The organism is Cellulomonas sp. P22 (assembly GCF_044392165.1).
This window is the reverse complement of sequence record NZ_JBISBW010000008.1, coordinates 57,163-112,411: the sequence shown is the minus strand read 5'-3', so window position 1 is coordinate 112,411 and position 55,249 is coordinate 57,163. Positions and strand designations below refer to the sequence as shown.

The following is a 55,249-nucleotide window of genomic DNA, read 5'->3' as shown; positions in this document are numbered from 1 at the left end:
GGGCCAGGTTGTGCTCGACGTTTCCCTGGGCGAAGCGGGGGCTGAACGCACGGAAGTCGCCGGTGCGGGCGACACCGGCGTCCCAGTGGCCCGAGATCAGGCCGCGGCTGAGCACCCCGTAGGCCGTGAGGCCGATGCCGAGCTCACGCAGGGTGGGCAGCACCTCGGCCTCGACCGCGCGGGAGATCAACGAGTACTCGATCTGCAGGTCGCTGATCGGGGTGACGGCCGCGGCCCGGCGGATGGTGTCCGCATTCAGCTCGGACAGGCCGACGTGCCGGACGAACCCGGCCTCGACCAGCTCGGCGATCGCGCCGACGGTGTCCTCGATCGGCACCGTGGGGTCGAGCCGCGCCGGGCGGTAGATGTCGACATGATCGGTGCCGAGCCGGCGCAGGGTGTAGGCGAGGAAGTTCTTCACCGCGGCGGGTCGGGCATCGAACCCGAGCGCCTCGTGGCCTGGGCCGCGGAGCATGCCGAACTTCACGCTCAGGCGGTAGTCCGCCCGGTCACGGCCGCGCAGGGCGTCGGCGAGCAGCAGCTCGTTGTCGCCCATGCCGTAGAAGTCACCGGTGTCGATCAGGGTGACCCCGGAGTCCAGCGCGGCGCGGACGGTGGCGAGGCTCTCGTCCCGGTCTGACGGGCCGTACGCCCCGTCGGTCATGCCCATCGCGCCGAGCCCGAGGCTGGAGACGGTGGGGCCGGTGCTGCCGAGGGTTCGGGTGCGCATGGTCTGCTCCTGTCGTGGTGGTCGTCCCGGCGTGGTCGTCGTGACGTGACCACCGTCGCTCCGGGAACGGCTGGGCGGGAGAGGAGGGTTCATCGTGGGAGCGACGCTCCCTGGCTGGCACGTGGGGCCGGGCGCATCATGATCAGGTGCAACGCGACGAGCTGGCTGACTTCCTGCGCCGACGACGGGCCGCGATCCGACCCGCCGAGGTGGGGATCGCCGAGGGTCCGCGCCGCCGCACCGCCGGGCTGCGCCGCGAAGAGGTCGCGATGCTGGCCGGGATGTCGGTCGACTACGTGGTCCGGATCGAGCAGGGCCGCAGCAGCCAGCCGTCGACGCAGATCCTCACCGCGCTGACGCGCGCGCTGCGGCTCTCCGACGACGAGCGCGACCACCTGTTCCACCTGGCCGGGCACCAGCCACCACCCGCGACAGGCTCGGCCCGCGTGGCCCGTGCCGGGCTCGCCCGGATCCTCGACCTGCTGGGCGACACCCCCGCCGCCGTGCTCTCGGACCTCGGGGTGGTGATGGCCCAGAACCGCGTCGGCACGCTGCTCATGGGCGACCTGACGCGGCTCACCGGCGCGGACCGCTACCTCGCGTACCGCTGGTTCACCGACCCGGCTGTCCGCGCCCCACATCCCGAGACCGAGCGCGAGCACCACTCCCGCGAGCTGGTGGCTGACCTGCGCGCCGTCGCGGGCCGCAGACCCACCGACCCGGAGCTGACCGGGCTGGTGGAGAGCCTGTCGGCGGCCAGCGACGACTTCCGGCGGTTGTGGGCCGAGCACCGGGTGGCCGTCCGCCGGGCCGACCGCAAGACCGTGCTGCACCCGCGGGTCGGGCCGATCGTGCTCGACTGCGAGACCCTCACCGGCCCGGACCAGCGGCAGTCGCTTCTCGTGTTCACCCCGGCCGACGACGACGCCCGGGAGCGGCTCGAGCTGCTGCGGGTCATCGGGGTGCAGGAGTTCGCGGTGCCGTGAGTGCGGCTCGTCCTGACGGGGTCCGGGGGAACCTGCCCCCGCGTCCCGCCGACGTCGGCGGGAGGCCCCTCATGGGGCGCAGACAACGCGAAACCCCGCCCCGGAGACTTCCCGGACGGGGTTTCGTCGGTTCGAGCATCGGCGGTCTTGCGACCCCCGTGAAGCGGAGACGGTGGGATTTGAACCCACGGAAGGGTTGCCCCTTCACGACCTTAGCAGGGTCGCGCACTAGACCTGGCTATGCGACGTCTCCAGGCTCGCACAGGGTACCTGGCCGGGTCGCTGCACAGCAAAGTGGCTGCTGATCAGCGCTCGAACGCCCACGCCTTGTCGGTCAGCATGCGGGCCGCCGCGAGCCCGATCGAGATCGAGATGACCACGAGGCCCGCCTGGACGCCGAATGCGAGGGCCTGCGTCGTGTTGCCGTTGGACAGCTGGAAGACGGCCCGGTAGGCCGCGACGCCGGGCACCATGATGACCACGGCGGGCACCGACACGGTGATGCGCGGGACCCGGAGCCGCGGTGCGACCCACGCCGCCATGAGGCCGACGAGCAGCGTCGCGCCGGCCGCAGCAGCCTGGGCGACGACGCCCACGTCGACCAGCTCGATGCGGATGACGTTCGCGATCATGCCCACGGTCGCGGCGGCCACGGCCATGCGCCAGGGGCTGTTGAACATGAGGGCGAAGCCGAGCACGCCGAAGAAGCTCGCGACGAACCGTAGAACGAGCAGGACGACCGGGGACAGCCCGATGGGCGCCACAGGGTCGGGGGCGAGCCCCACGGCCACCGAGACGGCCCACACGGCCAGGGCTGCGGACGTGAGGAGCATCAGCGCGTAGACCAGCCGTGCGACACCGGCCGAGAAGTCGAGCTTGGCCAGGTCGAGCGCACCGGTCACGAGCGCGAACCCGGGGATGAGGAACAGCACCGCGGAGACGTAGCCCGCCTGGTGGTGCGACTCGGTGAGCCCGAGCCCCGCGAGCGACTGCACGAACCCGAGGTAGACCAGGCACGCGACGGTCGCCGCGATCATGGTCACCCCGAACTGGTTGTAGCCGCGGTGGAGCATCGCCCGGCGCACGAGCTGGCCCAGGCCGGCCCCGAAGAACACCCCGACGACCTCGATCAGGCCGCCGTTGTTGAGGAACGCGAACGCCGCACAGGCGATCGAGGACCACAGCGCGTTGAGCAGCGCCGGGTACAGCGCGGGTCTGGCCGCGATCCGGTCGAGCGCCGCGTTGATCGTGTCGACCTGCGCGTGCTCACCCGTCTTCAGGTGGGTCTCGTCGACCTCCGAGACGAGCTTCTCGAGCTCGGAGAGCCGGTCGGCGTTGATGCCGATCGAGCGCACCTCGGTCACCTCGGTGCGGAAGCTCCGGCCGCGGTGCGAGGTGGTGGTGATCTCGGTGAGGGTCACGTGCGCGTGGTGGCGCTCGATCCCCAGGGCGCGGGCGATCCTGGCCATCGAGGCCTTGACGCGGTAGCTACCGGTTCCTGCCGAGAGGCTGAGCCGTCCGACGCGCAGCGCGACGCCGGACTGGCGGATGAGCTCGAGCTCGTCGTCTGTGGGTTCCATGGGCACGGGGACCATCATGGTGGTGCGGTCGGACCGGTCGCAGGGACGTCCGGCCCGGGGACGGAGCCGTCCCGACGTGCGTCAGGCCTCGGTGCGGTGCAGCCACTCGGTGAGCAGCGCCGCGACGAGGGCAGGCTGGTCGAGGTGCACGTTGTGCCCGGCGGCGTCGAGCACCGTCCACGTCGCACGGGGGTAGTGGTCGAGGATGCCGGCCACGTCGTCGTACCCGACCACGTGGTCCTGACGCCCGCACACGATCAGCGTCGGGCGCTCGAACGGTGCCGCGCCGTGCTCGGGCTCGACCTGCAACGGGTACCGCGCGCGCAGCCGGTCGAGGGCTGCGGCGTCGGCGCGGCGGATGCCGGGCATCACATGGTCGTGGAACAGCGCCCACGACGCGGGCGACTGGACGACCGCCATCGCCGCGAAGGCGGCCGCGTCGACCGGGTCGAGGCTCGCCAGCAGCTCGGGGTCCTCGACCAGCGTGGTCTGCTGCGGCAGCCGCGACCGGGTGGTGTCGGCCACGACGAGGGGTGCGAGCAGCGCCAGACCGGTGACCTGGTCGCGGAACCGGTGAGCCAGCACGCGCCCGACCATGCCCCCGTACGACGATCCGACGACCGCGAACGGCTCGTCACCGAAGGTGCGCTGGACGACCCCGACCACCGCGTCGACCACGTCGTCGCTGCTGGCGATCTCGGGTCCGGCGGGGCTCAGACCCATCCCGGGGAGGTCCACGTAGACCCGCCGCCGACCGGCCTGCGCGAACGTCCCGTCGAGGCTCGTCAGGAGCCGGTGGTCCACCCCGAAGCCGTGGACCAGCAGCACCGGGGCGCCCTCACCCCGGGTGACGGTGTGCAGGGGACTGGTGGTCGCGCTCAGCGAGGTGGGGCCGTGCAGGGAGGTGCTCACGTCCGCGAGCATGCCACCCGGCACCCACACTCCCCCGAGAGCCGCGCGCGACCGCGGGACCGACGCCGCTGTACCGTGCCGACATGACCGCTGGTAGCGACGGTGTCGCCTGGCCGCTGACCACCGAACGCCTGCTGCTGCGGCCCGCGGCACCCGCGGACGCGGCAGCCGTGTGGCGGTACCGCCGCCGCCCCGAGGTCGCCCGGTGGATGACAGCCGCGCCGGTGGACGAGGCTGCGTTCACCACACGGTTCGTCGAGCCCGAGCGCCTCGGACCGACGCTGGTCGTCGAGCACGACGGGGCCGTGATCGGTGACCTGATGCTGCGCGTCGAGGACGGCTGGGGGCAGGCGGAGGTCGCGTCGGCCACGATCGGCACGCAGGCCGAGCTGGGCTGGGCCTTCGACCCCGACGTCCACGGCAGAGGGTTCGCCGCCGAGGCAGCCGGTCGGCTGATCGCGGCCTGCTTCACCGACCTCGGGCTCCGCCGTGTCACCGCAGGCTGCTTCCTGGACAACGAACCCTCCTGGCGGCTCATGGAGCGCCTGGGCATGCGCCGCGAGGGCACCTTCCGGGCCGACTCCCTGCACCGCGACGGCGGATGGCTCGACTCGTGCACCTACGCGCTGCTCCGCGACGAGTGGCAGCCGTCCCCGCCGCCAGGACGCTGACGCGCTCGTCACGCGCGGGAACGGTCGCCCGGGCGTGGGGCGACCTCCGCTGCCGGGTGTCCTGCTGAACATCAGGGCGGAGGGCAAGGGATTCGAACCCTTGAGTACGGGGTCACCGCACTAACGGTTTTCAAGACCGTCGCTTTCGGCCGCTCAGCCAGCCCTCCTGGTGCGCGCACATTCTGGCACGGCATCGAGCACGTGCCGGCCTGCGTTCACGGCCCGTCCCACCACCCCGGCCGCAGCCCGGGGGCGACGACATCGAGCCCGTGGATCGCCGCCACCGTGGCCAGGCGCCCGTGGTAGGTCGCCACGGCGCGCACCTCGGGGTGCGCCACGGCCACGCCCAGGTGCAGCGCGGCGAACGGTGAGAGCACCCCGGTGACGGTCGTGGCGGTGCCGATCGCCTGGTCGCTGAACCTGACGACCTCGAGCGCGTCGGCCTGGTCGCGCGCGTGGACCCGGTCGGCCGAGGTCGCCGACAGCGTGGCCACGCGCAGCTCGGTGACGGAGAGCTGGCTCACCAGCAGCTGGTCGCCGTGCTCGTGCACCCAGGCGCGCCACTCCCCCGACCCGCGGACGTCCGCGAGGAAGCGCGTGAGCGCCGACCCGTCGACATAGACCCGCACGGGCGTCACGATAACGACCCGTACCGGGCTCCCGGGACAAGGCCACGCACCCCACCCGGTTGGCCGAGCGGACCACGTCGGCGCAGATCAGGGCAGAGCGCACCAGACCAGGGCGGTCCGGGCACAGCACCGGCCGGCACCCTCGTCGAGGTGCCGGCCGGGCCGTCGGCGGGTCGGTTCAGGCGCCGCGCAGCCGCTCCATCGCGAGCTGCACGAGCGCGATGAGCGCCTGCTTGGTCGCCGCGCGCGAGCGGGCGTCGGTGTAGAGGACGGGGACGTGCGCCGGGATGGCGAGCGCCTCGCGGACGTCGTCGAGCTGGTGCTTGGCGACACCGTCGAAGCAGTTGACCCCGACCACGAACGGGATGCCGCGGCTCTCGAAGTAGTCGACGGCCGGGAAGCACTGGTCGAGCCGGTCGGTGTCCACGAGGACGACCGCACCGATCGCCCCGCGCACCAGGTCGTCCCACATGAAGAGGAAGCGGTCCTGGCCCGGCGTGCCGAACAGGTAGAGCCACAGCGCCCCGGGGAGCGCGATGCGACCGAAGTCCATCGCGACCGTGGTGGTGGTCTTGCGGTCGGAGACCCCGCCGGCGTCGTCGACGCCGACCGAGTGCTCCGTCATGGCCGCCTCGGTGTTGAGCGGCTCGATGTCGGAGATGGACCCGATGAAGGTCGTCTTGCCGACGGCGAACCCGCCCGCGACGACGATCTTGACGACTGTGGGTGCGACGCTGCCCGGGGTGACCGTCGAGGCCACAGCGGCGTCAGAGGGCGGAAATGCCATTGAGAACACTCTCCAGCACGCTCAGGGACAAGGCGGGTGACTGACCGGTGTGGACCTCGACCGGGGTGGACGTGTGCACACGGATGAACTGCGCGTCGGCGAGGTCGGCGACCAGGATCCGCACCACGCCCAGGGGCAGGTGCAGCAGGGCGGAGAGCTCGGCGACGGAGATGTACGTGTGCGCTGCGTGCTGCAGGATCGCCCGCTTCTCAGGGGGCAGACCATGGCTCGTGACGGCGCCCGGCATGACCTCGACCAGCGCCTCGAGGGGCAGGTCGGATCGCGCCGAGCGCACGCGACCCCCGGTCACGGCGTAGGGCCGGACCGTTCGGGCCTCGTACTCCACGTGGTCGCTCATCGTGTCCTCACGCCACCGGGGTCCGGGTGGCGCCGTCGACGGGGAGCTGACCGCGCATCTCGGAGATGAGCTGCGGCGTCAGGGTCGCCTCGGTGCGCGAGACCAGCATGGCCATCTCGTAGCCGATCAGACCGACGTCGCAGCTCGACTCGGCGACGACGGCCAGGACCGAGCCGTTCGCGACACTCATGAGGAACAGGAACAGGTTGTCCATCTCGACGATGGCCTGCCGGACCTCACCCGCGCGGAGCTGACGCGAGGCTCCTCGCGTCAGGCTCGACATGCCCGAGACGATGGCGCCGAGCTGGTCGCCGCTGGTGCGGTCGAGCTGCTCGGACATCGCCATGAGCAGACCGTCCGCGGACACGACCAAGGTATGGCGGGTCCCGGGCACGGTCCGGACGAAGTTGTCCAGTAGCCAGCCGAAGTTGGCTGCCTCGGTGCTGAGCGCTGTCACACTTCCTCCTTGCGGTGGCAGCCGGGGTTGACTGCGTACTGAGTCGTCACCATCTCGGTGCCGGCGGGGTGCTGTGCTGGTCATGATCGGCCAGCGGTTCGGATTCCTGACGGGTGTCGCTCGGCTCCTCAGCCGCCCGACGCCCGCGGGACGTCCCGGACTGGAAGCTCGAGAGCCGCGACCGCAGCTCCTGGGCGTCGCGCCCGGAGGGCCCGTTCGACTCCACCGTCACCAAAGGCAGTGACTCGGGGATCGCGACCGGTACCCGCTTGGTGAGCGAGGGCGAACCGGTCGAGCCGTTGACCGCACTGGGGCGGTAGGCGGAGAGCTGGCTGAGCTCGGAGAGCGCCTGCTCCTGGATGTCCGACCGCAGCGCGAGCATCGCCGCGACCTCGTCGTCGAGGGCACCCACCCGGGGTGCTGCCGACGGGGGCGAGGCGGGCGAGGCCGCCGCGACGGGCGACGGGGCGCGCGGCGCCGGGGCCGGTGCGGTCGCCGGTGCCTGACCCGACCAGTCGGGCGGGGTCCACGGGGCGGGGGCGGCGTTGGCGCCACCCGCGGGACGGAAGAACGACGACACCTGGTGCGGTGTCTGCGAGGCGGCAGGGCTCGGTGCGGGCGGCGGGGCCCACGCGCCCGGAGCGGCCGTCGCGGGCGCGTCCGGCGCCACGGGAGGAGTCGGCGCGACGCTCCACGCGGACTGCCGCACCGCGGGCGCGGGCGCGATCGACGGCACTGCCTCGGCCGGTCGGTCGGGCAGGAAGCCGCGCGGGGGTGTCACCGACGAGAGCGGCTCGGACGCGGGAGAACCGTCCGGCTTGCGGCGGCCGAACAGCCCGCCCCAGCGGCGCTTGCCCTTCGCGTCGTCGCCCTGCTCGCCACCCTGGACGAGGTCCGAGAACGCCGGGGCGGGCTCGGACGTCGGCACGGCGGGCGCCCAGGACGGGGTCGACGGCTCGTAGGCGACCACGGGCTCGCTCGCGTGCGCCTCGGCCACCTCCCCGGCCTCGATGGGCGTGAAGAGCTGCGTCTGGGCGTGGGTGTCGACGTAGGCGGGGGCGACGGGCTCGTCCTCGACGATGCCGGGCACGGCCTGCTCGGTCCACTGGTCCTGCGGGTACGCCGGTGCTGCGTGCGACGCGGGAGCGACCTGCTCCCACCCCTGCAGGTCGGCCGCGACGGTCGGCTGCCAGGGCACCTCGTCGGCGACGGGCTGCTGGTCCCAGGCGAGCGAGGTGACCGGGGACTCCCACTGCGCCTCGGCCGGTGCGTGCTCCTGCCACGGCTGGACGGGTGCGTCCCAGCTCCGCTCGACGAGGGCCGGCTCGGCGGGCGATGCGTCCGTGACCAGCGGCTCGAACGCCGTGACGGGCTCCCACAGCGGGGCGGGGGCGGCGGGCTCGGCGACCGGCGAGGCGGCCAGCTCGACGGCCGGCTCGGAGGCCAGCTCAGGCGCGGCAGCGGGCAGGTCGATCTGCTCGCCGGCGTTCCAGGCCCGCGACTCGTCGAGGTCCGAGGCCGCGGCGGCCGGGGCCTCGTAGGACGTCGAGTAGGGCGAGGTGAACCGCGGTGCGGGACGCTCCTCGACCGGTGTCGCCCAGCCCGTGTAGCCGCTGTAGGCCGTGAAGTCCGGGTAGGCGCTGCTCGGTGCGTGGGGCTCGAAGGTCGGGGCCGCCGGAGCCGCGGGCTCGTCCCACGCCTGGGTGGGTGCCCAGACGGGCTCCGCGGGCGCCGCGTACGGCTCGGGCGCGAACGGCTCGGGCGCGAACGGCTCAGCCGGGTACTGCTCGGCGGTCGCCAGCTCGGGCTCGGACGCGACGTGCTCGGTCGTGGGCGACCAGTCGTCGACCGGTTCGTGGTGCGCGGGGGCCGCAGGTGCAGCGACCGGGTCCTGCGCCCACGACGGCACCCACACCTGGGTCTCGTCGGTGGCGGCGGGAGCATCGTCGTCGTCGTCCGGGGCGAGCCCCGGGATCTCGAAGCCGTTGACCGAGCGACGCTGCGGCGGCTGCGCCTGCTGGTCGGCCGGGGCGGGCAGCACGGGGGCGCGGTGGGGCGCGGCCAGCGCCTCGGCCGCGGCGCGGGGCGACAGCTCGCGGGGTGCGGGCAGCGGGAGCTCGGTGCGCCCGCGGAAGCCCGTGAAGAGCCCCGCGCGCTCGGTCGGCGCGGCGGGCGTCGGCTCGGCGGCCTGGGGCTCGGCGTCGCTCTGCCAGGCGGACGTCGCTGCGCGGGACCGGGAAGGCAGGTCGTTGCCCGAGGGGGCGGCGGTGATCGCCGGGGTCCACCCGGTCGACTCGGACGACAGCTCGGGAGACAGGAGCGCCTCGGCGGGCGCGGCGAGCACGATCCGGTCCTCGTCGAACGTCTTGGCAGCCCTCGTGGGCAGCCCGGACACGCTGAGACCCGTCGTGTCGTCACCGTCGTCGTCGCCACGCAGGCGGCGGCGCGGCAGGCCCAGCGACGTGGCGCCGTCGGTCAGGGCGGCCAGGTCGACCGCCTCGACCACGGGCACGTCCTCGACGAGGCCCTGCGCTGACGGCGGCATGATCGCCGCGGGGGCGGCCGCGGGGGCCTCCTGCTGGATGCGCTGCGGGGCGCCGAAGCCGGGCGACTCCGACGCGGCGAACAGCGTCACGGGGAAGCGCACGGTCGTCACCGTGCCGGTGCCGCGCTGGCTCTTGGAGAGCCGGACCTCGGCCCCGAGCCGGTTCGACAGACGGCCGACCACGAAGAGGCCGAGGCGCTGCGCGCCCAGGGCGTCGCTCGCGGAGGTCGACGCGATCTTGTGGTTCGCGGCCTCGAGCTCGATGTCCGACATGCCGAGGCCGTGGTCGAGCACCTGGACGACGACGAACTCGCCGATCACGCCGGTCTTGACCTCGACCGGGGTCTCCGGCTCGGAGAAGATCGTGGCGTTCTCGAAGATCTCGGCGAGGAGGTGCGCGGCACCGAGCGCGTTGAACCCGTGCATGAGCGGGTCGACGGGCAGGTCGAGGTGGATGCGGTCGTACTGCTCGATCTCGGACGAGGCCGTGCGGATGACGTCCGAGAGCGGCATGGCGTCGCGCACCCGGCGGCCCGAGTCGATGCCGGCGAGCACGAGCAGGGACTCGGCGTTGCGGCGCATCCGGGTGGCGAGGTGGTCGAGGCGGAACAGGTTCGCGAGGGTGTTCGGGTCCTCCTCGGACCGCTCGAGCGAGTCGATGAACGACAGCTGGCGGTTGAGCAGCACCTGGTCGCGGCGGGCGACGTTGACGAACATCTCCGCGATCGACCCACGCAGCGCGGCCTGCTCCTGGGCGACGTGCAGGGTGGTCGCGTTGACCGAGTTGAACGCCGCCGCGAGCTGACCGACCTCGTCGGACGAGGTGACCGGGATCTGCACGAGCTCGAGACCCGGCCCCTCACCGGGGACGGCGACCTGCTCGACGAGGCGCGGCAGCTGCTCCTGCACGTCACCGGCCGCGGCCGTCAGCCGCCGCAGCGGGTTGACGATGCCGCGCGAGACGACGATCGCGAACGCGAACGAGGCGATGGCGGCCAGGATGGCGATCGCGATCGTGGCGATCGCGGTGTTGCGCGCGTCGGCCGCTGCCGCCTGCGCGACGTCCTTGGCCTCGGTGAGGACCTTCGTGCCCACCGTGGAGATCGTCGCGAGCTGACCCTGGATGTCCGCGGTGTACTCGGCCGCGTCGACCGGGACGGCCTTGCCGGTGGTGGTCGTGGCGATGAGCCCGCGCTTGCTCTGGAACGCGGTCGTCGGGTCTTCGGCGGGGACCCGGAGCTGGTCCGAGCCCAGGGCCTGAAGCTTGACGCGGGCGTTGTCGCGCGAGATCTCGGTCGCGGCCGTCTGCGTCGAGTAGGACCGCTGGGCGGCCCCAGAGGCCGCCGAGCTCTCGATGATCGCGACGCCCTGCCCGACCTCGTTCACGAGGTCCTCGGCCGTCGTCGAGAGCGCGTGGTACGCGACGACGTAGCGGGCGAGCTCACGGTTCGCCATCGAGTCGGCGATCTGGCCGACGAGACCGATCTGGTTGCCGATGATCGAGTTGTACGAGCGCTGGACGGTCGCGGTCGTGCCGTCCTGGTCCACCAGCGACCGGACCGCCGGGAGCGCGGTGTTGTGTGCGACCTGCGACTCCTTGAACGCGTCGACGACGCCGTCCGGGAACTCGGAGAGGTCGACCTTCGCGGTGATCGGCTTGAGGGCCGCGATGGCTGAGTCGGTCGCCTGGCGCGCCGCGTCGAGCTGCTCGCGGTCTCGGACCGTGGTGACGGACAGCGCGCGTTCGTTCTGCAGCGCGATCCCGACCGGTCCGTACTGCTCGAGGACCTCGACGACAGTCGCTGCGGCCGCGGCCGACCGAGCAGTCCGCAGGGCGTCGTACGAGATGTACGCACCGGCAGCGAGGAGCACGATCATGGGCACGGCGAGGACCGCCAGGACCTTGGCGCGAATGCCAAGTCTGCGCAGCATGTCGACCTCTTTCCTTCACCCGTGAAGGGCGTCGCACCGGCGGAGACGGGCTGCCGAAGGTCGGCGGCACAGTCACCGTTCGCATCTCATCGGCTCCTGGACGGTGGACCATTAGCCCGCGGAGGAGTTTGCCACGACCTCACCCGGAGCGGTACGCCCGATTCGGGCCTAACCTCACCGATGTGCATGCCATCGTCGTGTCCGCTCCTGGCGGACCCTATGTCCTGAATGGTGCAGAGCTGCAAGATCCGACCCCGGCGCCGGGTGAGGTCCTGCTCGACGTGGTCGCCTCGGGGGTCAACCGCGCCGACCTGCTGCAACGCGCCGGGCACTACCCGCCACCCCCCGGCGCCCCGACCTGGCCGGGCCTCGAGGTCGCGGGCCACGTCGCCGCGCTGGGTCCCGGGGTGCCCGGTCCGCGCGACGGCGGCTGGGCGGTGGGTGACCCGGTCGTCGCGCTGCTCGACGGCGGCGGCTACGCCACGCGGGCGGTCGTCCGCGCCGGTCAGGTGCTCCCTGCTCCCCGGGGCACGGACCTGGTCGATGCCGCGGCGCTGCCCGAGGCCGTGTGCACCGCCTGGTCGAACCTGGTCGAGGTCGGTCACCTGCGGGCCGGTGAGACGGTGCTGGTGCAGGGCGGTTCGGGGGGTGTGGGGTCGATCGCCGTGCAGCTCGCGAAGGCGCTCGGCGCTCGGGTCGTCACGACCGCGGGTGGTCCGGAGCGGGCCGCCCGCTGCGTCGCGCTCGGCGCGGACGTGGTCGTGGACCACCGCAGCGAGGACGTCGTGGCCGCGGTGCTCGATGCCACCGACGGTCGTGGCGTGGACGTCGTGCTGGACGTGCTCGGGGCGGGCGCCCTGCAGGCGAACCTGGAGGTGCTCGCGACGGGCGGGCGGCTCGTGGTGATCGGCATGCAGCGCGGCAGCCGCGGCGAGCTCGACCTGGGGCTGCTGCTGCGCCGCCGGGCGAGCGTCATCGGGACGACCCTGCGCGCACGTCCCGCGCACGAGAAGGCCGCGCTCGTGGCGGCGGTGCGCAAGCACGTGTGGCCCCTGGTCGAGGACGGCCGGGTGCGGCCCGTGGTCCACGCGCGGCTCCCCCTCGACGACGCGGCCCGCGCGCACGAGCTGCTCGACTCGGGCGAGGTGTTCGGGAAGCTGCTGCTCGTCAGCCCAGCAGGCCCGCGGCCAGGGCCGGTGCCAGCATCGGCGTGAGCGGCAGGCGCGGCACGAGCGTGGCCTGCACCGCGTGGTACAGGTCGGCCTTGCCCTCCCAGACCGTCCGCGAGACCTCGTTGTCGACCCCGAGCTCGTGCCACCACGACCCGCCGTCACGGTCCAGCAGGTGGCGCTCGGCGTAGTCCCAAAAGGTCGCGTACCAGGTGTCGAAACGGGGGTCGCCCGTCGCGGCGAACAGGGTCGCGGCCGCACCGATGCCCTCGGCGACCACCCAGTGCATCCGCTCGCGCACGACCGGCCTGCCCGCCCAGTCGACCGTGTAGACGAAGCCGGGTGCACCGTCGACGTCCCACCCCTCGGCGACCGCCGCGTCGAACAGCGACACCGCGTCCTCGAGCATCCAGGCGGGGGCGTCGTCGCCGCGGGCGGTCAGGGCGGCCCGCGCGTGCAGGGTCAGGCGCGCCCACTCGAGCCAGTGCCCGATCGTCGCGCCGTACGGGCGGAACGGGTGCGCGGGGACGTCGGCGTTGTACTCGAGGTCGGGCACCCACCCCGCGTCGAAGTGCTCAGGGATGCGCCACGAGTTCGTGCGGGCGAAGCCGTGCACCACCCGCTCGACGATCCGCACCGCGCGGTCGAGCCACACCCGGTGGCCCGTCACGTCGGCCGCCGCGAGGTACGCCTCGACCGTGTGCATGTTCGCGTTCACGCCGCGGTAGCCGTCGAGCTCGGCGAAGGCCCGGTCCCAGCTCTCGACGACCATCCCGGCGTCGTCGTCCCAGAAGTGCCGGGTGGAGACAGCGAGCGCCTCGTCGAGCAGCTCGCGGGCGCCGGGTCGTCCGGCGGCGGTGGCGCTCGCCGTGGCCAGGACCACGAACGCGTGGGGATAGGCGGCCTTCGCGTCGTCGGTCGGGCCGTCGGGGCCCACCTCGGCGAACCAGCCGCCGTTCTCGTCGTCGTGGAACATGCCGCGCACCGCAGCGAGGCCGTGGTCGACGAGGGGCGCGCAGCCGGGCCGGCCCAGCAGCGTGCCGAGCGCGTAGACGTACGTCATGCGGCACGTGATCCACAGCTCGGCGGGGCCGGGCACCGGCCGCCCCTGCTCGTCGAGCCGCGCGAAACCACCCGTGCCGGACGCGGACGCGACCCCGAACGCGAGGAGGCGGTCCGTCTCCTGCTCGAGCCAACGGGCATGAGCAGGGGTCGTGAGCCACGTCATGCGGTCACCCTAGCGGCGCACCCGTGGGCCCCGTCCGCCGCATGCGCACCGTGCGGGACCGGGTGACAATCGAGGATGGCCGAGAGCACCGGCACGACACCCCAGGACGAGCGCGACGAGCACCCTGAGCGGGACGGTGAACCGTCCGACAAGGAGCAGCGCACCGCACCCGAGACCGCACCCGGGCAGGGCGCGGGGAGCCCGCAGGTCGTCGTCGTGGGACCCGACGGACGCCCGCTCGTCGTCTCGGCGGCCGCGTCGGTCGCGCACGGCGAGGGCGAGCCCGAGAGCACCGACGAGGACGGCGAGAAGAAGCCCCGACCCATGGTCGGGGAGCCCGCGAAGGTCATGCGCATCGGTTCGATGGTCAAGCAGCTCCTCGAGGAGGTGCGCAGCGCACCGCTCGACGAGGCGGCCCGCGCCCGGCTCGTCGAGGTGCACGCCCGGTCGCTGCACGAGCTCGAGGACGGCCTCTCGACCGAGCTCCTCGACGAGCTGCACCGCATCACGCTGCCGTTCGGCGACGACGTGGTGCCGAGCGACGCCGAGCTGCGCATCGCCCAGGCCCAGCTCGTGGGATGGCTCGAGGGGCTGTTCCACGGTCTGCAGACGGCGCTCGTCGCGCAGCAGATGGCGGCCCAGTCGCAGCTCGCGCAGATGCGCAGGTCGTTGCCCTCGGGCGTCGCGGTCAGCGGCATGGTGCCCCAGGGCGCCGCGGCCGCGCAGGGCGCCCAGCCGCCGCCCGACCCCGCGCACCGGCCCGGCCAGTACCTGTAGCGGCCCGCGGCACGCACCCCGCGGCCCGTCAGGAAGGCGTGACGTCCCCGGGCGGCGGTGTGCCCCGACGACCCGAGCTGAGCACGATCGCGACCGACACGAGGGCGAGGCCCACCAGCTCGAGGCCGTGCGGCCACTGGCGCAGCACGACCGCACCGACCACGGCGGCCGTCGCGGGGAGCATCGCGAGCAGCACCGCGAACGTCGCCGAGGTGACGCGCCGCAGCACGACCTGCTCGATCGCGTACGGCACGACCGACGACAGCACCGCGATCGCCACGACCAGCAGCGCGAGGCGGGCGTCGACCAGCACCGGCCCGGCACGTCCCGCGAGGAAGGGCGCGAGCACGAGCGCGCCCGCCGCCATCGCGACGGCCAGCGATGTCACTCCCCCGCCCTGGCCGCCCTGCAGCGACACGCGTCGGCCGAGCAGGATGTAGCCGGCCCAGCACGCGGCCGCGATGCCGATCGCGACCAGCCCGCGCTCCGCACCGGGCCCCGCGTCGAGGCTCACTCCCGCGAGCAGCACGACGCCGACCGCCGCCACGGCGATGGCTCCGCGCTCCCGCAGGCTGCGGCCCGTGACCGCGGCGACCGCGACGGGGCCGATGAACTCGATCGCGACGGCGGTGCCGAGCGGCAGGGTGTCGATCGCGACGTAGAACGACACGTTCATGAGCGCGAGGACGACCCCGAAGACCGCCGCCATGCCGAGCTCGGCGCGGGTCCAGCGGGTGCGCCACGGCCGGCGCCACAGCCCGAGCACGACCGCGGCGACCGCGACCCGCAGCCACGCGAGCGTCGCGGCGGGCACCACCGCGAACAGCCCGACGGCGATCGCAGCGCCCAGGTACTGGGTCAGTCCCGAGGCGACGAACAGCAGGGGCGCCGGGACCCGGTCGACGCCGGCTTCGGTGGATGCAGGATGAACGGTGCTCAGCCCTTCACGACGAGCGGGACGACCATCGGGACGGCGGCCCGTGAACGTCAGGGCCACGGGCAGATCGTTCCACACCCCGAACGGCCCGACGCCCGCGGGCGCGCCACGGGCGCCCGCCCCGACCGCTCGTGGCGGCGGGACGGGCGCCCGTCGTGCGGGGTGGGCGACCCCGGCGTTCAGCCCTTGACCGACCCCGCGAGCAGCCCTCGCACGAAGTAGCGCTGCAGAGCCACGAACACGATCACCGGGACGATGATCGACACGAACGCCCCCGCAGACAGCAGGTGCCACGAGGACCCGCGCGTGCCCGTGAGGTTGAACAGCGCGACCGTCATCGGCGCGACGTTCTTGGACGACCCCGCGAACGTGAGCGCGACCAGCAGGTCGTTCCAGACCCACAGGAACTGGTAGATGCCGAACGCCGCGATCGCGGGCGTCAGCATCGGCAGCATGAGCCGGAAGAAGATCGTCACGTGCCCCGCCCCGTCCACGCGGGCGGCCTCGATGAGCTCGCGCGGGATCTCCCGCATGAAGTTGTGCAGCAGGAACACAGCGAGCGGCAGCGCGAACATCGTGTGCGACAGCCACACCGCCCAGTAGGTGCCGCTGATGCCCAGGTCGACGTACAGCGTCAGCAGCGGGATGAGCGTGACCTGGATGGGCACGACCTGGAGCGCGAAGATCGCGACGAACAGCACGTTGCGACCCCGGAAGTCCATCCACGCGAACGCATACGCCGCGAGAGCGGCGAGCAGCAGCGGGGCGAGGACCGCAGGGACCGTGATGACGAGCGAGTTCACGAACGACGGCGAGATGTTGTCCGACCCGCGACCGCCGAGCACCGCCTGGTAGTTCTCGAGCGAGAACGACGGGTTGGTGAAGAACGTCCACCAGCCGCTCGACTTGATCTCGGCCTCGGGCCGGATCGAGGTGATGAGCAGCCCGAACGTCGGGATCGTCCACGCCACCGCGAGGACGACGGCCGCGAGCGAGGCCCACCGGGAGGACAGGTGCCCTCCGGCGGTCGCAGCGGCCGAGGCGATCGGGCGCGTCTTGGTGGTCTGGGCCGTGCGGATGTCGGTGGTGGTCATCGCTGGCTCTCCGAGGCTCGCATCTGACGGATGTTGTAGATGACGATCGGGATCACCAGGACGAACAGCAGGACCGCGAGCGCGGCGCCCAGCCCCTGGTTGCCGGCGCTGAAGCTCTGCGAGTAGAACTCGTTGGCCACGACCGACGTGCCGAACGCGCCGCCCGTCATCGTGCGGATGATGTCGAAGACCTTGAGGCAGCCGATGGCGATCGTGGTGAGGACCACGACGACCGAGGGCCGGATGCTCGGCAGCGTCACGAAGCGGAACATCTGGACCGCGCCCACGCCGTCGAGCCGGGCGGCCTCGACGATCTCACCCGGGATGGCCTTGATCGACGCCGAGAGGATCGTCATGGCGAAGCCGGCCTGGATCCAGATCATCACGACGATCAGGAAGAACGTGTTCCACGGGGTCCCCACCAGGAACTGCGAGGGGGTGCCACCGAGCCACACGATCACCTGGTTGAGGAGCCCGATCTGCGGGACCCCCTCCTGGCGGTACTCGTAGATGAACTTCCAGATGATCGACGCCCCGACGAACGAGATCGCCATCGGCAGGAAGATCATCGCCTTCGCGATCGACTCGCCGCGCGCCCCGTCGACGAGGATCGCGTACAGCAGCCCGACCGCGGTCGCGACGAACGGCGTGACGAGCACCCACAGCACCGTGTTGCGCAGCACCAGGAGCTGGTCGTCCGACTGGAAGATCGTCAGGTAGTTGTCGAGGCCGATGAAGGACGTGCCGGCCGCGTTGTACAGCGAGCGCAGCATGGTGCGCAGCGCCGGGTAGATGAGCCCGACGACCAGCAGGGTCACGGTGGGCAGGATGAACAACCAGGCCACCCTGCGTCGGCCGCCGCGCCGTTCGGCGAGGGCCGCGAGGAGCAGGATGACAGCGACGACGGCCGCGAAGGCGAGGAGCCCCAGTGCCATCGTGAAGAACTTGCCACCCATCGTCAGGGTGGGGGCTGCGTAGTGCATCGGACCTCCTGGGCAGAGCCGTCGTCCGGGTCAGGGGTGCAGGACGTGCGACGACCGCCACCCGCGCGCACCGGGGTGCGCACGGGTGGCGGTCGGTCAGCTCAGGACTTCGGCCAGGAGGCCTCGATCTTGTCGACCGTGTCCTTGGTCGACTGCCCGGTGATCCAGTTCGTCGCCTCGGACCAGAACGAGTCCGACCCGACAGCAGCGGGCATCATGTCCGAGCCGTCGAAGCGGAAGACCGTGTTCGGGTCCTGCAGGATGCCGGCCGAGAGCTGGTCGATCGGGTTGACCAGGTTGGCGATGTCCAGCCCCTTGTTGGCGGTGATCCAGCCGCCCTTCGTGATCTCCGAGCTCGCCGAGGCCTTGAGGTTGGCCCAGGTGTCCGTGGAGAGGAACGTCTGGAAGGCCTGGACCTCCGGACGGTCGGCGAACGCGAGGTAGAACTCGCCGCCGCCGAGCACCGGGTGGTCGTCGGCCTTCTCGCCCGGCAGGTAGAACGCGTACGCGTTGCCGTCCTCGGCGACAGTGACCGTGCCGTCGGTCGGGTAGTTCGAGGAGTAGAACGACGCCATGCGCATCATCCAGCAGTTGTCCGCGGGGATGCCGAGGCCCGCGTCCTGGAACGTGGTGGTCGCGATCGACGAGACGCCGCCGAAGCCTGCGTTCGTGTACTTGTCGTTCTTGAGGATGGCCCCGGCGGCGTCGAACGCCTCGGTGGGGACGGCCGAGTTGAACGCGATGTCGTGGCTGACCCACTGGTCGTACACGTCGGGACCGCCGACCCGCAGGACGAAGTCCTCGATCCAGTCGGTGATGGGCCAGCCCGTGGCCTCACCCGAGGCGATGCCTGCGCACCAGGGGACGTCCCCGGTGGCCGCGATGTCCTCAGTGAGCGTCGTGAGCTCGTCGAGCGTGGTGGGGACCTTGTAGCCGGCCTCCTTGAACCGCTGCGGGTTGTACCAGACGAGCGACTTCACGCTCGCGCCCGACGGCGCCGCGTAGAACGTGCCGTCGACCGTGCCGTAGGCCTTCCAGTCCTCGCCCCAGAACTCGTCGACGTTGGCAGCGACCGCGTCGGGCGCCGCGACGGCCTTGCCGGTGTCCACGAGCTGCTTCAGCAGACCGGGCTGCGGGACGATCGCCAGGTCAGGCGCGTTGCCGGCCTGCGCCTGGACGAGGATCTGGGTCTCGAAGCTCTTGTCGGCCGAGTAGTCGATCGTCGCGCCCGTGCAGTCCTCGAAGGGCTTGTACGACTCGATGTACGGCTCGTCCTCGGGGGCCACGATCCCGGCGTACACCGTGACCGTCGTGCCCGAGAGGTCGCCGTAGTCGGCGAAAGCCGCACAGTCCGCGTCCGACGTCGCGTCGTCCGCACCGGTGGTCGCGTCACCTCCGCAGGCCGTGAGGAGGAGAGCGAGTCCTGCACCTGCTGCGACCGCCGCACCGGCGCGCCGCCTCTGCATACTCTTCATCGAGCTACTCCACATCGTCGTGGTGTACGACCGACGGTGCCGCCGGCCCTTGCTGACGATGCAAGCGCTTACATCAGTCGGGCGCAACCGCATATTCATAACGATTAGGTCACCCATCGGTCACGGCCCCCGTCCGGTCGCCCGGATGGACCAGCGGCGTCGACCCAGGTCAGCCGCGCGGCGACCCGCTCCGCACCGGACCCGTGGTGCGGCGCTCGACCAGCCGGGTCGGGAAGATGGCGCCGGCGGGCACCGGTGCGCCGCCCGCGATCAGCTCGAGCATCATCGACGCGGCCGCGACGCCCTGCGCCGGAGCATCCTGCGCCATGGTCGTCAGGCCGACGAGCTCGCCCAGGTCGTGCCCGTCGACGCCGATCACCGACAGGTCCTGGGGCACCCGCAGGCCCAGCTCGCCCGCCGCGAGGATCACGCCCATCGCCATCTCGTCCGACGCCGCGAACACGGCGGTGACCTCGGGGTGCTCCTCGAGCAGCCGTCGGGCCGCCACGCGCCCGCGCGCCACGTCGAAGTCGCCACGCACCTCGAACCCCGCAGGGATCGCGAGCCCCGCGTCGGCCATCGCCCCGCGCCAGCCCCGCAGCCGGTCCACGACCGGCGCCCAGCCCATCGTGTCGTCCCGGTCGCCCGTCACGTGCGCGATGTGCCGGTGACCGAGGCCGATGAGGTGCTGCGTCGCCGCCCGCGCGGTCGCGTCGTCGTCGATGCGCACGGTGATCTGGTCGGGCGGCCCCGCGCCGATGAAGATGAGCGGCTTGCCCAGCGCGGCGAGGTCCGCGACCTCGTCCCCGGTCATCGGCAGCCCCACGACCACGACCCCGTCGACGCGGCGCCGCAGCACCGCCGGGTCGACCCTGCGGCGCGGACCGCGCGTCACCTCGAACGTGTACAGCAGCGCGTCCATGTCCGACGCACGCAGCGTGCGCTCGGCACCCTCGATCACGTTCGCGAAGAACCACCGGCTCACCCACGGCGTCAGCAGCCCGATCGTCCGGGTGCGTCCTGACGCGAGCGACGCGGCCGAGGGCGACGCGACGTAGCCGAGCTCGGCAGCCACCTGGCGCACCCGCGCGCGTGTGGTCTCGGTGACGTTGGGGAGCCCGCGCAGCGCCCTGGACACGGTCGCGGTCGAGACACCCGCCGCCCGCGCCACGTCTTCGATGCCGTGCGCCATGGACGCGATTGTCCACCGCGGCCCGGGACTGGTCCAACGGCACCCCGTGCACCCATCCGTGCCGCCCCGCGCGCGGCTGGCGCGTCAGGCCGGTCGGGGCTCCGTCAGCAGCGCCGTGAGCACAGCGGCCGCACCGTCGTCCTGGATCGTGCCGGTGACCTCGTCAGCGGCCTCCCGCACGGCCTCGCTCGCGTGGCCCATCGCGACGCCCCGGGCGGCCCAGCGCAGCATCTCGAGGTCGTTCGACCCGTCGCCCAGCGCGAACGTCGAGAACGGCTCGACGCCCAGCTGGCGCCGCAGCTCCTCGAGCGCGCTGCCCTTGGAGACGCCGCCCGGCGTCAGGTCGAGCCACGCCGACCAGCCCACCGCGTACGACACCTCGTGCAGACCGACGCGCTCGACGAGCTCGTGGAACTCCTCGGGCGTGCTCTGCGGGCTGCGGATGACGACACGGGTGACCGGCCCCGCGCACAGCTCCTCGAAACCCACGACCCGGTGGTCGCCGGTCAGCTCGCCGTCGGGGAACGGCGCCGACACCAGGAACCCTCGCCCCAGGTCCTCGACCGCGTACAGCGCGTCGGGCAGCTCGAGCGCCAGCACCCGCAGCGCGGGCTCCGGGTCGAACGTGATGATCTCGGTGGTCTCGTAACCGCCCGGCAGGTCCGGGTCGAGCCGCGCGGTGACCGCCCCGTTCGACGTGACGACCCAGCCCGTGAGCAGGCCCAGCTCGCGCGCCACCGGGAGCGTCGCCACGACCGACCGGCCCGTCGAGAGCACCACGTGCGCACCGGCGTCACGCAGCGCGCCCACCGCCTCGCGGACCTCGGGGGAGATCGTGCCGTCGAACGACATGAGGGTGCCGTCGACGTCGAGCGCGACGATCATCCCCTCCACCGTGCGGGAGTGCGTCATGGCTTCACCGGCTCCAGGACCTCGAGGCCGCCCAGGTAGGGGCGCAACCCTTCCGGGACGCGCACCGAGCCGTCGGGCAGCTGGTGGTTCTCCAGGATCGCCACGATCCACCGGGTCGTGGCGAGCGTGCCGTTGAGGGTCGCGACGGGTCGCGTCTCCCCCGTGGCGGTGCGCTCCCGGATGCCCAGGCGGCGCGCCTGGAACGTCGTGCAGTTGGACGTCGACGTGAGCTCGAGGTACCGCTCCTGGGTGGGGAGCCACGCCTCGCAGTCGAACTTGCGGGCCGCGCTCATGCCCAGGTCGCCCGCGGCCGTGTCGATCACGCGGTACGGGAGCCCGGCGAGCTGGAGCAGCTCCTCCTCCCAGCCCAGGATGCGGCGGTGCTCGTCCGCCGCGTCCTCGGCGGTGGTGTAGCTGAACGCCTCGACCTTGTGGAACTGGTGCACGCGGATGATGCCGCGCGTGTCCTTGCCGTACGAGCCCGCCTCGCGGCGGTAGCAGGCCGACCACCCCGCGTACCGCAGCGGGCCGTCCGACACGTCGATGATCTCGCCCGAGTGGTAGCCCGCAAGCGCGACCTCGCTCGTGCCCACGAGGTACAGGTCGTCGGCCTCGAGCCGGTAGATCTCGTCCGCGTGCGCACCCAGGAAGCCGGTGCCGGCCATGATCTCGGGCTTGACCAGGGTGGGGGTGATCACCGGCGTGAAGCCGTGCGCGAGCGCCCGGTCGACGGCCGCGTTGAGCAGCGCGAGCTCGAGACGCGCACCCACACCCGTCAGGTAGTAGAAGCGGGCGCCTGAGACCTTCGCGCCGCGCTCGGTGTCGATCGCCCGGAGCATCTCGCCGAGCTCGAGGTGGTCGCGCGGGGCGAAGCCCTCGGCCACGAAGTCGCGCGGGGTGCCCTCGTGGCGCAGCACCACGTAGTCGTCCTCGCCGCCCGCGGGCACACCCTCCTCGACCACGTTCGCGATCCGGCGCGCGAGCTCACCGGCCGTGACGTCGGCCGCGTCCGCCTCGACCTGCAACGCCTTGACCTGCTCGGCGATCTGCTTCGCGTGCGTGAGCAGCCGGGTCTTCTCGTCACCCTGCGCCGCAGCGACCTGCTTGCCGAGCGACTTCTGCTCGGCGCGCAGCCGCTCGAAGTCGGTCAGCGCGGCGCGGCGCCGGGCGTCGGAGTCGAGCACCTGGTCGACGAGACCCGGGTCGTCACCACGGGCCCGCTGGCTGGCACGGACGAGGTCGGGGTCCTCACGGACGAGTCGCAGGTCGATCACAAGACCGAGCCTATCGACCCCGCCCGACGACGGCCTCGCGGTCCGCCGCGCGTCGCAGGTTGACCAGGCCGTCCGTGCGGTGCGCGACTACGTTGTGCCCATGACATGGGAGGCGTGGGTCGCGATCGGTGCGTTCGTGCTGGCCGGGTGCGCCGTGGTGCTGGCCGTGCTCGTGCTGCGCCTCGAGCGCGAGCTGCGCAGCAGGCTCGAGGACCCGGACGCCGTCGGGGTCGAGGTCGGCCACGGCGCGGACGAGCCCGGTCAGCTCGTCGCGTTCGTCGCGAACCCGTCGAAGCCCGACGTGGCCGATCTGAAGGCCCTGATCCTGGGCACCGTCGCGGAGCGGGGCCTGCCGCAGCCGATGTGGCTCGAGACGACCGTCGACGACCCGGGCGTGAGCCAGGCCCGCGAGGCCGTGCGACGGGGTGCGGACGTGGTCGTGGCGGTGGGTGGCGACGGCACCGTGCGCGCCGTCGCCGAGGGCCTGGTGGGCACCGACGTCGCGATGGGGCTCGTGCCGCTGGGCACCGGGAACCTGCTCGCGCGCAACCTCGACCTGCCCGTGGGCGACGCGATCGCGGCGCTGGGGATCGCCCTCACGGGCTCCGACCGACGGATCGACGTCGGCTGGCTGCGGGTGCTGCAGCCCGACGGCGAGAACATGGACGAGGTCGCGCACGCCGCGGCGGAGCCGAGCGAGGCGAACCGCTCGGCGGGCGAGCACATCTTCCTCGTGATCGCCGGGGTCGGCTTCGACGCCGCCATGATCGCCGACACCGACGACGGCCTCAAGGCCCGCGTCGGCTGGATCGCCTACTTCGTCTCCGGCATCCGGCACCTGCACGGGCGCCGGCTGCGGGCGGTCGTGCGCCTGGACGACGAGCCCCCCGCGACGCTGCGGCTGCGCAGCCTGCTCGTCGGCAACTGCGGACGGCTGCCGGGCGGGATCACCCTGCTGCCCGACGCCGTCCTCGACGACGGCTGGCTCGACGTCGCCGCGATCGACACCCGCGGCGGCGTCGCCGGCTGGGCCCAGCTGCTCGGCGAGGTCGTGCTGCAGGGCGTCGGGGTGAAGACCGAGCTGCCCGCGAAGATCGGGCGCATCGACCACGCCCGTGCCCGGCGCGTGCACGTGCGGCTCGCGAACGGCGAGCAGGCGCAGGTCGACGGCGACATCGTCGGGCTGGCCCGGGAGATCGAGGCGCGCGTCGAGCCCGCCGGTCTCGTGGTGCGGGTGGCCCCGGCCTGAGCCGCGGTCGAGGGCGCGCGGCGCCCGCGGACTAGTGGGTGCGGCCGGCGCGGAGGTTGGCGAGCCACGCACGGGCCGCGACGAACTCGTCGTCCGAGGTGCCGCGGCGCACGACCGTCCGCACGTCGTCAGCGCGGGGGTAGGACCCGAGGAACCGCACGTGCGGGCACACCCGGTGCAGGCCCACGAGCACCTCGCCCATGCGCTCGTCGGCGATGTGCCCCTCCGCGTCGAGCGAGAACGAGTACCGCCCCAGCGCGTCACCGATGGGCCGGGACTCGATGCGGGAGAGGTTCACGCCGCGTGCGGCGAACTGCTCGAGCATCTCGAGCAGCGCACCGGCCTCGTTGCTGGGCAGGTGGACGTCGAGCGTGGTCTTGTCGGCCCCCGTGGGCGCCGGCACGTGGCCGGGGCGGCCCACGACCACGAAGCGGGTGACTGCGTGCTCGTTGTCGGCCACGTGCTCGGCCAGCACGGGCAGCCCGTAGTGCGCGACGGCGGGCGGCGGGACGAGCGCCGCGTCGAAGCCCAGCGGGATACGCTCGCCGCTCGCGAGCTGCTCGGCGACGAGCGCAGCCGGGGCGGTGTTGGACGTCGCGGGCACGTGCACGGCGTCGGGCAGGTGCGCGGCGAGCCAGCGGCGGCACTGCACCCACGCGTGCGGGTGGGCCGAGACGCGCTGCACGTCCTCGAGCGCGATCCCCGGGGCCGCGACGAGCGTGAAGCCGACCGGCACGAGCACCTCGCGCAGCAGCACGAGCGGCTCCCCGACCGCGAGCGCGTCGAGCGTCGCCGTGACGCCACCCTCGGCCGTGCTCTCGATCGCGACCACCGCGAAGTCGGCCCGGTCCGCGCGGACCGCCTCGATCGCCGAGACGACGTCCGCCTGCGGCAGGTACTGCGCCTCGTCGGGCGAGACCACCTGGCGCAGCGCAGCCTCCGTGAACGTGCCGGCGGGGCCGAGGTAGGCGTAGCGCGGGACGGACATGGGACCTCCGGGAGGTGGGGTCCGCCGCCGGGGCGGGCCTTGTGACGGGGTCGTGCGGATGCCGTGCGACGGGCGTGCGGGTACCGCCCGGTGACGCCGAGCACGGTTTGACGAGCCTAGTGCGACCGTAGGCTTGCGCCGTGCCGACCCCTCCCCGCGCCCCGAAACCCCGCCGCGTCCTCGCAGCGTGGGTCCTGAGCCTCGTCGGCGTGCTCGTGGCGCTGCTCGGCGTGGGCGCCCCGGCGACCGCGAGCACGGTGGCTGCGGCGCCGTCCGCCACCACCTCGGACGCCGCGCCGCTCGTGCTGATCGGCACCAGCGGCCTGCGCTGGGACGACGTCGGCACGCTGACCACCCCGGCCCTGTGGGGGATGTCGCGCGAGGGCGCGGTTGGCAACCTCGTGCCACGCAGCGTCCACTCGACCAACTGCCCCGCGGACGGCTGGCTCGCGGTCTCCGGCGGGACGCGCGCCGCGGACCTGGTGGCCGAGGACCGCTCGTGCCGCACGCTGCGGGACCCCGTCGCGGGCGGGCCCGTGCCCGCCTGGTCCGACTACCTCGAGTCGGCCGCGGCCGAGTCGTACGGCGCGCAGCTCGGGCTGCTGGGCGACACGCTCGCCGCCGCCGGGACCCGGGTCGTGAGCATCGGCCCCGGTGCCGCGATCGCGGTGGCCGACGCGGACGGCGTGCCCGTGGGCGAGCACCAGGACCTGCCGTGGACCACCTCGGCGCTCGAGGCCGCTGTACGCCGGGCCCTGGTGGGCGACGCCCAGCTCGTGGTCGTCGACGTGGGCGCCGTGCGGGACCCGGGCCGGGGCACCACCGACCGGCTGCCCGCCGGGCTGCTGCCCACCGAGACCGAGACGTCCGACGACGACATGCCCGCGCTCACGGGACCCGACGCGGTCACCGAGCCCACCCGCGGCGAGCAGGCCCAGGCGATCGACGCCCGCGTGGGCGCCGTGCTCGCAGGCATCGCGGCGACCCGCACCGACACCACAGTGCTCGCGATGTCGCTGTCCGACTCTGGACGCCAGCCGCAGCTCCAGCTCGCCGCCGCGAGCGGGCCGCTGCCCGGCGGCGACGGCACCTACTCCGACGCGCTGCTCGCCGCCGCGTCGACGCGTCAGCCCGGCTACGTGCAGGCCACCGACGTGACCCCGACGCTGCTGACGACCCTCGGCCTGCGCGACGACGCCCCGGCCGGGGTGCTCGTGGGCACCACGATCACGACCACCCCCGGGCCGGCCCTGGCGAGCGCACGCGTGGCCAAGCTCGTGGACGACAACCGGCACGTCCAGGCCGTCACGCCGCTCGTGCCCCGCTTCTACGTGATCTTCGTGGCCATCAACCTCATCCTGTACGGGCTCGTGACCGTGGGTCTCAACGGGCGGGTGCTCGACTGGTGGGGCCGCACGCTCGACCGCTGGGTGCCCCGCGCCGGTCGCCGTGCGCTCGCCGCGAGCACAGACCCGGCCCTCGTGCTGCGTCAGCTGCGCGTCGCGGGCGTCGCCGTCGCGGCGATCCCCGTGGCGACGCTCCTCGCGAACCTCACCCCCTGGTGGCGGGTCAGCCCACCGTCCTACGCCCTCACGCTGCTGATCGTCGGGTGGGTGCTGGTCATCACGGCCGTGGCGCTGCTGCCCCGCTGGCGCCGCTGGCTGCTCGGCCCCCTGGGCGTCGTGGCGGGCGTCACCGCGGTGGTCGTGGCGGCCGACGTGGCGACCGGCGCCAACCTGCAGCTCGAGTCGCTCATGGGCACCCGCTCGCTCGTCGCCGGCCGCTTCTACGGGTTCAACAACACCGCGTTCGCGCTGTTCGCGGCCGCGTCCGTGCTGCTCGCCGTCGCGCTCGCCAACCCGCTCGTCGCCCGCGGTCGGCGGCGGGCCGCCGTGGGCGTGGTGGCCGCGATCGGGATCGTCGCGACGCTGCTCGACGGGCTGCCGAGCATCGGTGCCGACTTCGGCGGGCCGCCCGCGCTGGTGCCGGGCTTCGCTGTGCTCGCGCTGCTCGCGGCGGGGGTGCGGCTCAACTGGTGGCGTGTGCTCGGGGTGCTCGTCGCGGGCGCCGTGACGGTCACGCTGTTCGCGGTGCTCGACTGGCTGCGACCTGCCGACTCGCGCACCCACCTCGGCCGGTTCGTCGAGACGGTGCTCGACGGCGGCCTGTGGCCCGTGGTCGGGCGCAAGCTCGCGCAGAACGTCGACATCCTGTTCAAGAACGAGCTCACGCTGCTCGCGATCGGCGGCCTCGTGGTCGTGGTCCTCGTGCTCGGGCGCCCGCTGCGCACCGCGGTGGGGGCGCCCGACGGCGGCGCCTACCGGTGGCTGTCCTCGGGCGCGCCGCTCGCCCGGCTGGGCACCGACGCGCCCATGCTGCGGGCCGGTCTGGTGGCGCTCGCGATCACGCTCGGCATCGGGTTCGCGTTCAACGACTCGGGCGTCGTCATCCCGGCGATCGGCATCGCGCTCACCGTGCCGCTGCTCGTGGCCGCGTGCGCCAACTGGATGCTGCTGCTGCGCCCCGGGGCCGCGAACGACCCCGCGCAGATCAGCCCTGCGGGTCCCGGTCCCGCGTCGGGGCGACCGTCGAGCGCAACGCCCCCGCAGCCCTCCGGACCCGGCGCGCGTTGACCGCGAGCTGCACGTCGCGGTACTGCGCTGCGCGGTGCAGCTGACCCTTGAGGTCGGCGCCCGAGGGGCGGTGACGCAGGTCGCACGGCACCTCGACGGCCACGAAGCCCTGCCGCAGCAGGTCGATGGTCATGCCCGTCTCGACGCCCCAGCCGCGGGCGAGCGGTGTCGCGGCCTCGAACGCCTCACGCGTGAGGCAGCGCATGCCCGACAGCGGCTGCGTGGGGGTCCAGCCCGTCATCGCGGCGATCGCACGGCGGGCCGCACCGACCACGATGCCCCGACCCCCGGCGCCCGGCTGCGGGGGCAGCAGCGCGATCGAGACGTCAGCGGTCCCCTCGAGCACGGGCGGCACGAGCGGGGCCGTGTTGACGGCCGTGTCGCCGAGGTCGCCGTCGATGAACAGCAGGAGCCGCGGCAGGCGGTCCGGGGTGTCGCGCATCGCGACCACGGCGGCACCCGTCTCCATCGCGGCGGCCTTGCCGCGGTTGTGCGAGTGGCGCACCACGACCGCACCGGCCTCGCGGGCCACGTGCTGGGTGTTGTCCTCGGAGCCGTCGTCGACCACGAGCACGAGGTCGACGTGCGGGATCGCCCGGGCCGAGCGCACGGTCGCAGCGATCCGCCGCGACTCGTCCTTCGCGGGGATGACCACCGCGACCCGCTGCCGCGAGCGGGCGCCGGGGACCTTCTTGGTGGGTGACGTGAGCGGCTCGCTGGTGCGGGTGGTGCGGCGGGGGACGCGCAGGCGGTGAGGTCGCTGACCCCGGTCGCCGGTCGCCGTGGCGTCGTCGCCCGCGGCGTCGTCGGGCAAGGGGGTGTCCACCTCGTCGGGCTCTGGGTCGTCCGTCACGCGCGCGACCTGCGCATCCGTCTCGTCCTCGGCAGCCTTGCCGCCCTTGCGCATCACGACTGCCAGCCTACCCAGCCGTGGGGGTCCGTGCCGTCACGACGACGCAGACCCCCGCGGCGTGCGGTCAGCGCAGCGTGACCTGGCGGGCGACGAGGCCCGCGCGGGCCCGGCGGGCGTTGGCGTCGAGCGGCGTCTCGTCCGCGAGGGCCGCCTCGAAACGGGGCAGGAACCCGGCGACCGCGGCCTCGATCTCCTCGGCCTCGGTGCCGCGTGCGAGCTCCCACACGGGCACGACGATCCCGCTCGAGCGGAAGTAGCCGACGAACTTCGCGTCGTCGAAGCCCGACTCGCGGCGCGAGTGCAGGCGGGCGAGGGCGTCGAGCACCTTCTGCTCGTCGTGCGGCTGGGCCCAGCGCAGGAACTCGCGCGAACCCATCCGGCACCAGTAGGCCGACTCGACGGAGGAGAGCTTGACCGTGGGGATGATGCCCGCGTCGGCCTCCTCGATCGCGGCGGCCAGGTCGGCGGAGCGCTCGGTGCCCGGCGCGAGCCAGTAGCCGAAGCTGTCCTCGACCGTGACCTCGAAGGGCAGGCTCAGGTCGAGCACGTCCTGCAGGCGCGGGCCGGGGCCGGGCAGGCCCTCGGGCTCGACGGCCGTGCCGGGCTCGACGTCGAGCGCCTCGAGCAGCACGGCGGCGAGGTCGCGGCTCGTGTCGCCCGAACCACCCTGGGCCTGCAGCGCGAGGAGGACGACGCCGTCGTCGCGGTGCAGCGCGGGCCAGCCCATGGGCAGCACAGTGGTGAGGAGGACCTCGCGCGAGCCGTACTCGGCGGTGGTCCGTGCGGGGGCGGTCGCGGCAGGCACGACCTCCTTGAGGGCGACCCAGTCGGGCTCACCGGGAAGGCCCTCGAAGGGGCGAAGGACGAACTCGACTGCTCCAGACGTGGCCATGGGCGACGAGATTACCCGTTGCCCCTGGGCGCGCGGCGCGAGCGGGTGACCAGCGGCGACGTCGGTGGCAGGATCGCAGCCATGGACCCGCGCGCCGGAACCCCCGCCCAACCTTCCGACCTCGTCGACGTGGACGCGCTGGTCAGCGCGTACTACGACCGGCACCCCGACCTCGACGACCCCGCCCAGCAGGTGGTGTTCGGCACGAGCGGGCACCGCGGCTCGTCGCTCGACGGCGCCTTCAACGAGGCGCACATCATCGCGACCACCGCGGCGATCGTGGAGTACCGCCGCGGGCAGGGCACCGACGGCCCGCTGTTCATCGGCCGCGACACGCACGCGCTGTCGCTGCCCGCCTGGCAGACCGCGGTCGAGGTGCTCGTCGCGGCAGACGTCGAGGTGTTCGTCGACGCCCGCGACTCGTACACGCCCACCCCCGCCGTGTCGCACGCGATCCTGCTGCACAACGGCGCCGCCACCACCGACGGCGTGCGGACCACCGGACCGGGCCTCGCGGACGGCATCGTCGTGACGCCCTCGCACAACCCGCCGCGCGACGGCGGCTTCAAGTACAACCCGCCGAGCGGCGGCCCGGCCGGATCGGACGCGACGTCCTGGATCGCCGCGCGCGCGAACGAGCTGCTGCGCTCGGGAGTCGGGCAGGTGCGCCGCACGCCGCTCGAGGCCGCGCTCGCCGCGCCCACCACGCACCGGCACGACTACCTCGTCGCCTACGTCGACGACCTGGTCAACGTCGTCGACATCGACGCGATCCGCACCGCGGGCGTGCGCATCGGCGCGGACCCGCTGGGTGGCGCGTCGGTCGAGTACTGGGCCGCGATCGGCGAGCGCTACAACCTCGACCTGACTGTCGTGAACCCGATCGTGGACCCGCGGTGGGCGTTCATGACGCTCGACTGGGACGGCAAGATCCGGATGGACTGCTCCTCGCCCTCGGCGATGGCCTCGCTCGTGCGCACCATGGCGGACGGCGCGCCGTACGACATCGCGACGGGCAACGACGCGGACTCCGACCGGCACGGCATCGTCACCCCCGATGCGGGGCTCATGAACCCGAACCACTACCTCGCGGTCGCGATCGAGTACCTCTACTCGGGGGCACGTCCGGGCTGGCCCACGGGTGCGGCGGTCGGCAAGACGCTCGTGTCGTCCTCGCTCATCGACCGGGTGACGGCGGGCCTCGGCCGGCAGCTGCTCGAGGTGCCCGTGGGCTTCAAGTGGTTCGTGCCGGGCCTGCTCGACGGGTCCGTGGGCTTCGGCGGCGAGGAGTCGGCGGGCGCCTCGTTCCTGCGCCGCGACGGGCGGGTGTGGACCACCGACAAGGACGGCATCATCCTGGCGCTGCTCGCGTCCGAGATGCTCGCCACGACGGGTCGCTCGCCCTCGCAGCACCACGCCGACCTGGTGGGCCGCTACGGGCAGTCCTGGTACGCCCGGGTCGACGCGCCGGCGACGCTCGAGCAGAAGGCCGCGCTCGCGAAGCTCTCGCCGTCGCAGGTCACCGCGACGACGCTCGCGGGCCAGGAGATCACAGCGAAGCTCACGACGGCCCCCGGGAACGGCGCGGCCATCGGCGGCCTCAAGGTCACGACCGAGGACTCGTGGTTCGCGGCACGCCCCTCGGGCACCGAGAACGTCTACAAGATCTACGCCGAGTCGTTCGTCAGCCCCGAGCACCTCGTCGAGGTCCAGGAGCAGGCGCGGGCCGTGGTGGGCGACGCGCTCGCCTGACGCACCGGCCTGACCGACCACGGGCCGCCACCCGGCCCTCCCGCACCGCGGGGGCATCCGGGCGGCGGCCCGCAGACCGTGCCCGATGAGAGACTGGGGTCCATGCTCAGCCCGTACCGCAAGATCCTCTCGCGGCCGGGCGCGCTGGCCTTCTCCTCCTCCGGTGTGATCGCCCGGCTGCCCATGTCGATGGCGGGCATCGGCATCGTCCTCATGGTCGAAGCGCTGTACCACTCGTACGGCCTGGCCGGTCGCGTCTCCGCCGTGTACGTCCTCGCCCAGGCGATCTGCTCACCCCAGCTCGCCCGGCTCGTCGACCGTCACGGCCAGGCGCGCATCATGCGGCCCGCGATCCTCGTCGCGTCGTTCGGGCTGACCGGTCTGGTCACCGCCGCCTCGCTCGGTGCCCCCACCCCGTGGCTGTACGTGACCGCGGCGCTCACCGGCGCGACCATCGGGTCGTTCGGCGCCCTGGTGCGGGCCCGCTGGTCGAACGTGCTGAGCTCGCCGCGCGACCTGCACACCGCGTACTCGCTCGAGTCGGTCCTCGACGAGCTCGTGTTCGTCGTCGGACCCGTGCTCGCCACGATGCTCGCCGCCAACGCGAGCCCCCAGGCCGCGCTCGTCGTCCCGGTGGTCGGGATGATCGTCGGCGGCTTCTGGTTCCTCGGCCTGCGCAGCTCGCAGCCCGCCCCCAACCCCCGCCCCGCCGGTCAGACCCGCACCCGCTCGGTGCTGCGCGCGGGCGGCATGGTCGTGCTCGCTGTCGTGTTCGCGACCCTCGGTGCCGTGTTCGGCGCGACCGACGTCGCGACCGTCGCGTTCGCCGACGAGCACGGCCGACCCGACCTGGCGGGTGTGGTGCTCGCTGTGTTCGCGCTCGGCTCGCTCATCTCGGGCCTGCTGTACGGGCTGCGGCACTGGACCACGGCGCTGTGGAAGCGGTTCGTGATCGGCACGGTCGGCCTCGCGATCGGCGCCTCGCTGTTCGTGCTGGTCGACTCGCTCGCGATGCTCGCGATCGTCATGTTCGTCGCGGGCTTCACCATCTCCCCCACGCTGGTCAACGGCAACGGCCTGGTGCAGCACTTCGTGCCGCGCGAGCGCCTCACCGAGGGCCTGACCTGGGTCGGGACGGCGCTCGGTGTCGGCGTCTCGGTCGGTGCGTCGGTGGCGGGGATGGCGATCGACACCCAGGGCTCGCAGGGCGGGTTCGCCGTGGTGGTCGGCGCGGCGGTGCTCACCGTGCTCGCCGGCGTCGGGTCGATCCGCGTGCTGCGCGCGGGCACCACCGACCTCCTCACGCACGACGTGGAGGACGACGAGGTCGAGCCCGAGCCCGTGAGCCCCACCGCGGGGGCAGCCGTCGCCGCCGTGGAGGTCGTCGCTGCCGAGCGCTCGGGCGAGATGCTCGACGCGACGGAGGACTCTGGTCCCCCTGTTCAGGGCTCGGTTGGCCACTAGCCTGCGGGCGTGCTCGACACCACCCCACCCTCGCTCGACGCCCCCACGCTCACCGCCCTGACGACTGTGCTCGCACCGCTCGGACGCCTCGAGCACGCCGAGCAGCTCACCGGCGGGATGTTCGCCACGACCTACCGGGCAACGCTCGCTGACGGCACCCAGGTGGTCGTCAAGACCGCCCCGACCGCGACCGACCGGCTGCTGACGTACGAGCTCGACCTGCTGCGCACCGAGGCGCTGGTCTACGACCTGGCTGTCGACCGGCCCGACCTGCTGATGCCGCGCGTGCTGCTGACCGACCTGACGCGCAACGTGCTGCCCAGCGACGTGGTCGTCGTGACGCACCTCGACGGCACGCCGCTGGTCGACCTCGGCGAGCTCGACGAGGGGACGACCCGGACGGTCGAGCGTGACCTCGGCGCATTCATGGCCCGGCTGCACACCGTGCACGGCACCCGGTTCGGCTACCCGAACGAGGCCACGGGTCTGCACGCCGCGACGTGGCCCGAGGCGTTCGGCGCGATGGCCGGGGCGCTGCTCGACGACGCGGCGGCCTGGGGCACCGAGCTCCCGGCGGCGCGGGTCCGCGCGGCGCTGCACCGGCACGCCGCGGCGCTCGCCGAGGTGCGGACGCCGGTGCTCGTCCACACCGACCTGTGGGCCGGCAACCTGTTCGTCGAGCCCGCGACGGGCGAGCTCGTCGGGGTCATCGACACCGAGCGGGCCGTGTGGGGCGACCCGCTGCTGGAGCTGGCGGGCGCCGACCAGATGGGCCGGGGCCCGGTCCCCGCGGCGCTGCTCGACGGCTACACCTCGGCCGGGGGCTCGTTCGCGCTCGGCACCCCCGCGGGCGACGCGCGGCTGTGGCTCTACCGGATGTACATGAGCCTCGTGCTGACCGTCGAGATCGCCCCGCGGGGCTACACGGGTGACTGGCTCGTCGGGCACCGGGCGGCGGCCTGGGCGAACCTGCACGCCGCGCTCGACGCGCTGGACTGACCCCGCAGACCACGGGGGGCGTGGGGGCGGGCACCGGCCGGGTGCGACGTCCAGGTTGCCGGACCACCATGGGGGAGCGATCCGCCAGCACCTCCGGAGGTTCCTCATGGCACACCAGAACGTCGCCGAGCAGCTCGTCGCCCAGATCATCGCCGCGGGGGCACGCCACGTGTACGGCATCGTCGGCGACAGCCTCAACCCCGTGGTCGACGCGATCCGTCGCGCGGCCAAGGACGGCGCCGACATCTCCTGGGTGCAGGTGCGGCATGAGGAGTCCGCCGCGTTCGCGGCCGCCGCGGAGGCCGAGCTGACCGGCCGGCTCGCTGTGTGCGCGGGCTCGTGCGGGCCGGGCAACCTGCACCTGATCAACGGCCTGTACGACGCGAACCGCTCGCGCGTGCCCGTCCTCGCGATCGCCTCGCACATCCCCAGCCCGCAGATCGGCACCGGCTTCTTCCAGGAGACGCACCCGGACCGGCTGTTCACCGAGTGCTCGGTGTTCTCCGAGATGATCTCGACGGCGGTGCAGGCGCCCCGGGTGATCCGCTCGGCGATCCACCACGCGTACGGCGCCCCGGGCGTCGCCGTGCTCACGCTCCCCGGCGACATCGCCGAACTGGAGGCGGCGCCCGTGGTGCCCGACGTGCTGACGCCCCCCGAGCCACCGCGCGTGGTCCCGCACGAGGACGCGCTCGAACGCCTGGCGGCGGCGATCGACGACGCGAAGAAGGTCACGATCTTCGCGGGCGCCGGGGTCCGGGACGCGCACGACGAGGTGATCGCGCTCGCCGAGCGGATCCAGGCTCCCGTGGGCCACACCCTGCGCGGCAAGGAGTGGATCCAGTACGACAACCCGTTCGACGTGGGCATGACGGGGCTGCTGGGGTACGGCGCGTGCCAGGCGGCGCTCGACGGCGCCGACCTCGTGCTGATGCTCGGCACCGACTTCCCCTACGACCAGTTCCTGCCGTCCCACGTCGTCACCGCACAGGTGGACCTCGAGCCGACCCGGCTCGGGCGGCGCACCCGCAAGGACGTCGCGGTGGTGGGCGACGTCGGGGAGACCGTGCGTGCGCTGCTGCCCCGCGTGCACCGCAAGCGCTCGCACCGGTTCCTCGACCAGATGCTGCAGAAGCACGAGCGGGCCATGTCCGGTGTGGTCGGCGCGTACACGAAGGACGTGGAGCACCACACGCCCATCCACCCCGAGTTCGCGGCGGTGGTGCTCGACGAGGAGGCGCCCGAGGACGCGGTGTTCACCGTCGACACGGGCATGTGCAACGTGTGGGCCGCGCGCTACGTCACGCCCGGGCCGCGACGCCGCGTGATCGGCTCGTTCCTGCACGGATCGATGGCCAACGCGGTGCCGCACGCGATCGGTGCCGCGTACGCCGACCGGGACCTGGGCCGCCCGTCGCGCCCCGTGATCGCCCTGGCGGGCGACGGGGGCCTGTCGATGCTGCTGGGCGAGCTCATCACGCTCGTGCAGTACGACCTGCCGGTCAAGGTCGTGCTGTTCGACAACGCGACGCTCGGCATGGTGCGGCTCGAGATGCTCGTCGACGGCCTGCCCTCGTTCGGCACCGACTCCCCCACGGTCGACTACGCGGGCGTCGCCCGGTCGCTGGGCATCCACGCCGAGCGCGTCGAGGACCCCGGCCGCGTGCGCGACGCGCTGCGCGAGGCGCTCGCGCACGACGGGCCCGCGCTGGTCGACCTCGTGACCGACCCCCGCGCGCTGTCGCTGCCGCCCAAGATCACCCGCGCGCAGGTCGCGGGGTTCACAGCGGCGATGAGCAAGGAGATCCTGGGCGGCGGCATGGGCGAGGTCATGGCGATGGCCCGCTCGAACCTGCGCAACGTGCCGCGGCCCTGACCCACGCCACGTGCGGCGACGCCGCTGCGGGCTGACGATGAACGGACAGCCGTCGTCCGGAGGGGGCGTCATGACGGATCCCGTCGAGCGGGTCGACAGGCTCAGCACCGTCGCCGACCAGCTCGTGGCCCAGATCGTCGCAGCGGGTGCGCGGCACGTGTACGGCATGGTCGGCGACAGCCTCAACCCCGTGGTCGACGCCGTGTTCCGGGCGAACCAGCAGGGTGCGGACCTGTCGTGGGTGCACGTGCGCCACGAGGAGACGGCGGCGTTCGCTGCGTTCGCCGAGGCGACCCTCACGGGCCGACTCGCTGTCTGCGCGGGTTCGGCGGGCCCGGGGAGCGTGCACCTGGTCAACGGGCTGTACGACGCGAACCGTTCCCGCGTGCCTGTGCTGGCCATCGCGTCGCAGATCGTGAGCGGCGAGATCGGCACCGAGTACTTCCAGGCCACGCACCCGGACCGGGTGTTCGGCGACTGCACGGTGTACCGCGAGCTCATCGCGACCGCGGCGCAGGCCCCGCGCGTGATCCGCAGCGCGATCCACCACGCCTACGGGGCCCCGGGGGTCGCGCTGCTGACGCTCCCCGGCGACGTCTCGGACCTCCCGGTGCCCGACGCGCCGCGCGTGCTCGCCCCGCTCGTGCGGCCCACGGTGGTGCCCGACCCCACCCAGGTCCACGCGCTGGCCGCCGCGATCGACGCGGCCGCGAAGGTCACGATCTTCGCGGGCGCCGGGGTGGCGGGGGCGCACGACGAGGTGGTGCGGCTCGCGGGCGTGCTCGCCGCACCCGTGGGGCACACCCTGCGGGGCAAGGAGTGGATCCAGCACGACAACCCGTTCGACGTGGGCATGACGGGCAGCCTGGGCTACGGCGCGCTGCACGACGCCCTGTTCGGCGCCGACCTGGTGCTGATGCTCGGCACCGACTTCCCGTTCGACGCGTACCTGCCGCCCGACGTCCGGACGGCGCAGGTCGACGTCGACCCGACGCGGATGGGGCGCCGCACCCGCCTGGACCTGGGCGTGGTCGGTGACGTGGGGACGACGGTGCGGGGCCTGCTCGAGCTCGTGGCCCCGAAGTCGGACAGGTCGTTCCTCATGGAGATGCTGTCGTCGCACGAGCGGACGAAGACCTCGATGATCGGCAGCGCGCAGGCCGAGGTCGAGGAGGGCGACCCGGTGCGCCCCGAGCACGCCGTGTCGGTGCTCGACCAGGAGGCGCCCGACGACGCCCTGTTCACCGTCGACACGGGCCTGAACTGCTGGTGGGCCGCGCGCTACCTCACGCCGAACGGGCGCCGGCGCATCATCGGCTCGTTCCACCACGGCTCGATGGCTAACGCCGTGCCGCACGCGATCGGTGCGGCGTTCGCGCAGCGCGACGACGGGCTGCCGCAGCGGCACGTCGTGGCGCTGTCGGGCGACGGCGGGCTGTCGATGCTGCTCGGCGAGCTCATCACGCTCGCCCACCACGGCCTGCCCGTGAAGGTCGTCGTCACGGACAACGCGACGCTCGGCTACGTGCGGCTCGAGATGCAGATCGAGGGTCGCCCGGTGGTGGCCACCGACTCCCCACCGGTGGACTACGCGGCGATCGCCCGCGCGGTGGGCATCCCGGCGACCCGCGTCACGTCGGCGTCCGAGCTGCGCCCGGCGCTCCGGGAGGCGTTCTCGCACGACGGTCCCGCGCTGGTGGACATCGCGACCGACCCGGGTGCGCTCCCGGTCGACCAGCGGGCCCCGGGCGACTCGGGGCACACCGCGCTGAGCTGAGGGGACGCGGCTACGCGCCCGGGATCTCGTCGAGGGCCCCGCGCACCTCGGCCATGATCGCCGTCATGGCGGACTCGGCCGCGCGGGCGTCGCCGTCGTGCACGGCGCGGGCGAGCGCCTGGTGCAGGTCGAGCACCTCGGGGTGCACCGTCGGAGGCAGCAGCCCGTGGTGCCGGCGGCCCGTGAGCACCTCGGCGACGACCTGCGTGAGGGCGGCGAACATGTCGTTGCGGCTCGCCCGGAGCAGCAGCGTGTGGAGCTCGACGTCGACCGCGACGAGCTCGTCCTGGCTCCCGGCCTCGGCGAGCGCACGCATCCGGGCGGCGAGGTCGAGCGCGCGGGTGCGCTCGTCCGCCGTCGCGTGACGGGCGGCACCGGCGGCGGCGACGGGCTCGACGGCCGCGCGCAGCTCGGTGAGCGACCTGATCTGGTCGCGCCGCCCGGGGCCCTCGAGCCGCCAGCGGATCACGCGCGGGTCGAAGACGTCCCAGTCCGCGGTGGGGCGCACGAGCAGGCCCACCCGCCGCCGCGAGGTGACGAGCTGCATCGCCTCGAGCATCCGCATGGCCTCACGGGCCACGGTCCGTGACACCGCGAAGCGGCGCTGGATCCGGTCGAGCGTCAGGACCTCGCCGGGGGCGATCGCACCGCTCGTGATGTCGCGCCCGATCCCGTCGAGCACCGCGCTGTGCAGCACCTCGGCACCCATCGTCGCTCCGCCCCTTCGCGTGCTTCGCACCGTGTCGCGCTGCGGGTCTGCCCGTGCGACGCTCCGGGGGCGTCCGACCCCCGCGCGAGGCTACCGCGCACGGGCACGACGCGGGAAAGGTAATATCAAGGCGGGCGACGCAGCCCGCCCACGACACCCGGCCAGGCGCCGGAGCCCGGACGACGAGGTCGAGGAGAGCGATGACGGACGGTCCGCACCTGGTGGTCATGGGAGTCGCCGGATCAGGGAAGACGACGGTCGCGCGGCTGCTCGCCGCACGGCTCGGGCGCCCCTTCCTCGAGGCGGACGACCTGCACCCGACCGCCAACGTCGCGAAGATGACCGCAGGCATCCCGCTCACCGACGCCGACCGCGGCCCGTGGCTGCGCACCATCCGTGACTGGATGACAGCGCAGACCGAGGCGGGCCGCGCGAGCGTCCTGACCTGCTCGGCGCTGCGCGTCACCTACCGCGACGTGCTCCGCGGGGCGAAGGGCGACGTGCGGTTCATCCATCTGGCACTGCCCCCCGAGGTCCTCGCCGCCCGCCTCGCCGCGCGCCGCGACCACTTCATGCCGACGTCGCTGCTCGCCTCGCAGCTCGCCACGCTCGAACCGCTGACCTCCGACGAAGCCGGCTGCACGGTCGAGGCCGTCGCCCCGGCAGCCGAGCTCGCCGAGGCCCTCGCGACCGACCCCCGGCTCACCCCGTAGGACCGGGCGGCACCACGCTCTCCGGAGCCGGCTCCCCCGGCACCGCACGGAACTTCACGGCACCCGCCGGGTCGACCGGATCGAGCGGCTCGGTCGCCGGACCCTCGAGCGGCACACCCGACGGGTCGAACCGCGACCCGTGCAACGGGCAGTCCCACGACCGTTCCGCGTCGTTCCACGACACGATGCCCCCCAGGTGCGTGCACACCGCCGAGACCCGGCGCGTGACACCACCCACCGTGCACACCGCCTCGGGCTGACGCACCCGCGCCCGCTCGACGCGGCCCTGCCCCTCGGGCGGCACACCCCGCTCGCCGACGGCGGGCCACGGCCGCAGCCAGTCCGACGCGGCCCGCACCCCCACCTCGCCGTTCCACCGCAGCACGTGCCCCGTCCCCTTCGCGAGCTCGCGGGGACGCCAGGGCAGCCAGTGGCCCGCCCAGCCCGGCGAGTGGTCGCCCAGCAGCTCCGCGCTGATCACCAGCGCCGCCGCGACGGCCGACGTCATGCCCCACTTGTCGAACCCCGTGGCCACCAGCACCCGGCCGTCGGTCGGCACCAGCCGCCCCACGAGCGGCAGCCCGTCCGCCGACGCGTAGTCCTGCGCGGACCACGCGTGCGTGACCACAGCACCCGAGAAGTGCCGCTCGGTCCACCGCGCCAGGCGCCGAGCGTGCTCGCTGGTCGGCGCACCCCGGCCCGTCACGTGACCCGCGCCGCCCACCAGCAGCACCTCGCCGCCCGCACCGGGGTTCGCGACCCCGGCGCGGCCGTCGGGCACCGCGGGCGTGGTGCGCACCGACCGCACGTCTCGGTCGACCGACAGGTACATCCCGCGGGGCAGCTCCCCCGGCACCCGGGCCGCGAGCGCGTACGACCGCTGCGGCTGCGAGCGCGCGAAGTACCCGCCGCGCGCCAGCACCGGGGTCCCCGTCGCCAGCACCACCGTGTCGCACCGCGTGTCGCCCCGCGTCGTGAGCACCGTGTACCCACCGGACCGCTCGCGGCGCAGCCCTCGGACACGGGCACCGTCGACCACCCGGCCACCCCGTGCCACCAGGTCGTCCGCGAGGACCGCGAGCACGTCCATCGGGTCGAGCTGCGCCTGGTCGGCCAGCTCGACCGCACCCACGACCGGCACCGGCAGGTCCAGGTCGTCGCGCCAGTCCACGGGCAGCCCCGCGGCCTGCGCGGCGGTCGCCTCGGCGTCGACGCGCACCAGCCCCGGGCCCGTCGTCGCGTACGTGACGGCCGGCCGGCGCTGGTAGCGGATCGCGTGCTCGTCGCAGTACCGCAGCAGCCAGTCCATGCCCTCCCGGCTGCCCTCGACGTACGAGCGCAGCACCGGTTCGCTGTGGTGCTTCGCGATCCGGGAGAGCCGGTCGCCCTGCAGCAGGCTGATCTTCGCGGTCGAGCGGCCGGTGGTGCCCGCGCCGATGCGTCGCGCCTCGACGACCAGCACCGACCAGCCCGCACGGGCCAGCAGCACCGCTGTGGTCAGCCCTGTCAGCCCCGCCCCGACGACGACCACGTCGTGCGGGTCCGCGAGCTCGGCCGAGGAGTCGGTGGCCCCGACCAGCGGCGCGTGCGCCGGGACGAGCGGCGCGCCCTGCGCGTCGATCCGGTCGAGCCACAGCGACGTGCGGGCGACCATCGTCGGTCAGGTGGTGGGCCCGTGGCCCGTCGCGGTGCTGCCTGCGCCCTCGTCCGAGGACCGGTCGACTGCGCCCGAGCCCCCTCGCAGGTCACCGAGCTTGCCCTGGACGCGCGGGTCGTTCCACGTGTCGTTGGCCCAGCCCTTGAGCTTCTCGAGGCGTTCGCGTCCCGAACGCGTCCCGAACAGGTACCCGACGCCGGCGCCGACCACCAGTGCTGCCTTGCCCTTCATGTCACGCCTCCAGTGCTCTCGTCCGACCGCCCCGAGGGGCGTGCTGCCGAGCGTAGGCGGGCACGGCTCAGGTCGCCTCCCGACCGGGGCAGCGCTGTTGAGGGTCGGACGGCGACTGACGGGCCGCGACGGGGTTCGGCTGCCCTCAGGCGGTCATGGCCAGGAGCTCGCGACAGGCCGCCTCGCACGCGCGGCACTCCTCGGCGCACACGCGGCAGTGCTCGTGCATCTCCGCGTGCTGCGCGCACTCGTCGCCGCAGGCGTGGCATACCGCGATGCACGCCTGCAGGTGGGCGCGGGTGACGACGGCGTCGTAGCCCGTCTGGCGGGAGAGGATCCGGGCGGTGCCGCCACAGCTGTCGGCGCAGTCCAGGTTCGTCCGGATGCAGACGCGCAGATCCGCGACCATGTCTTCGCTCAGACACGCGTCGGCACACGTGGTGCACGCCTGCGCGCAGCTCAGGAGCGAGTCGATCACCCGGCTCAGGAGCCCGGGCGGGAGGGTGACCTGCGCCGGGAAGGACTCCAGCATCTCCGTGGTCTTCATCGCGGTCTCCGTCCGCCGTCCCGTCGGCACGGTGCCGACCCTCTGGACGCTAGGAGCGCCGCACAGAGGGCGCATCCGGGGGCGACGGTCAGCCCTCGGCGACCAGCGGCAGGCGCCGCACGCTCCGGAACTGCCGCGGCAGCCCGTCGACCGGGTCGGTGAACGAGATCTCCCCGGCGAGCAGCTGCAGCGGGCTGCTGAAGTCGTCGACCTCGACGTCCCGCACCACGGGGTACAGCGGGTCGTCGACGATCGGGATGCCGAGCCCCAGCAGGTGCAGGCGCAGCTGGTGGGTGCGGCCCGTGCGGGGCGTCAGGCGGTAGATCCCGCGGCCGTCGACCTCCTGCTCCAGCTCGACGAGCGTCTCGGCGTTGACCGGGGCGTCGGGCACCACCTCGGCCTGCCACGCGCCGCGCTCCTTGTGGATGTGGTTGCGGACCACGACGGGGAGCTCCAGGTCCGCGCGCAGCGGCGCCAGCGCCCAGTAGGTCTTCTGCACCGCACGGCGCTCGAACAAGGTCTGGTAGGGCCCGCGCCAGCAGGGCTCGGTCGCGAGCATCAGCAGCCCGGACGTGACCCGGTCCAGGCGGTGCAGCGGGGACAGGTCCGGCAGGCCCAGCTCGTCGCGCAGTCGGACGACGACGCTCTGCCGCACGTGCCGACCCCGCGGGATCGAGGAGAGGAAGGCCGGCTTGTCGACCACCACGAGCCGGTCGTCGCGGTGCACCACGGGGATCGGTCCGGGCACCTCGGGCTCGTCACGCAGGTCGCGGTGGAACCACACGAACCGGTGCGGGGCGAAGGGGTCGTCCCCGTGCACCGCGCGGCCGTCCTCGTCGACGAAGCGCTGCTCCGCCAGCATCCCCGGCACGTCGACGTGCTCGGGCAGCCGGTGCCGCAGCCAAGCGCCCATCGTCGGCCACTCGTCCGAGCGGGTGCGGTCACGATCGGGGGTGCGCAGCCGGGCGGCGCTCAGGCCGTGGCGGGCCGGGAGCGGCGATCGGGGGGGCATGAGCCGATGGTACGGGCGGGGGGTGTGACGACCTCGTCGGGAGACCTACGAGGCCAACCGCTCCCGCGCGCGGTGGCCAGCGCTGGCCGGTTCTCGTCCGGACTCGCTGATCTCGGCCCACACCTCGTCGAGGGAGAGGCCGAGCACGTCGGCGATCGCTGCGATGGTCGGGAAGGCGGGGGTCGCCACACGACCCGACTCGATCTTGCGGAGGGTCTCCGGTGAGACGCGCGCGTCGAGGGCGGTCTCGAGCATCGAGCGCTCTCCCCGGGCTCGACGCAGCACGGCGCCGAGGCGTTTCCCGCGCTCGATCTCGGCGGGCGTGAGCGGCAGCCTGACCATGCCGACGATCCTAGCCGGGATAGTATTGCCGGGATAGTTATTGGTAGCACGAGGAGCGCACCCGACATGATCGAGATCCTGAACCCCACCGAGCTGGCTCGCGCGAGGGAGACCGGCGCCCTCGTCGGCGACATCCTCCAGACACTGAAGGCCCGCACCGCGGTCGGCACGAACCTCCTCGACATCGACCGGTGGGCCCAGGCCATGATCGTCGAGGCCGGGGCGGTGTCCTGCTACGTCGACTACGCGCCGTCCTTCGGACGCGGGCCGTTCGGCCACTACATCTGCACGTCCGTCAACGACGCCGTGCTCCACGGACTGCCCCACGACTACACGCTCGCCGACGGCGACCTCGTCTCGCTCGACCTCGCGGTCTCCACCGGCGGGATCGCCGCCGACTCCGCCATCAGCTTCGTCGTCGGCGACTCACGCCCCCCGGAGAGCGTCGCGATGATCGACGCGACCGAACGCGCCCTGGCCGCGGGGATCGCCGCCGCCCGGCCCGGCGCTCGCATCGGTGACCTCTCCCACGCCATCGGCACGGTCCTCACCGAGGCGGGCTACCCGATCAACACCGAGTTCGGAGGGCACGGCATCGGGTCGACGATGCACCAGGACCCGCACGTCGCCAACACCGGGCGCCCCGGCCGCGGGTACACGCTGCGCCCCGGGCTGCTGCTCGCACTGGAGCCGTGGATCATGGCCGACACGGACGAGCTCGTGACCGATCCCGACGGGTGGACGCTCCGCAGCGCGACCGGCTGCCGGACGGCGCACCGCGAGCACACGATCGCCATCACCGAGGACGGAGCCGAGATCCTGACTTTGCCGAGCCAGGCGCGCTCGTGAGGGTGGAGACGCGCGTGCAGTTCGCGTCAGCTAGCCGCTGACCCATCGCGCGATCGCGTCGTTGAAGGCAGCAGGCTGGTCGATCCACGGATAGTGCCCGCTGCCCTCGATCATCTCGACCGTGCCCTCGCGGAACATGCTCGCGAGCTCCCGAACCGGTCGGTTTCCCGACAGGAGGTCTGCCGCGCCTCCGACGACGTGGATCGGGAGGGAGAGCGCGGCGATCACCTCCAGCAGCGGCCCGGGCGGCGGAGCACCGAAGAAGGCCCTGAGTGCCCCGAGGTTGGTCGATCCGGTCTGCGCATGCCGCCGCGCTGCGTCGTTCCACGTCGCGTACCCGAGCGGCGCGGTGACCCGCTGCTGCTCCCTGAACCGGTCCTCGTCGGACAGGTCCAGCGGCGGCGCGGCGAGGGCGGCACGGATGGCGGGTTCGCCCAGCCGAGGTTCGGCGAGCTCCGCGATGTCGTCCGCTCCGCCCGTCAGCCACGTCGCCGGGGGCGTGATGAGTCCGAGCCGGCGGACGGGTGCCCCGCTCGCGGCGTAGGCCAAGGCGACGCGGGTGCCCGACGAGTGCGCCAGCACATCGACGCTGTCGACACCCAGCGCGCGCCGCACCGAATCCAGGTCGTCGCGCTGGTCCCACCACGGCCGGGGCAGGCCACCGGTCGCGGGCGTGCCACGGAAGTGGACGACGGCGACCGCACGGCCCGCGCCCCACCGAGCGACATCCCCGAGATATTCGGGGTCACGGACTCCGCCCCCGGGCAGCAACAGGATCGGATCGCCACCGTCCCCGACGATCTCCACGTGCACCGGCGTGAACACCCGCCGAGCCTAGGACACGCCACAGTCGCCGTCTGGGGATCGCGAGCCCCGGTTCAGGTGGCGCCAGGCAGTACTTGCATGCAGGCGCAATCATGCAAGGATTGAGCCGTGGTGAGCGCTCTGACCAACCGCACCTACGGGCGCCTGTTCATCGCGCAGGTCGTCTCCCTCGTGGGGACCGGGCTGGCGACCGTGGCGCTCGGCCTCTTGGCGTACGACCTGGCCGGTGCCGGCTCTGCGCTGGTGCTGGGCACCGTGTTCGCGATCAAGATGGCCGCCTACGTGGCAGTCGCGCCTGTCGCTGCCGCCGTGACGCACGCGGCGCCGCCGCGGGTCGTGATGGTCGCTGCGGACCTCGTTCGCGTCGTGGTGGTTCTCGGGCTTCCGCTGGTATCGGCGGTCTGGCAGGTGTACGTGCTGGTGCTGGCGATGCAGGCGGCGTCCGCCGTGCACACCCCGACCTACCAGGCGGTGCTGCCGCGCGTGCTGCGGGACCCGCGTCGCTACACCCAGGCGCTGTCGCTGTCCCGGCTCGCCGAGGACCTCGAGATGGTGCTGTCACCGCTGCTCGCGGCGGCCCTCCTCCTGCTCGTGCCGAGCTCGGACCTGTTCGTCGGCACGGCGATCTGCTTCGCCGTGTCGGCCGCGCTCGTCTCGCGCGTCACCCTGGGCCGGGCGCCGGTCGAGGACGAGCCGCAGCCGTTCGGTGTGCGCGTGCGCCGCGGCGTCGAGCTGATCGTCCGCTCGCCGGCGCTGCGGGCCGTGCTCGCGCTGAACCTGGCGGTCGCGGCCGGCGGCGCGTACGTCCTGGTGCAGTACGTGCTGATCGCCCGCGAGGCCTACGGGCGGGGCGACGGCACGGCCGCGCTGCTGATGGCCGCGCTGGGAGCGGGGTCGATCACCGTGGCCACGCTCCTCCCGCGCGCACTGGACGCACTCCCGGAACGGGCGGTGATGCTCGGTGGCGCGGGCCTGCTGACGGTGGCGACCGCGGGGGTCGCGACGGCGCTCACCGTGCCCGGCACCGGGGGGTTGGTGCTGGTGGGGGCGATGTTCGCGCTGGTCGGCGCCGGGTGGGCGGCCGCGGAGACTCCCGTCGGGCGGATCATCGCCCGCACCACCCCCGAGCGCGACCAGCCGGCGGTGTTCGCCGCACAGTTCTCCCTGTCGCACGCCTGCTGGCTCGTGACGTACCCGCTCGCCGGATGGCTCGGCGAGCGCGGCCTCGGGTCCGCCGCACTGGTGCTCGCTGCGGTCTCCGCCGCGGCCGTCGCCGCGACTGCGGCGCTGTGGCCGAGGCGCGCACCTCGGCGCCCCCTGGTGGCGGACGTGGCAGGCTGAGCGTGTGACCGCCCAGCCCTCGCAGGCGCCCGCCCAGACGGACGCGGACCTCGACATGGCCGTCGAGATGCTGCGCCTGCTCGCGGACCACACGCGGTTGGCGATCCTCGACCTGCTGCGCGACGGCGAGCTCTCGGTCGGCACGATCGCGAACCAGCTCGGGCGACCGGTTCCGGGGGTCTCGCAGCACCTGGCGAAGCTGCGCACCGGCAGGCTCGTCCACACCCGCCGCGACGGCGTCACCGTGTACTACCGCCAGGCCAACGAGCACGTCGACGCGCTGGTGCGCAACGTCCTGCAGCAGGCCGAGCACCTCAGGTTCGAGAACCCGCCGCACCACGCCTGACGCTCACGCTCGGTCGTGAGCCCAGACCGGCGACGACACGGGGTGACGCACTCACGGACGTCGGGTCAGCGGTTCCCGAGGTCCTGCGGGGACAGCCACATCACGCCAGGGAGGTCGCTGAATCGCACCCTCGCATCGGCGGACAGCACGGTGCGTGAGTGCTCGACCGCGGTCGCGGCGATGATGAGGTCGTGGGCGCCGCGTTGCTGGCCCGACCGGCGGGTGTGCGCGAGCAGACGGCCGTGCATGGGTGCGGTGCGTTCCGTGTAGTCCAGGACCGGGATCGTGGACGTGATGGCATCCAGGACGGCCTGTCGGGATGCTGCTCGCGCAGGGGTGTCGGCGAGCTCGATGCCGGTGCGGAACTCGGCGACGGTGACTGCGGCGATCGCGAGGTCGTCGTCAGCGAGGGCGTCTCGGTCGAGCGTGCGGCGCGCGAACGCGATCAGTGCGTTCGTGTCAAGGATCAGGCGCCTGACCACGGGTCCCTCTCGTCGGCAGTCAGCAGGCTCGTGGCAGCGTTGATGTCCACCTCGAACGCGTCGGCCAGCGACGCGTCGACGCCGTCGAGAGCCGCTGCCAGCGCACGCCCGGTCGTTGCCGTGACCGGTCGCAGCTCTGCGACCGGGACGCCCGCGCGCGTGATCGTGATCGTGTCGCCGTGCTCGACCGCGTCGAGGGCTTCCGAGAAGCCGCGCGACACGTTCGTCGCCGTCATCGTTCGCATCCCGTCAACTTATCAGATAATCAGAGGTCGGTCCCGAGGTCGTGCTCCGGGTTGGGGACAGCGCCGGAGCCACACTCCGCGAGCCGAGTTGTGTGAGCCGGATCACACAAGCTCGGTCGGCGAATGCACGCCAGGGCGCCGGCGTGCGAGACAGTATGGATTTGTCCCGATGGTCACTTGTTTGCGAAGGGAATGCGATTTCACGGGGCTCGACATTGAGCAACGCCACCACGCGTCGTCGCGGTCGCTGCTGAATGTCGAACGAGCAGAGCAAGGGGGATCGCATGAAATCGTCCGCGTCGAACTCCATCGGGAATCAAGGAGCCAGTCTTTCTCCGTACGCCAACGGCATCGCATCACTCGTGTTGGCGGCAACTGCAACGGCGGCTATCGCACTGACGGTGACGAGCTCTACTTCCGAAGGTGCCATCTGGTGGATCCTCGTGCTCGGCGTAGGGCAGTCTCTGGTGTTCTGGCTCGCGACGGGTCTGCCGATGCGTTACCGCATCACTTCCTCGAGCGCCCTGCTCTGCGCATTCCTCGCCGCTTACACACCTGGCCTGCTGCAAGCGACGCCGCTTGGCGCAGGTCCAGCCCTGGTTTTGGCCGTCATCGGCTCGCTACCCATGTGGGCTGTCGCTATCGGGCGACTGGTGAAAGCCAAGCGCACCATCACCAACACGTAAGACCCGCGTTGTCCAGTTATAGAGGCGCCTCGGCTACACCAGCCCGTGGCCACAGCAGCACGCCTCAGCGCGCGACGACTCGACGCTACGGGGCCCGCCCCGGCAGGCATCACTGATATAGCCGAGCACCGGCCCTGCGTCGCGGACCCCGACTTCCAGAGTTGGGTCCCTGACGGCCCCCGATTTCCAGAGCCTCCAGACCTAGGCCGATTTTCCAGAGATCACTGCCTGTCGGCACACAGCCAGCCGAGGTCAGCCCTCGGACTTCCCCTCGCGCCAGTAGCCCATGAACGCGACGGACCGGCGGTCGACGCCGCGCTCGGTCACGAGGTGGCGGCGCAGCTGCTTGATGACGCCGGCCTCGCCCGCGAGCCACGCGTAGAGGTCGCCGGTGCGGGGCTGGGCCTCGTCGGTGGTGGCGGAGGTGGCCGGGATCTCCCAGAGGATCTGGTTGTCGACGTCGACGTCCTCCAGCTCGGGCACCGCACCGCCCGTGGGGTCGGCGAGGAGCCGGTCGGCGGCGCAGCGCACCGCGGGCACGAGGTGGGTGCCGTGCGCGGCTCCGTCGCGCTCGAGCCAGGTGAGCCGGACGCCGACGGGGCAGCGCAGCGCGAGGCGGTCGCCGGCGCAGGGCACCTCGAGGACGGCCTCGCCACGTGCGTCGTCGGGCAGGGACTCGAGGATCGCGGCGATCGCGGGGACGGCCGTCTCGTCGCCCGCGAGCAGCAGCGCGAGGCACTGCTGCGGCTGGGCCCACTCAATGCCCCCGCGGACGCCCTCGTAACGGGCGTCGGGTCCGCAGATGAGGAGCGGGTCACCCGGCATCGCGCGGCGGGCCCAGCGGGTCGCGGGGCCGGTGTCGCCGTGCAGCACGACGTCGACGTCGATCTCACGGTCCTCCCGACGCACGGCGCGCACCGTGTAGGTGCGCAGCAGGGGGCGCTCGTCGTCGGGCAGCGCACGCCACGCGGTGTACCAGTCGGTGTCGGCGGCCATCGCCTCGACCACGCTCGCCGAGGCGCCCAGCACGAGCTTGATGCGCTGGTCGAGCCCGGTGTCGGCGAACAGGTCGAGGTCGACGCCCGTGAACGTGAAGCGTCGGAAGCTCGGGCTGAGGTCCTCGATGCGGGCGACCTCGACCGCGAACACCCGGAAGGGGGTGATCGCGGGGGCGGGAGCGAGCACGGTCACGGATCAGCCCTTCGATTGAGGTATGGCTACCCTAACCGCCCGGGAGCCGACGGTGTCGTGTCGTACGTCACACGTCGCGGGATGCTTCGCGCGGTACAAGCGTCGTTCGCCCGCATGGTCGTGGCGCTGGTGCACCGCACGCTGGCAGGATCGCGGCGGTGCGCCCCGCCCGGTTGCGCCCCGGCCGACAGGAGCTGCTGCCGTGATCACCGCCCACCAGGCCCGCAACGGCGCGTTCTCCCGCACGCGCGCGGCTGCCTCGTACGACATGACGGCGGTCGACCGCATGATGGAGCGGGTCGCGGAGACGCTCGAGGCGCTCGAGCAGGGCCGGACCGTCGGCCCTGACGGTGAGCGTCTGCTGCTGCCCCGTGACCTGCGCGGCGCGCGGCCCCCGGAGGCCATGGGCGCGGGGTACGCCGCGGAGCAGGTCGACGCCGTGCAGGCTGAGATGATCGCGACGCTCGAGGAGTACGTGCGCCGGTTCGCCGCCCCGCGCACCGAGCCCGCCGACGCGCCCGCGAGCCGGACGACCGCTCCCACCACCCCGGCGACAGCATCGGTGGCCACGACACCGATGCCGGCGCCCGCTCCGGCGCTGCCCCCGGTCGACCTGACCGACGCCCCGACCGGCGGGCTCGGCGCCTACGACGTGATGCTCGGCGTGCAGGCCGCGCGTGCCTCGCTGTTCGGCGTCGAGCGCGACCACCTGCGCGTGCGCACCGCCGACGGCACGCTCAGCCCGGTCGTCGCGGTCGAGACGGTCGCCGACGGCATCGTCGTCCACGTCCGCTGACGCACCCCCTCGCCAGCGCGACCCCGCCGAAGACCCGCACCGCTCCCCCGGACCGCCAGGAGACCGCCGTGATCACCGCCGACCAGCTCCGCCGCCGCTCGCTCCCCAGCAGCTACCGCTCGGACGGCTACGACCGCGCCCAGGTGGACCACTACCTCGACCTCGCCGCCGCGACGCTCGCGTCGGTCGAGCAGGGCACCCCGGGCGCCACGGCAGCCGCCCAGATGCTGCTCCGCGAGGTGCGCGGGGCCCGGTTCGCGGCGCGGACGTCGGGCGCCGGGTACGCATCGCCCGAGGTCGAGGCGTTGCGCGCGGGGGTCGTCGCGACGCTCGAGGCGTACGTCGGCACCGACGACGCAGCAGCAGCAGAGCCGGCGACCTCCCCCACCGCGGTGCCCGCACCCGGCCCCGCACCGACCCGCGGCGCGGCGGCCCCCGCCCGGCCTACGGGCGCACCGACCGGCAGCCACGACGAGCTGAGCGCGTTCGACCTGGTCATGCGCGTGCAGAGCGGACGCACAGCGCTCCTCGCCAGCCGCGGCGAGCGCATCGTGGTGCGGACCCCGGACGGCGCGCTGCACGCGATCGACGGGGTCGAGGCGACCGCGGACGGCGTCGAGCTGCGGCTCGGCTGATCAGCTGACGGTGGTCCCGAAGATCAGCCCGAGCAGGTAGGTCGCCGCCGCGGCGCCGTAGCCGATCGCGAGCTGGCGCAGCGCGCGACGCAGCGGCGGGCCGCCCGAGAGCACACCCACCGCAGCACCGGTGCCGAGCAGTGCGACGCCGACCATCGCCGACGACAGCGCGACGGCTGCGAGCCCTTCCATGCCGAACAGGTACGGCAGCACGGGGATGAGCGCCCCGGACGCGAAGAAACAGAAGCTGGCGCCCGCCGCACCGACCGCGGTGCCCACGGACTCGTGCTCGTCGATCTCCTCGTCCGCGGCAGCCGCAGCCTGCACGTCGACGACCGGCAGCCCCAGGGCCGGGGTCGGCACCGTCCCGAGGGTGGCCAGGACCTCACGCGCCCGCTCGAGCGCGTCACCCTCTGACATCCCCCGGGCACGGTAGACGAGCGCGAGCTCGTTGGTGTCGACGTCGAGGTGCGGCAGGGCCGCGCGGGCGTGGTGCCCCGGGGTCGAGGCCATGAGCAGCTCGCGCTGCGAACGGACCGAGACGTACTCGCCGGCCCCCATCGACAGCGCCCCCGCGAGCAGCCCCGCGAGGCCGGTGAGCAGCACCGTCGCGCTCGAGGCCCCGGCCGCACCGATGCCGAGCACGAGGGCCAGGTTGCTCACGAGCCCGTCGTTCGCCCCGAAGACAGCAGCCCGGAAGGTGCCCGACATGCGGTTGCGGCCACGGGTGGCGAGCCCGCGCACGACCTCCTCGTGGATGCGTTCGTCGGCTGCCATCGCCGCTGTCGCGTCGACGTCCGTCTCGTAGCTCGAGCGGCCCTCGGCCCGCTGGGCGAGCGCGAGGACGAAGACCCCGCCGAAGCGTCGTGCGAGCCAGCCGAGCGAGCGGGTGCGCAGGTCACCGGGCAACGGACGCCCGACGTCGTCGCCGAGCAGCGCGAGCCAGTGCGCCTCGTGGCGCCGTTCGGCCTCCGCGAGCGCGAGCAGGATCTCGCGCTCCTCACCCGTGCGCCGGTCCGCCAGGTAGCGGTACACCGCACCCTCGGCGCGCTCGTCGGCGAGGTAGCCACGCCACCGCCGGATCTCCCGGCGGGTGGGGACGCGAGGAGGAGGTCCGTCCGAGGGCGGACGGGTCGTGTCGAGGGGCATGGCACCCATGATCCCATCCGCGTCCGGGGGTCCCGGGAGGGACGTCACAGCCTCTCGAGTTGCTGGGAGGTCGCGCGTACAAGACGGTTGTTCATGCGTGCACGGCCTGACCGGCGCCGGGCGCGCCCGATGAGGGGGGAGAGTCGGATGCGTGCCGAGACCCACATACAGCCCGACACCGCGGCGGTCGCACCCGCGCGCCGCTGGGCCCGCGAACGGCTGACCGAGGCGGGTCTGGGCGGTTCTGCGCTCGACCTCCTGGTGCTGCTCGTGAGCGAGGCCGTGACGAACGCCGTCGAGCACGCGGACCCGCCCGTGCTGCTCCGGGTCGACGTCGACGAGGAACGCACCCGCGTCGAGGTCACCGACGGGGCCCGGGCCGAACCGATACTGCGCAACCCGCCGCCGACCGCGACCGGGGGGCGAGGCGTCATGTTCGTCGACCGTCTCTCGACCCGGTGGGGCACGCTGGCCCACCAGGTGCCGGGCTCGACCGTCGAGAGCAAGACGGTGTGGTTCGAGCTGGCGCACGGCGACATCCCGTCCGAGCTCGCGCCGAGCCCGCGGGCCCGCACGGACGACTGAGCGGCCCGGTCAGTCGGGGCGCTGACCCGTGTCGACCAGCGCCGCCCCCGTGCGTCGGGCGCGGGCACGGCGGACCCCCGAGCGTGCCGCGTAGACGCCCGCGAGCACCGCGCACAGCCCCACTGCCGCGGCGAGCTGCCCGCGCGCCTCGTCGTCGGTGAGCATCAGCACCATGAAGCCCACGAGCAGCGCGAGCGTGGCCCACGACAGGTACGGGTAGCCCCACATCCGGATGCTCAGCGTCCCGTCGCGCTCGAGGCGAGGACGCAGCCGGATCTGGGCGACGGCGATGAACAGCCAGACGAGGATCAGCGAGGCCCCGGCGGCGCTGAGCAGGATCGTCAGCAGCTGGTCGGGCAGCAGCCAGTTGAGCAGCACGCTCACGAGGCCGCACGCGATCGACACCCACACCGCGGCGGACGGGACCCCGCTGCGCGACACGTGCGTCAGGGCGCGCGGTCCGTCGCCGCGCTGGGCCAGCGAGAAGGCCATCCGGGACGTGCCGTACACGTTCGCGTTGAACGCCGAGAGCAGGGCCACGACCACCACGACCTCCATCACGAGGGGCAGCGCCGGGATGCCCGTCAGGCCCAGGACCGCGACGAACGGCCCCGCGACGAGCTCCGGGGCGTCCCACGGCAGCACGAGCACCATGACGGCGACCGAGCCGACGTAGAACAGCAGGATCCGCCACACCACGCTGCGGGCCGCGGCCGCGATCGACCGGCGGGGGTCTTGCGACTCGGCGGCCGCGATGGTGATGATCTCGATCCCGCCGAACGCGAACACGACCACGAGCAGGCCCGAGGCGATGCCGCCGACGCCCTGCGGCGCGAACCCGCCGTGGCCCAGCAGGTTGCTCGTCCCCACGGGATCGGTGCCGGGCAGCAGCCCCAGCACCAGCAGCGCGCCGATGACCAGGAACAGCACGATCACGGCGACCTTGATCGAGGCGAACCAGAACTCGAACTCCCCGAAGCTGCGCACCCCCGACAGGTTGACCACGGCGAACGCCACGACGAGCAGCAGCGCGACGACCCACTGCGGCACGGCGGGGAACCAGCCCTGGACGATCTGCGAGGCACCCGTGATCTCGACGCCGAGCACGAGCACGAGCGTGGCCCAGTACAGCCAGCCGAGCGTGAACCCGGCCCACCGCCCGATCCCCGCGTCCGCGTAGGTGGAGAACGACCCGCTCGACGGGAGCGCTGCGGCCATCTCGGCGAGCATCCGCATGACGAGGACGACGAGCACCCCGGCCACGACGTAGGACACGAGGATCGCGGGCCCGGCCAGGCCGATCCCGGCTCCGGCGCCGAGGAACAGGCCCGCCCCGACGGCGGAGCCCAGCCCCATCATCGTCAGGTGCCGCACCCGCAGCCCGGTGCCGAGCTGTTCGGTGACCTGCGTGGACGTGGTGCTTGTGGTCGATGACACCCCGTGAGGCTACCGACCAGACCTGGGCCCGACACGGGCCTGGGTGCCCAGGGACCCCGCCCACTCAGCAGACACCCAGCCTTTTCGCGTACGGTCGTCAGGTCCGCCGCCCCACGGGACGGGACGACCGACAACCACGAAGGACTCCATCGTGTACCGACGACTCGCAGCGACAACTGTCGCTCTTGCCCTGCTCCTCGCCGGGTGCTCTGGGAGCAGCGGCTCCGACGACCCGACCGAGACCCCGACCGCGTCGGCCTCCGCCGAGGCCACCGCGAGCGCGGAGGACATCGCCGCCCTCGAGTCCGTCAAGGTCGAGGGCGACCTGGGTGCCGAGCCCACCGTCACCTACGACACCTGGCCGTTCACCGTGTCCGCCAACGTCGCGCGCGTCGTGACGGAGGGCGAGGGCGAGGCACTCGAGGACGGGCAGGTGCTCGCTGTCGACTACGTCGCCGTGAACGGCGCCGACGGCACGACGCTCGGCACCACCTACGGCGCCTCGCACGAGAGCCTGACGCTGGGCGACGCGAACATCGTCGGCGCCCTCAACGACATCCTCATGGACCAGAACGTCGGCTCCCGCGTGCTCCTCGCGGTGCCCGGCACCGACTCGGTCACGCTCATGGCCATCGAGGTCGTCAGCGCCACGACCGTCCCCGACCGTGCCGAGGGTGAGGCAGTGGCCCCGGCCGACGGCCTGCCGACGGTGACGCTCGCCGAGGACGGCACGCCGTCGATCACGCCGGTCGCGGGCGACGCCCCCACCGAGCTCGTGGTGCAGCCGCTCATCAAGGGCAGCGGCGCGGCGGTCGAGGCCGGGCAGTCCGTGACCGTCCACTACTCGGGCTGGCTGTGGGACGGCACCGCGTTCGACTCGTCGTGGGGCTCCTCGCCGTTCACCACGGTGATCGGCAGCGGCCAGGTCATCGACGGCTGGGACCAGGGTCTCGTCGGCCAGACGGTCGGCAGCCAGGTGCTCCTGGTGGTCCCGCCGTCGCTCGGTTACGGCGACAAGGACCAGAGCGCGATCCCCGCGAACTCGACCCTCGTGTTCGTCGTGGACATCCTCGCGGCCTCCTGACCGCACGCGCGAGACCCCGGGCGCCGTTCGCGGCACCCGGGGTCTCGTCGTCGGTGGGGCCGTCCGGTCGGTCGCTCGGTCGCGGGCGCGTCAGTCCCAGGCGAGCAGCCAGCAGTGCTCACCGGGCCGCCACCGGTTGGTGCGCCGCTGGAGCTCCTGCGGCATGCCGAGCGCGTCGCGCAGGCCGTAGCCGTCACGCGCGGCCTCCCACAGGGCGGTGCAGTCGCACGGGCCGTCGTGGGGCCACCCGGGCACGCTCAACCCCGGCAGCGCGTACAGGAACACGCCCTCGGCTGTGATCCGCTCGTCCTCGCGCGCCGGGCCCACCGCGTAGCCGTGCACCTCGACCACGCCGGGGTGCACCACCGCGGCGCGCAGCACGGCGCCCAGGGTCGGCGAGTCGCGCTGACGGGTCGCGAGCTGGTCCTCGGTGAGGGCCGCGAGCAGGCGTCCGGCGGCGTCGGCGCCCAGCCCCGCGAACCGCACGAGCCCGTCGTCGCCGTTGACCTCGTGCACGGTGCGCTGCGAGCCGTACGGCCGGTAGTCGTGGTACGCCCACGGCACGTGGGTCGAGGTGGTGCACGGCGCCAGCACGTCGGCGACGGCGAGGGTCCATCCGCGCGGCCCGAGCCCGCCCCCACCGGCTCGTCGGGGTGGCCGCTCGTCGAGCTGGGACCCCCAGATCCCCGCGACGTCGACGCTCTCGACCTCGTCCACCTGCACCGCCCCCGTCCACGCACGTCCCCTCAGGGCGTGCCAGGTCCCGGTGCCGACGCCGCGCCGCCGCCGCACCTGCTCGCCCCTCCTGGTGATCCTGGTGGACCCGCCAGCACCCGCGCGCGCCGACACTCCGGGCGAAACGCCCTGACCTGCGGCAGAGGTCTCGGCGCCCAGTCGACGGCGTCCACTGGGTGGACAACCGGGTCGGTCAGGTCGTAGGACGTCCCGGGCCGTTCGTCCCCGTTCGTCACGCCCGACGAGTGCCAGGGTGAGCACATGACCGGCTACGCCGTCCTCGACCTCGAGACCACCGGGCTCTCGCCCACGCTCCACGACCGCATCGTGGAGGTCGCCGTGGTGTGCGTCGACGCCTCGGGTGAGATCGAGTCGGAGTGGAGCACGCTGATCAACCCCGGGCGCGACCTGGGTCCCCACCACGTGCACGGCATCACGGCAGCCGACGCGATGCTCGCGCCCGCGTTCGCGGACGTGGCCC

At 73.3% G+C, this 55,249-nt stretch carries 53 protein-coding genes and 2 tRNA genes (2 of these 55 running past the window's edge); 21 read left to right on the top strand and 34 right to left on the bottom strand.

Annotation, left to right across the window (positions count from 1 at the left end):
- Positions 1 to 730, bottom strand: the 5' portion of a protein-coding gene (locus tag ACGIF2_RS11430; protein WP_396046667.1) for an aldo/keto reductase. Its footprint begins 266 nt before the window's first position; only the first 730 of its 996 coding nucleotides appear in the window; it begins with the start codon at positions 728 to 730; the stop codon falls past the left edge of the window.
- A gap of 146 nt (positions 731 to 876) precedes the next feature.
- Between ACGIF2_RS11430 and ACGIF2_RS11425 the strand changes: the two genes are divergently transcribed.
- Positions 877 to 1,716, top strand: coding sequence for a helix-turn-helix transcriptional regulator (locus ACGIF2_RS11425; protein ID WP_396046665.1), 840 nt, complete (start codon positions 877 to 879; stop codon positions 1,714 to 1,716).
- Positions 1,717 to 1,880: 164 nt separating this feature from the next.
- Here ACGIF2_RS11425 and ACGIF2_RS11420 read toward each other — a convergent pair.
- From ACGIF2_RS11420 to ACGIF2_RS11410, 3 genes are all read right to left on the bottom strand, one after another.
- Positions 1,881 to 1,969: transfer RNA gene (locus ACGIF2_RS11420), tRNA-Ser, on the bottom strand.
- 52 nt (positions 1,970 to 2,021) lie between these two features.
- Positions 2,022 to 3,296, bottom strand: a complete 1,275-nt coding sequence (locus ACGIF2_RS11415; protein ID WP_396046663.1) for a threonine/serine exporter ThrE family protein — start codon at positions 3,294 to 3,296, stop codon at positions 2,022 to 2,024.
- Between the two features lie 81 nt (positions 3,297 to 3,377).
- A complete protein-coding gene (locus tag ACGIF2_RS11410; protein ID WP_396046661.1) occupies positions 3,378 to 4,208 on the bottom strand; it encodes an alpha/beta fold hydrolase in 831 nt (276 codons plus the stop codon).
- An 83-nt stretch (positions 4,209 to 4,291) separates the two neighbouring features.
- Here ACGIF2_RS11410 and ACGIF2_RS11405 point away from each other — a divergent pair, with 83 nt between their 5' ends.
- Positions 4,292 to 4,879, top strand: a complete 588-nt coding sequence (locus ACGIF2_RS11405) for a GNAT family N-acetyltransferase (RefSeq protein ID WP_396046659.1) — start codon at positions 4,292 to 4,294, stop codon at positions 4,877 to 4,879.
- Between the two features lie 77 nt (positions 4,880 to 4,956).
- Here the strand turns inward: ACGIF2_RS11405 and ACGIF2_RS11400 are convergent.
- The 6 genes from ACGIF2_RS11400 to ACGIF2_RS11375 form a co-directional block, all read right to left on the bottom strand.
- Positions 4,957 to 5,046: transfer RNA gene (locus ACGIF2_RS11400), tRNA-Ser, on the bottom strand.
- Between the two features lie 48 nt (positions 5,047 to 5,094).
- The gene (locus tag ACGIF2_RS11395) at positions 5,095 to 5,508 is read right to left on the bottom strand and encodes a hypothetical protein (protein WP_396046657.1); all 414 of its coding nucleotides are present in this window, start codon (positions 5,506 to 5,508) and stop codon (positions 5,095 to 5,097) included.
- A 178-nt stretch (positions 5,509 to 5,686) separates the two neighbouring features.
- Entirely contained in the window at positions 5,687 to 6,295 is a 609-nt protein-coding gene (locus ACGIF2_RS11390) for a GTP-binding protein (RefSeq protein WP_396046655.1), read from the bottom strand.
- Positions 6,276 to 6,653 carry a DUF742 domain-containing protein gene (locus ACGIF2_RS11385; protein WP_396046653.1) on the bottom strand — a complete coding sequence of 126 codons (378 nt, stop codon included), beginning with the start codon at positions 6,651 to 6,653 and terminating at the stop codon, positions 6,276 to 6,278. Before ACGIF2_RS11385 ends, ACGIF2_RS11390 begins: the two co-directional genes overlap by 20 nt.
- A 7-nt stretch (positions 6,654 to 6,660) precedes the next feature.
- Entirely contained in the window at positions 6,661 to 7,110 is a 450-nt protein-coding gene (locus tag ACGIF2_RS11380; protein ID WP_396046651.1) for a roadblock/LC7 domain-containing protein, read from the bottom strand.
- A 46-nt stretch (positions 7,111 to 7,156) separates the two neighbouring features.
- The gene (locus ACGIF2_RS11375) at positions 7,157 to 11,587 is read right to left on the bottom strand and encodes a nitrate- and nitrite sensing domain-containing protein (RefSeq protein WP_396046649.1); all 4,431 of its coding nucleotides are present in this window, start codon (positions 11,585 to 11,587) and stop codon (positions 7,157 to 7,159) included.
- 182 nt (positions 11,588 to 11,769) lie between these two features.
- Between ACGIF2_RS11375 and ACGIF2_RS11370 the strand changes: the two genes are divergently transcribed.
- Complete coding sequence (locus tag ACGIF2_RS11370) at positions 11,770 to 12,801, top strand: NAD(P)H-quinone oxidoreductase (RefSeq protein WP_396046647.1); 1,032 nt, start codon at positions 11,770 to 11,772, stop codon at positions 12,799 to 12,801.
- Here ACGIF2_RS11370 and ACGIF2_RS11365 read toward each other — a convergent pair.
- Positions 12,755 to 13,984: an AGE family epimerase/isomerase gene (locus ACGIF2_RS11365; RefSeq protein WP_396046645.1), complete on the bottom strand. Its 1,230-nt coding sequence runs from the start codon at positions 13,982 to 13,984 to the stop codon at positions 12,755 to 12,757. The genes ACGIF2_RS11370 and ACGIF2_RS11365 overlap by 47 nt on opposite strands.
- A 75-nt stretch (positions 13,985 to 14,059) precedes the next feature.
- Between ACGIF2_RS11365 and ACGIF2_RS11360 the strand changes: the two genes are divergently transcribed.
- Entirely contained in the window at positions 14,060 to 14,761 is a 702-nt protein-coding gene (locus ACGIF2_RS11360) for a bacterial proteasome activator family protein (protein ID WP_396046643.1), read from the top strand.
- A 28-nt stretch (positions 14,762 to 14,789) separates the two neighbouring features.
- On the opposite strand, the gene ACGIF2_RS11355 is transcribed toward ACGIF2_RS11360, so the two are convergent.
- The 7 genes from ACGIF2_RS11355 to serS form a co-directional block, all read right to left on the bottom strand.
- Positions 14,790 to 15,701, bottom strand: a complete 912-nt coding sequence (locus ACGIF2_RS11355) for an EamA family transporter (RefSeq protein ID WP_396046818.1) — start codon at positions 15,699 to 15,701, stop codon at positions 14,790 to 14,792.
- Positions 15,702 to 15,877: 176 nt separating this feature from the next.
- Entirely contained in the window at positions 15,878 to 16,792 is a 915-nt protein-coding gene (locus tag ACGIF2_RS11350) for a carbohydrate ABC transporter permease (protein WP_396046641.1), read from the bottom strand.
- Positions 16,789 to 17,775 carry a carbohydrate ABC transporter permease gene (locus ACGIF2_RS11345; protein WP_396046639.1) on the bottom strand — a complete coding sequence of 329 codons (987 nt, stop codon included), beginning with the start codon at positions 17,773 to 17,775 and terminating at the stop codon, positions 16,789 to 16,791. Before ACGIF2_RS11345 ends, ACGIF2_RS11350 begins: the two co-directional genes overlap by 4 nt.
- 101 nt (positions 17,776 to 17,876) lie before the next feature.
- Entirely contained in the window at positions 17,877 to 19,250 is a 1,374-nt protein-coding gene (locus ACGIF2_RS11340; RefSeq protein ID WP_396046637.1) for a carbohydrate ABC transporter substrate-binding protein, read from the bottom strand.
- Positions 19,251 to 19,419: 169 nt separating this feature from the next.
- A complete protein-coding gene (locus ACGIF2_RS11335) occupies positions 19,420 to 20,442 on the bottom strand; it encodes a LacI family DNA-binding transcriptional regulator (protein ID WP_396046635.1) in 1,023 nt (340 codons plus the stop codon).
- Between the two features lie 84 nt (positions 20,443 to 20,526).
- Complete coding sequence (locus ACGIF2_RS11330) at positions 20,527 to 21,354, bottom strand: HAD family hydrolase (RefSeq protein WP_396046633.1); 828 nt, start codon at positions 21,352 to 21,354, stop codon at positions 20,527 to 20,529.
- Complete coding sequence (gene serS, locus ACGIF2_RS11325; protein ID WP_396046631.1) at positions 21,351 to 22,628, bottom strand: serine--tRNA ligase; 1,278 nt, start codon at positions 22,626 to 22,628, stop codon at positions 21,351 to 21,353. The genes ACGIF2_RS11330 and serS overlap by 4 nt, the downstream gene beginning before the upstream one ends.
- Before the next feature lie 100 nt (positions 22,629 to 22,728).
- Between serS and ACGIF2_RS11320 the strand changes: the two genes are divergently transcribed.
- Positions 22,729 to 23,877, top strand: a complete 1,149-nt coding sequence (locus tag ACGIF2_RS11320) for a diacylglycerol/lipid kinase family protein (RefSeq protein ID WP_396046629.1) — start codon at positions 22,729 to 22,731, stop codon at positions 23,875 to 23,877.
- A 31-nt stretch (positions 23,878 to 23,908) separates the two neighbouring features.
- On the opposite strand, the gene pheA is transcribed toward ACGIF2_RS11320, so the two are convergent.
- Entirely contained in the window at positions 23,909 to 24,865 is a 957-nt protein-coding gene (gene pheA / locus ACGIF2_RS11315; protein ID WP_396046627.1) for a prephenate dehydratase, read from the bottom strand.
- Positions 24,866 to 25,005: 140 nt separating this feature from the next.
- On the opposite strand from pheA, the gene ACGIF2_RS11310 reads away from it, so the two are divergent.
- Positions 25,006 to 27,498, top strand: a complete 2,493-nt coding sequence (locus tag ACGIF2_RS11310; RefSeq protein WP_396046625.1) for a hypothetical protein — start codon at positions 25,006 to 25,008, stop codon at positions 27,496 to 27,498.
- Here ACGIF2_RS11310 and ACGIF2_RS11305 read toward each other — a convergent pair.
- Together ACGIF2_RS11305 and ACGIF2_RS11300 are read right to left on the bottom strand one after the other, a co-directional pair.
- Entirely contained in the window at positions 27,416 to 28,153 is a 738-nt protein-coding gene (locus ACGIF2_RS11305; RefSeq protein ID WP_396046816.1) for a glycosyltransferase family 2 protein, read from the bottom strand. The genes ACGIF2_RS11310 and ACGIF2_RS11305 overlap by 83 nt on opposite strands.
- A gap of 322 nt (positions 28,154 to 28,475) precedes the next feature.
- Positions 28,476 to 29,303, bottom strand: a complete 828-nt coding sequence (locus ACGIF2_RS11300; protein WP_396046623.1) for a DUF5926 family protein — start codon at positions 29,301 to 29,303, stop codon at positions 28,476 to 28,478.
- An 81-nt stretch (positions 29,304 to 29,384) separates the two neighbouring features.
- Here ACGIF2_RS11300 and pgm point away from each other — a divergent pair, with 81 nt between their 5' ends.
- The 5 genes from pgm (at position 29,385) to ACGIF2_RS11275 (ending at position 37,171) form a co-directional block, all read left to right on the top strand.
- Positions 29,385 to 31,055 carry a phosphoglucomutase (alpha-D-glucose-1,6-bisphosphate-dependent) gene (gene pgm, locus ACGIF2_RS11295; RefSeq protein ID WP_396046621.1) on the top strand — a complete coding sequence of 557 codons (1,671 nt, stop codon included), beginning with the start codon at positions 29,385 to 29,387 and terminating at the stop codon, positions 31,053 to 31,055.
- A 102-nt stretch (positions 31,056 to 31,157) separates the two neighbouring features.
- Entirely contained in the window at positions 31,158 to 32,519 is a 1,362-nt protein-coding gene (locus tag ACGIF2_RS11290; RefSeq protein WP_396046619.1) for an MFS transporter, read from the top strand.
- Between the two features lie 9 nt (positions 32,520 to 32,528).
- Positions 32,529 to 33,518: a phosphotransferase family protein gene (locus ACGIF2_RS11285; protein ID WP_396046617.1), complete on the top strand. Its 990-nt coding sequence runs from the start codon at positions 32,529 to 32,531 to the stop codon at positions 33,516 to 33,518.
- 106 nt (positions 33,519 to 33,624) lie between these two features.
- Complete coding sequence (locus tag ACGIF2_RS11280; RefSeq protein ID WP_396046615.1) at positions 33,625 to 35,394, top strand: pyruvate dehydrogenase; 1,770 nt, start codon at positions 33,625 to 33,627, stop codon at positions 35,392 to 35,394.
- A 70-nt stretch (positions 35,395 to 35,464) separates the two neighbouring features.
- Entirely contained in the window at positions 35,465 to 37,171 is a 1,707-nt protein-coding gene (locus ACGIF2_RS11275; protein WP_396046613.1) for a thiamine pyrophosphate-dependent enzyme, read from the top strand.
- A 10-nt stretch (positions 37,172 to 37,181) separates the two neighbouring features.
- Here the strand turns inward: ACGIF2_RS11275 and ACGIF2_RS11270 are convergent, their stop codons facing one another.
- Entirely contained in the window at positions 37,182 to 37,880 is a 699-nt protein-coding gene (locus tag ACGIF2_RS11270; RefSeq protein ID WP_396046611.1) for a FadR/GntR family transcriptional regulator, read from the bottom strand.
- A gap of 200 nt (positions 37,881 to 38,080) precedes the next feature.
- On the opposite strand from ACGIF2_RS11270, the gene ACGIF2_RS11265 reads away from it, so the two are divergent.
- A complete protein-coding gene (locus ACGIF2_RS11265) occupies positions 38,081 to 38,593 on the top strand; it encodes a gluconokinase (RefSeq protein ID WP_396046609.1) in 513 nt (170 codons plus the stop codon).
- On the opposite strand, the gene ACGIF2_RS11260 is transcribed toward ACGIF2_RS11265, so the two are convergent.
- From ACGIF2_RS11260 to ACGIF2_RS11240, 5 genes are all read right to left on the bottom strand, one after another.
- Positions 38,583 to 40,247: an FAD-dependent oxidoreductase gene (locus ACGIF2_RS11260; protein ID WP_396046607.1), complete on the bottom strand. Its 1,665-nt coding sequence runs from the start codon at positions 40,245 to 40,247 to the stop codon at positions 38,583 to 38,585. The two genes, ACGIF2_RS11265 and ACGIF2_RS11260, sit on opposite strands and share 11 nt — an antisense overlap.
- A gap of 6 nt (positions 40,248 to 40,253) precedes the next feature.
- A complete protein-coding gene (locus tag ACGIF2_RS11255) occupies positions 40,254 to 40,481 on the bottom strand; it encodes a YtxH domain-containing protein (protein ID WP_396046605.1) in 228 nt (75 codons plus the stop codon).
- A 145-nt stretch (positions 40,482 to 40,626) separates the two neighbouring features.
- Positions 40,627 to 41,028 (bottom strand): four-helix bundle copper-binding protein, encoded by a 402-nt coding sequence (locus ACGIF2_RS11250; protein WP_396046603.1) that lies wholly within the window; start codon positions 41,026 to 41,028, stop codon positions 40,627 to 40,629.
- A gap of 88 nt (positions 41,029 to 41,116) precedes the next feature.
- Positions 41,117 to 42,040 (bottom strand): pseudouridine synthase, encoded by a 924-nt coding sequence (locus tag ACGIF2_RS11245; RefSeq protein WP_396046601.1) that lies wholly within the window; start codon positions 42,038 to 42,040, stop codon positions 41,117 to 41,119.
- 45 nt (positions 42,041 to 42,085) lie between these two features.
- The gene (locus ACGIF2_RS11240) at positions 42,086 to 42,382 is read right to left on the bottom strand and encodes a helix-turn-helix domain-containing protein (protein WP_396046599.1); all 297 of its coding nucleotides are present in this window, start codon (positions 42,380 to 42,382) and stop codon (positions 42,086 to 42,088) included.
- A gap of 66 nt (positions 42,383 to 42,448) precedes the next feature.
- On the opposite strand from ACGIF2_RS11240, the gene map reads away from it, so the two are divergent.
- Positions 42,449 to 43,231, top strand: a complete 783-nt coding sequence (gene map, locus ACGIF2_RS11235) for a type I methionyl aminopeptidase (protein WP_396046597.1) — start codon at positions 42,449 to 42,451, stop codon at positions 43,229 to 43,231.
- Between the two features lie 30 nt (positions 43,232 to 43,261).
- On the opposite strand, the gene ACGIF2_RS11230 is transcribed toward map, so the two are convergent.
- The gene (locus tag ACGIF2_RS11230; RefSeq protein WP_396046595.1) at positions 43,262 to 44,056 is read right to left on the bottom strand and encodes an alpha/beta fold hydrolase; all 795 of its coding nucleotides are present in this window, start codon (positions 44,054 to 44,056) and stop codon (positions 43,262 to 43,264) included.
- Between the two features lie 111 nt (positions 44,057 to 44,167).
- Between ACGIF2_RS11230 and ACGIF2_RS11225 the strand changes: the two genes are divergently transcribed.
- Complete coding sequence (locus ACGIF2_RS11225; protein ID WP_396046593.1) at positions 44,168 to 45,397, top strand: MFS transporter; 1,230 nt, start codon at positions 44,168 to 44,170, stop codon at positions 45,395 to 45,397.
- Positions 45,398 to 45,401: 4 nt separating this feature from the next.
- Entirely contained in the window at positions 45,402 to 45,743 is a 342-nt protein-coding gene (locus tag ACGIF2_RS11220; protein WP_396046591.1) for an ArsR/SmtB family transcription factor, read from the top strand.
- 65 nt (positions 45,744 to 45,808) lie between these two features.
- Here the strand turns inward: ACGIF2_RS11220 and ACGIF2_RS11215 are convergent, their stop codons facing one another.
- The gene (locus tag ACGIF2_RS11215) at positions 45,809 to 46,225 is read right to left on the bottom strand and encodes a PIN domain-containing protein (protein ID WP_396046589.1); all 417 of its coding nucleotides are present in this window, start codon (positions 46,223 to 46,225) and stop codon (positions 45,809 to 45,811) included.
- Positions 46,210 to 46,470, bottom strand: a complete 261-nt coding sequence (locus ACGIF2_RS11210) for a type II toxin-antitoxin system Phd/YefM family antitoxin (protein ID WP_396046587.1) — start codon at positions 46,468 to 46,470, stop codon at positions 46,210 to 46,212. Before ACGIF2_RS11210 ends, ACGIF2_RS11215 begins: the two co-directional genes overlap by 16 nt.
- Positions 46,471 to 46,724: 254 nt before the next feature.
- Between ACGIF2_RS11210 and ACGIF2_RS11205 the strand changes: the two genes are divergently transcribed.
- Complete coding sequence (locus ACGIF2_RS11205) at positions 46,725 to 47,156, top strand: hypothetical protein (protein WP_396046585.1); 432 nt, start codon at positions 46,725 to 46,727, stop codon at positions 47,154 to 47,156.
- Between the two features lie 252 nt (positions 47,157 to 47,408).
- On the opposite strand, the gene ACGIF2_RS11200 is transcribed toward ACGIF2_RS11205, so the two are convergent.
- Positions 47,409 to 48,347: a siderophore-interacting protein gene (locus tag ACGIF2_RS11200; protein ID WP_396046583.1), complete on the bottom strand. Its 939-nt coding sequence runs from the start codon at positions 48,345 to 48,347 to the stop codon at positions 47,409 to 47,411.
- A 202-nt stretch (positions 48,348 to 48,549) separates the two neighbouring features.
- Here ACGIF2_RS11200 and ACGIF2_RS11195 point away from each other — a divergent pair, with 202 nt between their 5' ends.
- Positions 48,550 to 49,143: a hypothetical protein gene (locus ACGIF2_RS11195; RefSeq protein WP_396046581.1), complete on the top strand. Its 594-nt coding sequence runs from the start codon at positions 48,550 to 48,552 to the stop codon at positions 49,141 to 49,143.
- 68 nt (positions 49,144 to 49,211) lie between these two features.
- Positions 49,212 to 49,778 carry a DivIVA domain-containing protein gene (locus ACGIF2_RS11190; RefSeq protein ID WP_396046579.1) on the top strand — a complete coding sequence of 189 codons (567 nt, stop codon included), beginning with the start codon at positions 49,212 to 49,214 and terminating at the stop codon, positions 49,776 to 49,778.
- On the opposite strand, the gene ACGIF2_RS11185 is transcribed toward ACGIF2_RS11190, so the two are convergent.
- Complete coding sequence (locus ACGIF2_RS11185) at positions 49,779 to 50,927, bottom strand: VIT1/CCC1 family protein (protein ID WP_396046577.1); 1,149 nt, start codon at positions 50,925 to 50,927, stop codon at positions 49,779 to 49,781.
- A gap of 147 nt (positions 50,928 to 51,074) precedes the next feature.
- Between ACGIF2_RS11185 and ACGIF2_RS11180 the strand changes: the two genes are divergently transcribed.
- Positions 51,075 to 51,512, top strand: a complete 438-nt coding sequence (locus ACGIF2_RS11180) for an ATP-binding protein (RefSeq protein ID WP_396046575.1) — start codon at positions 51,075 to 51,077, stop codon at positions 51,510 to 51,512.
- A 9-nt stretch (positions 51,513 to 51,521) separates the two neighbouring features.
- Here the strand turns inward: ACGIF2_RS11180 and ACGIF2_RS11175 are convergent, their stop codons facing one another.
- Positions 51,522 to 52,949, bottom strand: a complete 1,428-nt coding sequence (locus ACGIF2_RS11175) for an amino acid permease (RefSeq protein WP_396046573.1) — start codon at positions 52,947 to 52,949, stop codon at positions 51,522 to 51,524.
- 151 nt (positions 52,950 to 53,100) lie between these two features.
- Between ACGIF2_RS11175 and ACGIF2_RS11170 the strand changes: the two genes are divergently transcribed.
- Positions 53,101 to 54,033, top strand: a complete 933-nt coding sequence (locus tag ACGIF2_RS11170) for an FKBP-type peptidyl-prolyl cis-trans isomerase (RefSeq protein ID WP_396046571.1) — start codon at positions 53,101 to 53,103, stop codon at positions 54,031 to 54,033.
- 90 nt (positions 54,034 to 54,123) lie between these two features.
- On the opposite strand, the gene ACGIF2_RS11165 is transcribed toward ACGIF2_RS11170, so the two are convergent.
- Positions 54,124 to 54,756: a hypothetical protein gene (locus ACGIF2_RS11165; protein WP_396046569.1), complete on the bottom strand. Its 633-nt coding sequence runs from the start codon at positions 54,754 to 54,756 to the stop codon at positions 54,124 to 54,126.
- A 273-nt stretch (positions 54,757 to 55,029) separates the two neighbouring features.
- Here ACGIF2_RS11165 and ACGIF2_RS11160 point away from each other — a divergent pair, with 273 nt between their 5' ends.
- Positions 55,030 to 55,249, top strand: partial view of an exonuclease domain-containing protein gene (locus ACGIF2_RS11160; protein WP_396046567.1) — the beginning only. 1,004 nt of this gene lie beyond the right edge of the window; the window shows 220 of its 1,224 coding nt (coding positions 1-220); the start codon lies at positions 55,030 to 55,032; its stop codon lies beyond the right edge, outside the window.

What these genes read in the sequence shown, in the direction of transcription:
- map (WP_396046597.1), top strand. Translation starts at nt 42,449, where the DNA reads ATGATCGAGATCCTGAACCCCACCGAGCTGGCTCGCGCGAGGGAGACC.
- ACGIF2_RS11335 (WP_396046635.1), bottom strand. Translation starts at nt 20,442, where the DNA reads ATGGCGCACGGCATCGAAGACGTGGCGCGGGCGGCGGGTGTCTCGACC.
- ACGIF2_RS11365 (WP_396046645.1), bottom strand. Translation starts at nt 13,984, where the DNA reads ATGACGTGGCTCACGACCCCTGCTCATGCCCGTTGGCTCGAGCAGGAG.
- pheA (WP_396046627.1), bottom strand. Translation starts at nt 24,865, where the DNA reads ATGTCCGTCCCGCGCTACGCCTACCTCGGCCCCGCCGGCACGTTCACG.
- ACGIF2_RS11405 (WP_396046659.1), top strand. Translation starts at nt 4,292, where the DNA reads ATGACCGCTGGTAGCGACGGTGTCGCCTGGCCGCTGACCACCGAACGC.
- ACGIF2_RS11280 (WP_396046615.1), top strand. Translation starts at nt 33,625, where the DNA reads ATGGCACACCAGAACGTCGCCGAGCAGCTCGTCGCCCAGATCATCGCC.
- ACGIF2_RS11275 (WP_396046613.1), top strand. Translation starts at nt 35,465, where the DNA reads ATGACGGATCCCGTCGAGCGGGTCGACAGGCTCAGCACCGTCGCCGAC.
- ACGIF2_RS11345 (WP_396046639.1), bottom strand. Translation starts at nt 17,775, where the DNA reads ATGCACTACGCAGCCCCCACCCTGACGATGGGTGGCAAGTTCTTCACG.
- ACGIF2_RS11320 (WP_396046629.1), top strand. Translation starts at nt 22,729, where the DNA reads ATGACATGGGAGGCGTGGGTCGCGATCGGTGCGTTCGTGCTGGCCGGG.
- ACGIF2_RS11385 (WP_396046653.1), bottom strand. Translation starts at nt 6,653, where the DNA reads ATGAGCGACCACGTGGAGTACGAGGCCCGAACGGTCCGGCCCTACGCC.
- ACGIF2_RS11265 (WP_396046609.1), top strand. Translation starts at nt 38,081, where the DNA reads ATGACGGACGGTCCGCACCTGGTGGTCATGGGAGTCGCCGGATCAGGG.
- ACGIF2_RS11185 (WP_396046577.1), bottom strand. Translation starts at nt 50,927, where the DNA reads ATGCCCCTCGACACGACCCGTCCGCCCTCGGACGGACCTCCTCCTCGC.
- ACGIF2_RS11270 (WP_396046611.1), bottom strand. Translation starts at nt 37,880, where the DNA reads ATGGGTGCCGAGGTGCTGCACAGCGCGGTGCTCGACGGGATCGGGCGC.
- ACGIF2_RS11350 (WP_396046641.1), bottom strand. Translation starts at nt 16,792, where the DNA reads ATGACCACCACCGACATCCGCACGGCCCAGACCACCAAGACGCGCCCG.
- ACGIF2_RS11360 (WP_396046643.1), top strand. Translation starts at nt 14,060, where the DNA reads ATGGCCGAGAGCACCGGCACGACACCCCAGGACGAGCGCGACGAGCAC.
- pgm (WP_396046621.1), top strand. Translation starts at nt 29,385, where the DNA reads ATGGACCCGCGCGCCGGAACCCCCGCCCAACCTTCCGACCTCGTCGAC.
- ACGIF2_RS11245 (WP_396046601.1), bottom strand. Translation starts at nt 42,040, where the DNA reads ATGCCCCCCCGATCGCCGCTCCCGGCCCGCCACGGCCTGAGCGCCGCC.
- ACGIF2_RS11255 (WP_396046605.1), bottom strand. Translation starts at nt 40,481, where the DNA reads ATGAAGGGCAAGGCAGCACTGGTGGTCGGCGCCGGCGTCGGGTACCTG.
- ACGIF2_RS11210 (WP_396046587.1), bottom strand. Translation starts at nt 46,470, where the DNA reads ATGCGAACGATGACGGCGACGAACGTGTCGCGCGGCTTCTCGGAAGCC.
- ACGIF2_RS11180 (WP_396046575.1), top strand. Translation starts at nt 51,075, where the DNA reads ATGCGTGCCGAGACCCACATACAGCCCGACACCGCGGCGGTCGCACCC.
- ACGIF2_RS11415 (WP_396046663.1), bottom strand. Translation starts at nt 3,296, where the DNA reads ATGGAACCCACAGACGACGAGCTCGAGCTCATCCGCCAGTCCGGCGTC.
- ACGIF2_RS11290 (WP_396046619.1), top strand. Translation starts at nt 31,158, where the DNA reads ATGCTCAGCCCGTACCGCAAGATCCTCTCGCGGCCGGGCGCGCTGGCC.
- ACGIF2_RS11375 (WP_396046649.1), bottom strand. Translation starts at nt 11,587, where the DNA reads ATGCTGCGCAGACTTGGCATTCGCGCCAAGGTCCTGGCGGTCCTCGCC.
- ACGIF2_RS11340 (WP_396046637.1), bottom strand. Translation starts at nt 19,250, where the DNA reads ATGAAGAGTATGCAGAGGCGGCGCGCCGGTGCGGCGGTCGCAGCAGGT.
- ACGIF2_RS11240 (WP_396046599.1), bottom strand. Translation starts at nt 42,382, where the DNA reads ATGGTCAGGCTGCCGCTCACGCCCGCCGAGATCGAGCGCGGGAAACGC.
- ACGIF2_RS11330 (WP_396046633.1), bottom strand. Translation starts at nt 21,354, where the DNA reads ATGACGCACTCCCGCACGGTGGAGGGGATGATCGTCGCGCTCGACGTC.
- ACGIF2_RS11250 (WP_396046603.1), bottom strand. Translation starts at nt 41,028, where the DNA reads ATGAAGACCACGGAGATGCTGGAGTCCTTCCCGGCGCAGGTCACCCTC.
- ACGIF2_RS11205 (WP_396046585.1), top strand. Translation starts at nt 46,725, where the DNA reads ATGTCGAACGAGCAGAGCAAGGGGGATCGCATGAAATCGTCCGCGTCG.
- ACGIF2_RS11300 (WP_396046623.1), bottom strand. Translation starts at nt 29,303, where the DNA reads ATGGCCACGTCTGGAGCAGTCGAGTTCGTCCTTCGCCCCTTCGAGGGC.
- ACGIF2_RS11390 (WP_396046655.1), bottom strand. Translation starts at nt 6,295, where the DNA reads ATGGCATTTCCGCCCTCTGACGCCGCTGTGGCCTCGACGGTCACCCCG.
- ACGIF2_RS11260 (WP_396046607.1), bottom strand. Translation starts at nt 40,247, where the DNA reads ATGGTCGCCCGCACGTCGCTGTGGCTCGACCGGATCGACGCGCAGGGC.